This window comes from Arthrobacter sp. P4_F10, from assembly GCF_056401435.1.
The window spans coordinates 57,261-103,259 of the sequence record NZ_JBFUJJ010000013.1; the positions used below are offsets into that span (position 1 = coordinate 57,261).

Sequence of the window (45,999 nt, forward strand, 5' to 3'; positions counted from 1 at the left end):
TGGAAAACGCTCTGAAAAAAAGCATATCGCTATCCGAACAGATATTCGAACAAGCGGGCGGCGTGTCAGGCGTCGGCCCACGCCAGCGGCGTGTCGGCCGTCAGCGCGGTCCGGTGGTGTCGCGGGGTTTGACGTCCCGGCCCAGGCGGCGCTCCGGCGGGACGTCCTGGACGTCGCACAGGGCAAGCCACACCTGGCGGGGAGGAACGCCGGCACTGAGGGCCTGGTCCGCTGTGCGTCCGCCGACCCCAGCCAGGACCAGCGAGCTGCTCAGGACACGGGAGTACCCGGCCCCGAACTCGTCGTCCATAAGCCGCCAAAAGTCACTGATTCGCACGGGTAAAGTCTCTCACGGCCCAGGACTCTAGAATGGTTGCCATGAGCAACCCAACTGAGTCCGCGGGAGATTCCTCTCCCGGAAACGCCGGCACGGACGCCGCACTGGACGCCGTCGAGAACCAGCTGAGTCTGCTCTGGCGCCGGGGCCGGTCGATTTCCCACCAGCTCTCGCGCCAGGTCCACCCGGACATGGAACCGGCCGCCTACGGGCTGCTCAGCGTGATCCGCAAGCAGGGCCCCATCAGGCTGACTGACCTCGCATCCTGCATCGGCGTCGGCAAGCCTTCGGTGAGCCGGCAGATCGCCTTCCTCGAGGGCCTCGGCCTGGTGTCGAAGGAGGCGGACCCCCTGGACGGCCGGGCGCAGTCCATCCGTCTGACGCCTGAAGGCGAGGAAAGGATGCACCAGGTCCAGGACGCCCGCCGTGAGGTGTTTCGGGAACGTCTGGCAGAGTGGCCGGCCGAGGACCTGCAGGCCCTTGCCATGTATATGGCGAAACTCAATGCCACCTACGAACGCGACGGGTTCCCCCGGGACGAACACATCAAAGGACCCCCGGCCTGAGCCGGAGGTCCTTTTCTTGCGTCTTGGGTGAGTTGGCGTTTAGCGGGCTCCGGAAAGGAGGCCCTTCGCCAGCTCGTCGTTGAGGTCGGAGTTGAGCTCTCGGTCGAGGTCGCGGCCGTAGCGCTGCGCGAACTCCTGGGGGACGGTGTCCGGAACCGCGACGCCCTCGGCGACCGCAACACGGTCGCTGACTTCGCGGAGCATGCTCGAAAGCGGAACATCGAGGGCCGAGCAGATCGAGGACAGCAACTCCGAGGAGGCTTCCTTCTGGCCGCGTTCCACTTCGCTCAGGTAGCCCAGGGAAACACGGGCGCTGTGCGAGACTTCGCGGAGCGTGCGGCCTTGGCGCTGGCGGACATCGCGCAGGACATCACCGATTTCGTGACGAAGTACAACCATCTTGCGCTCCTTCTGTTCGCTCTTGGCCTGATCGGCGAGGCCCACATCCTTCCAGCGGACAACGCCGTTAACGGATACGGGCTGCTTTACCATCTGTATCGCCTTGCTCCTCGTACTGTCGAGTCCGCCGGTGGGGGCGGACTCTGCTGATGACTTCATCCTAGGCGCCTCCCTTATTTGGAAGCGACACAATGTAACAACTATTCGGAATCAACTTTTGTTCCCGGCAACTTTACGCCCGGTAGCCTTCGGAAGATAGGGCCTCCAGCAGACGTTCCAGGGCGGCACCGCAAGCGAGTGCGCGGATCTCGGCGCGACTGCCTTCAAACGAATAGGGGTACGACGTCGATCCCCCCGCTGTGGCGATGCCGATGAAGACCGTGCCCACCGCTTTGCCGTCGTGCGGTTCGGGCCCGGCCACGCCCGTGGTGGACACACCGATATCGGCGCCGCAGATGCGGCGCGCACCGTCGGCCATGGCCGCGGCGACTTGGCCGTCCACGGAGCCGACGGCGTCGAGCAGTTCGCCGGGGACGCCCAGGACGTCGGCCTTGACCTTGTTGGCATAGGACACCACACCGCCCTGCAGCATCCCGGAGGCGCCGGGCGTGTCGGCCAGCACGGCGGTGACCATCCCGGCGGTGAGGGATTCGGCGGTGGCGGCAGTCATGCCGCGGCCGAGGGCGCCGGTGACGGCCTGTTCCGCCAGGCGGTGCAGGTTCGGGTGCAGGTTGGGATGACTGGGCTCCGGATAGTTCATTGCTCGTTTTCCCTTACCCGTTCTTTCTCTGCCCTGATGCCGGCGGCCCGCAGCTTGAGGGCCTCAATGACGTATTCGCCCCCGGTCCACAGTGTGATGGCCAGTGCAGCCATCATCACGACGAACGCCACAACGCTCAGCCACGGGGCCATGGATGCCAGCGGAAGGACGTACAGGAAGATGGCCACTGTCTGCACCACCGTCTTAAGCTTCCCGCCGCGCGAGGCCGGAATGACGCCGTAGCGGATAACGAAGAACCGGAGCGCGGTGATGCCCCACTCCCGGACCAGGATCAGGATGGTGACCCACCACGGCAGTTCCTGGAGCAGCGAGAGCATGACCAGCGCGGAGCCGATCAGGAGCTTGTCGGCGATCGGGTCGGCAATCTTGCCAAAGTCGGTGACGAGGCCGCGGGAGCGGGCGATGTCGCCGTCGAGCTTGTCCGTGTAGATGGCCACGGCGAAAACGAAGGCGGCGGCCCAGCGCCAGACGCCGTTCTGCGCCTGCAGTCCCGGGGCGTCGAGGATGAGGAACCAGACGAAGACCGGCACCAGCACAATCCGCAGCATCGTGAGGATATTCGGCAGGTTCCAGATCCGCGAGGCGGATCCGGCGTTGGCTTCGGCGCTATTCACCTTCCTAGGCTACCGTCTCTGCACCCTACCGGCCGGTGAGCGACCAGGCGTCCTCTGAACCGTCCTCGTCATTGGAGCCGCCGTCGGCGCCGTCGTGGTAGTCGATCGCCTGGGTGCGGTTCTCCAGGTCAGCCGCCACGAGGTCCTCCGCGTAGCCACCCTGGCCGATGTTCGCGTTGGCGTTATCGCTCAGGGCCGCGGTCTGCGAGTCAGCGGCCACCGGGCCGTCCTGGCCCTTCATCGCGGCCAGCACGGCGGCGAGGTCGTCCGGCTTGACCAGCACGTCGCGCGCCTTGGAACCCTCGGAGGGTCCCACCACTCCCCTGGACTCGAGCAGGTCCATGAGGCGCCCGGCCTTCGCGAAGCCGACCCGGAGCTTGCGCTGCAGCATCGATGTGGAACCGAACTGGGTGGTGACCACGAGCTCGGTGGCCTGGAGCAGGACCTCGAGGTCGTCCCCGATGTCGTCGTCGATCTGCTTCTTCTGCGCCTCGGGAGCGACGTCGTCGCGGTAGACGGCCTTGAGCTGGCCCTTGACGTGCTCGACCACCTTGTGGATCTCGGACTCGGTGACCCAGGCGCCCTGGACGCGCATCGCCTTCGAGGCTCCCATCGGCAGGAAGAGGGCATCGCCCTGGCCGATGAGTTTTTCGGCGCCCGGCTGGTCCAGGACCACCCGGGAGTCGGTGACGGAGGAGGTCGCGAAGGCCATGCGGGAGGGCACGTTCGCCTTGATCAGGCCGGTCACGACGTCCACTGACGGGCGCTGGGTGGCCAGGACCAGGTGGATGCCGGCCGCGCGGGCCAGCTGGGTGATGCGGACAATCGAGTCCTCGACGTCGCGCGGGGCCACCATCATGAGGTCAGCGAGTTCGTCCACGATCACCAGCAGGTACGGGTACGGCTTGATGACGCGCTTGGAATCGACCGGCGGGTGGACCTTGCCGGCCCGGACGGCCTTGTTGAAGTCGTCAATGTGCTTGAAGCCGTAGTTGGCGAGGTCGTCATAGCGGGCGTCCATTTCCCGGACCACCCACTGCAGGGCCTCGGCGGCCTTTTTCGGGTTGGTGATGATCGGCGTGATGAGGTGCGGGACCCCTTCGTAGGCCGTAAGTTCCACGCGCTTCGGGTCCACCATGACCATGCGGACCTCGTCCGGGGTGGCCCGCATCAGGATCGAGGTGATCATCGAGTTCACGAACGAGGACTTGCCGGCTCCGGTGGCACCTGCGACGAGCAAGTGCGGCATCTTGGCCAGGTTGGCCACGACGTACCCGCCCTCGACGTCCTTGCCGACGCCCATGACCATGGGGTGGTCGGTGCGGCGGGCGTTCTGGCTGCGGAGCACGTCGCCCAGGGACACGGTTTCGCGGTCTGTGTTGGGGATTTCGATGCCGATGGCGGACTTGCCCGGGATGGGGCTGAGGATGCGCACATCCGAGCTGGCGACCGCATAGGAGATGTTCTTGGACAGGGCGGTGACCCGCTCCACCTTGGTGCCCGGGGACAGTTCGATTTCGTAGCGGGTCACGGTCGGGCCGCGGCTGAAGCCGGTGACCTGGGCTTCCACGTTGAACTGGTTGAGGGTCTCGGTGAGCGAGGCGACAATCGCGTCGTTGGCCTCGGTGCGTTCCTTGGGGATGGAACCGGGCGTGAGCACGTCCGACGCCGGCAGGGTGTAGGTGACGTCGCCGGCCAGGGAGAGCTGTTCGGTGCGCTGCGGAATCGGGGTGGGCAGCGGTGCCGGCGCCACCGGGTTGGAGGGGACCTTCGCGGCGGCCGCGGCGGCGGTGGGATTGAGCGATCCTGCGGCCACCATCCCCGGAGTGACCAGGGGGATGGCCTCGGTGGCGTTCTCGCCAATGGACCCTGCGGTGCCGAGGCCCTGGGCGGCCTTGATCTTTTCGACGGCGATCTCGGCCTGGGTGGGACGGCGCACACCGGGCGCGACACCGGCGCCCGCCTTGGCGCCCTTCGCCCCCTTGGCAGAAGGCGCCTCGCCGGCTGCTTCCTCATCTGCGATGACCGCCCGCTCGAACGCTTCGTCGCCGACGTAGCCTTCCAGGCCGGACTCGTCGTCGTGGTCCTTGCCGAAGAGGCGCTTGCGCTTCTTCTTGGCCGGTGCCGGGGCGTCGTTCTCGTACAGGTAGCTGCGGTCGTGGCGGTCGCCGGCGTCGTCGTCCTGCAGGTCGATGCCCATCAGGTGCTCGTAGGCGTCCCGCAGGCGGCCGGGGATGGCGCCGAAGGGGGTCGCGGTGACGATCAGCAGCGAAGTGAAGGCCAGCAGGCCATACACCGCGACCGGGACTGCGGTGTGCAGGGCAGCGAGCGGGGCGGCGGCGAGGTAACCGAGCATGCCGCCGGCCCTGCGCAAGCCGTCGAAGCCGTCGGCGACCGTCGGCTGGCCGCCGATGATGTGGGCCAGGCCGGATCCGGCGAACGTCATGATGAGGAAGCCGATGCCGATCCTGTTGTTGCCGCGGCCGTCGTCGGGCTGGCGGAACAGGCGGAAGGCGCACACGAACAGCATGAGCGGCAGCAGCAGGGACATCCAGCCGAAAGTGCCGTTGACGATCGCAAAGATGGCATCGGGCAACCAGCCCTGGAACCCCCACCACGCGAAGGTGGCAACGAAGACTCCCAAGGCCAGGTTGAACAGGGCGGCACCGTCGCGGCGGTCCTCGGGAGCGAGGTCGCTGACGTCGTGGCCGACGCGCCTGATGCCGGCGCCGATCACGTGGGCGATGCCCAGCCATGCACCGGCCAACACCCGGACAACCCAGGGCTGGTGCGGCTCTACTACGGCCAACTGCCGGGTCCGCGCGGTGGCTGCGGTTCTACCTGCGGTGCCCCGCGGCCGGGCGGATTTGGATGCGGCGGGACTGGACCCCCGGCCGGGAGAACTGCCTGATTTGCCGCTTGAGTTTCCTCTAGGCGCGGAAGAAGTACGAGTCGCCATACCCGCCACGGTACCGGATGCCGGGCCGAAAACCCCGAATTTCCGGGGCATCCTGGATCATGTTGCCGCCGGCCGCAACGGAAAAACGGCCTCCCCGGCCTCCCGCGGCGCTCACGCTGCGGGTTGGCCGGGAAGGCCGTTCACCAGGCATGCGCCCGGTAGGTGTGAAGGATCTACGCCCGGTGAACCAACTGAGGCTTACGCCTCAAGGACCACCGGGATGATCATGGGCTTGCGGCGCAGCTTGCGGTTGACCCACGTGCCTACGACCCGGCGGACGACCTGCTGCAGCTGGTGCGTCGTGTGGTCCGTGCGGTTCAGTACGGCCTCTTCGAGGGCCTCGTTGATCTTGGGGATGATCTCGTCGAAGACGGAGTCGTCCTCCGCCACGCCGCGGGCGTGGATCTCCGGCCCGGACACCACCTTGCCGGTGGCACGGTGGATGACGGTGATGATGGAGATGAAACCCTCGTCGCCCAGAGTCTGGCGGTCCTTGAGGTCCGCTTCCGTGACTTCGCCGACGCTGGAGCCGTCGACGTAGACGAATCCGACCTCGACCTGGCCCACGATGTCGGCCTGGTGATCGCGAAGGTCGATCACGGTGCCGTTGTCCGCGAGCAGGATGCTTTCCTCCGGCACGCCGGATTCGAGGGCGATCTTGCCGTTGGCGATGAGGTGGCGGGTTTCGCCGTGCACCGGCATGGCGTTGAGCGGCTCAAGGATGTTGTAGCAGTACAGCAGCTCGCCGGCGGCGGCGTGGCCGGAGACGTGCACCTTGGCGTTGCCCTTGTGGATGACGTCGGCGCCGAGCTTCAGCAGGCCGTTGATGATGCGGAACACGGCGTTTTCGTTGCCCGGAATCAGGCTCGAGGCAAGGATGACGGTGTCGCCCTCGCCGACGACGACGCGGTGGTCGCCGTTGGCCATGCGGGACAGGGCCGCCATCGGCTCACCCTGGGAGCCGGTGGACATCAGCACGACCCGGTTGTCCGGCAGGTTGTCGATGTTCTTGATGTCGACCAGGATTCCGGCCGGCACCTCCAGGTAGCCCAGTTTCGCGGCGATGGCCATGTTCCGGACCATGGAGCGGCCCACAAAAGCAACCTTGCGGTTGTGGTTGGCGGCGGCGTCGAGGACCTGCTGGACGCGGTGCACATGGGAGGAGAAGGAGGCGACGATGATGCGCTTGGAGGCCTGCCCGAACAGCCGGTCCAGGGTGGGTCCGATTTCCTTCTCGGCGGTGGTGAAGCCCGGGACGTCGGCGTTGGTCGAATCCGACATGAACAGGTCCACGCCCTCTTCGCCCAGCTTGGCGAAGTGCCGGAGGTCGGTGATGCGGCCATCCAGCGGCAGCTGGTCCATCTTGAAGTCACCGGTGTGCAGGACGGTGCCGCCCGAGGTGCGCAGGAACACGGCCAGGGCGTCCGGGATGGAGTGGTTGACGGCGACGAACTCGCATTCGAAGGGCCCGTACTTCTCGACCTGGCCCTCGACGACAATCTTCGTGTTGGGCTTGATCCGGTGTTCCTGCAGCTTGGCCTCGATGAGGGCCAAAGTGAGCTGTGAACCGACAATGGGAATGTCGGCGCGCAGGCGCAGGAGGTAGGGGACGGCGCCGATGTGGTCTTCGTGACCGTGGGTCAGGACGACGGCGACGATGTCCTGGAGACGGTTCTCGATGTAGGAGAAATCCGGCAGGATCAGGTCGACGCCGGGCTGGGTCTCCTCGGGGAAGAGTACGCCGCAGTCAACGATGAGGAGCTTGCCATCGATCTCGAAGACGGTCATGTTGCGACCGATTTCCCCGAGTCCGCCGAGCGGAACGATCCGCAGGGTGTTCTTCGGGAGGCGGGGCGGCGTGGTCAGGCCGGGAAGGGCGGTTTGGGTCATAGTGCACTACTTTCCAGGCGGAGGCCGGGCTGGTTCTTAACGATCAGGAGTGGCTCCGGATCAGGAAAAGACCATGCCCGCTTCCGCCAAATCCTCGCGGATGGTTGCGATCTCGGCCTCGCCCGGCTCCACGAGGGGCAAACGGACAACCGAGTTGGGCAGGACTCCCTGCCACTTAAGAACCTGCTTGGCAGCGACAGCACCCTGAATGTGGGTCATCACTGCGCGGACCACGGGGTCCAGTTCGAAATGTATGGTGCGGGCGGTAGCAAAATCGCCTGCAAGTGCGGCATCGATCAGTGCACGGAATTGCCGCGTCGCGACGTGCGCGGAGACGCTGACCAGCCCGACGGCGCCGGCGGCCATCCACGGCAGCGTGAGGCCGTCATCGCCGGAGTAGACATCAAGATCGGTGTTGGCCAGAACGCGCGTGACCGCGGCGAAATCTGCCTTCGCATCTTTGAGGGCAACGATCTTGGGGTGGTCGGCGAGCCGGATCATGGTCTCGGGCAGGATGGGCACGCCGGCGCGGCCGGGGATGTCGTAGACCATGACGGGGAGGTCGGCGGCGTCGGCCACGGCCTCGACGTGCGCCTGAATGCCGGCCTGGCTTGGCTTGTTGTAATACGGCGTGACGATCAGCTGGCCGTGTGCTCCGGCCTTGGCGGCGCGCTTGGCCATCTCGATCGAGTGCGAGGTGTGGTTGGTTCCGGTTCCGGCGATGACTTTGGCGCGGTCGCCGACGGCCTCGACGATGACGCGGAAGAGCTTCTCTTTTTCGTCGTCTTCCAGCGTGGAGGTCTCCCCCGTGGTGCCGGAGATAACGAGGGCATCATTGCCGTCGTCGACGAGCTTGCTCGCCAGTTCCGCCGACTGCCGGTAGTCGACCTCACCGTCCGTTGTGAATGGCGTGACCATGGCAGTCACGAGGGTCCCGAACGTGTAAGAGCGAATATCAGAGTCAGCCATATGAAAAACGTTACCTTGTCCGCGGCATGTTAGGACAATGGCGATGGTGTGACGAACGTCAAAGTCGCCGGCCCACACGTCACGTTTAGGCCCTCCGGCCGGAGTCAGTGCCGCCGAAACCGCGCCAGGACGCTGTACTGGAGGCTCGCGGTCAACACCTCGGTGCCGGTGCCGGCCGCCTGCCGGAACGGAAGCCCGTCAGGGCCCCAAAAGCCGCTCAGACCGCAGGAGGCTCCGAGCGGCGTGGCGCCTGCCAGGTTCGCCAGGACGGAGAACATCCGGTTGTCCATGGCGCGGGCGCCAAGGTGCAGCCCCAGCCTGTGGTCTTCTCCGGCAGTATAGAGAGCCGAGACGGCATAGATGTCCGCACCGGCTTCCGCGGCCCATTCCGCGTGGCCGGGGCGGTCGGCGTCGAAACAGATTGCCAAGGCGACCTTCCAGCCGTCGATCTCAAGGACGGCGGGGTGGCTGCCGGCCACGAAGAGACCTTGCTCCGGACCGTGCAGGTGCGTCTTAAAACTGGTCTCGATGGTGCCTCCAGGGTGGACTGCGAGGGAAGCCAACCGCGGCGTGCCGTCCTCCTCCTGGAACGCGGCTCCGACCACGGCGGTTATTCCGGTGCGCCGGCAGATTTCCCGGATGCCGTCCAGCCTCCCGTCTGCAGCACTCAGCCACTCCCCCGGCCCCTCCAGCAGGTCCAGCCGGTAACCCGTCAGTGAGAGCTCGGGAAAGATTACCAGCCGGGCTCCGTGCGACTCGGCGTCTTCGATCAGCCGGATGTGTTCGGGCACGTTGGCGGCAATGCCGCCCTCCAGGGCCTCGTATTGGACGGCGGACAGCGTCAGCGCAGTAATCGAGCCAGTGGTCACCCTGCCATCCTAAGCACCTCCTCTTTCGATGATCAGCCCTTGCCCCTCAGGTCCCGCCGGCGGCCAGGACGGCAGGTCATACAGGCGGCCTGGATGGCAGTCAGGTGGACGCGGCGGCGCCGCCGGAGGGTGCCGATGATGCCGAGCAGTAACGCCCGACGGCGGTTTCCCGAAGTTCCTCCGGCGCTGGGCCGCCCGCACGTAGTGGAACAACTCTGTTGGAGTGAGGGCGTCGATGTCGGTCTCGGCCAGCCGGCGGGCAAGCTCCGCTCCCGGCGGTTGCACAGCCAACGCCGTGCCTTCCCTGCCCCACTGAACGTCCTCGGCCGGCTCGCCGGCGACCAAGCGCCGGAAGAGGAAGTCCACGACGCCGGGGCTCATAGCTTTGAGGACACCGGCCCCCGACTCACCACCGCAGGTCCGTCCGCCGGGCGGGGTGCTGGCCCGATCAGGGCCTGACGGGCGAGGGCCCGAAGGGCCGGGGCCCGGAAATTGTCGGCCTGTAACTTCCCGGCCTAGGAAATCTGGGCCTGTGAATTCTCGGTCCCCAAATTCCGGGTTCAGGAAGGCAGACTCTGAGGCGTTGTTCATGCGCCCATCGTATTCGAACATATATTCGAATACAAGACCCTTTCGTAGAAGGGCTGGAGCTGTGGTCCGGCCGAACATGAGACGATCAGATGATGACCGCGCGCGGAACGACCACTGCTTCCCGGACAGTCAAGGGCCCCTCCTCCGGCGCCCGGCTGGCCGGCATTGACGCCGCACGCGGGCTGGCGTTGCTGGCCATGATGGCCACGCACGTGCTGGCGACCTTTGAGTCGGACCCGCAGCTCACGCCCACCTGGATCGGGCTTGCGTTTTCCGGACGGGCAGCCGCACTGTTCGCGGCGCTGGCCGGAGTCGGCCTCGCCTTGTCCACCGGGAAGCAGCAGCCGCTCCAAGGCCCCGAGCTTTGGGCGGCCCGCCGGGGCATCGCCCTACGGGCGCTCGTGATCGGCGCCGTCGGGCTCTCCCTGGGCGGGCTGGAAGTCAACATCGCCATAATTTTGGTGCACTATGCCCTCCTGTTCGTGTGCGTACTGCCCTTCATCGGGCTCGGGGTGAGACGCCTGATCGCACTCGCGGCCCTCTGGATCCTGGCAGCCCCTGTCCTGGCCTACCTGCTGCGGCCCTGGCTGCTGTCCGCCGATCCGCCCCTGCGGCTGGGGCATAACCCCAGCTGGGAGGACCTGCCCACACCGGCAAGACTGCTTGGCGACCTCTTCCTCACGGGCTACTACCCTGTCCTGCAGTGGATCGCCTATCTCCTCGTGGGGCTGGTGATCGGCCGGATGGCGCTGTCCAAAGCAGCCGTGCCGTTCCTGCTGCTGGCCGCCGGAACCGCGGTGGCCGTCATTTCCAAGTGGCTGGGGATAGTCATGATGGAGGACTGGGGCGGCAGGCAGGCGCTCGAGGCGCAGATTGGCGATCCCGCCTACCCGCTGGAGAGCCTGCTGCAGGTCAACCTTGCCGGCGTCGAACAGTCAGGCTCAGCGTGGTGGCTGGCCACCAGTGCACCGCACGCCGGCACCACACTGGATTTGTTGCACACCTCGGGGACAGCTGCCGCCGTGATCGGCGTGTGTCTTCTGCTGGGCCGGCTGGGCAACTGGCTGGAACTCGATCTGCTGCTCCCGCTGCGCGGAGCCGGGGCCATGACGTTGAGCCTCTACACAGCTCATCTGTGCATCATGGCGGCCCTGCACGATCAGCCGCTGCTGCCCGGCTGGACCGTGGAGGGTGTGTACTGGGCGCAGGCCGTGGGGGTGCTGGTGACTGGCGCGGTCTTCGCGTCACTGGCGTGGCGCGGGCCGCTGGAGTGGGTGACCCATGCGGCCAACCAGGTGGGCAGCTACCGGCCGGCCCTGGCCCGCCAGCCGACGCGCTTGCGCTAAATTCGGCTAGGGCTTCTGCACTCCGGCGCGGAACATCCGTACGGCGTCGCGCATCGAAGCGCGGGCCCGCTTGCGGTCTCCGGCGGCATCGTAGGCACAGCTGAGCCGGAACCAGGAACGCCAGTCCTCGGGGGCGGCTTCGGCCTCGGCGCGGTACTTCTCAAATTCGAGGTCGGCGGCTTCGCGGATGATCCGGCCGGCGGGCGTGCGGGGCAGAGTGTCCTCCGGCAGGCCACCCTCGGCTTCGAGGATCTTCGCCAACCTCTCGGTGCGGGCGCCAAACAGCAGCTCCCGGATCAGTGCCCAGGCGCCGATGACCGGCAGCACCAGGTAAGCGACGCCGATCGCCTTCGCTACGAGGCTGGGGTCCGACATCAGGAGCACGGAACGCTGAAGTGACACCACCAGGTAGAACACAAGCAGCAGGGTGACGGCCCCCACCCAGATCTTGGTGCGGTTGGCTTTCAGGGCTGTCAAGGCGGCGGACATCGGACTCAGAGTCCCAGGTCCAGGTAGCCGTCGAGTCCCACCGTGAGACCGGGGTGTGCGGCGACGTTGCGGATCCCCAGCAGCACTCCGGGCATGAAGGAGGCGCGGTCGAAGGAGTCGTGGCGGATGGTCAGCTGCTCCCCCGGCCCGCCCATCAGGACCTCCTGATGCGCGACCAGGCCGCTGAGCCGGACACTGTGGACGCGGACACCGTCGACGTCGCTGCCGCGGGCGCCATCGAGCTCCGTGGCGGTGGCGTCCGGGCTGGAAGGCACGCCAGCGGCTGCGCGCTCGGCCGAGATCAGCTGCGCCGTGCGCACAGCCGTGCCGGAGGGGGCATCCACCTTGTCAGGGTGGTGCAGTTCAATGATTTCAACGGACTCGAAGTACTTGGAAGCCTTGGCGGCGAAGGCGGAGGCCAGGACCGAGCCGAGGGCGAAGTTGGGGGCGATGAGCACGCCGACGCCGGGCCGGGCGGCGAGGAGCTCCTCCAGCCCCGTGAGCCGGTCGGCATCCCAGCCGGTGGTGCCCACCACGGCGTGCATGCCGTGTTCGACGGCGAACCGGACGTTCGCCTCGGTGCTATCAGGGACAGTCAGGTCCACCACGATCTGTGCGCCGGAGCTGACAAGCGTGTCGAGGGAGTCGTTGCGGCCAAGGGCCGCGACGAGGGTCAGGTCCGCGGCGGCATCGATGGCCTTCACGGCCTCTGCGCCCATGCGCCCGTTGGCGCCCAGCACGGCGACTGAGAGTTGTTCGGTCATGCCATCAACCCTACCGCCGGGGCCGCTGCGTTCCGGAACCGGCGGCCTTGGGTTACAAGCCCGCCGACCCGACGGTTCACACCAGCCCCTCACTTGTCAGGCTGGATTGACGCGCCCACTGATCATCTGCTGCTGGGGGCGCTTCACGATCCCGGTCCGGCCGGCATTCTTGGGGTCACACTCGATCAGGCAAGGGCAGCTGCAGCGGCGCTTGACCGCACGGCACTCGCGTCAATCGGAATAGATGCCCAAGGCTTTGAACGCGTCACTATGCCCGGCCGGGGAAAAAAGCCGCCCTTCAGCTCCGGTGCCCGGTCCGTGATGGAAGGCATGCTTCGGTACACCATTGACCAGAAGTCACGACAGATCACCACCGCGAATCTTCTGCTGTCGCTGCTGGACCGCGAGGAACATGACCCTGCGGCTGCGCTCCTCAATGAACTGGGGGTGGACCGGGCCGAGGTCCGGCGCAGGGTCCTTTCCTCCTGATCGCGAGCTAACTTGCTGCCGGTCACCACCCTCGGCTGAGAGGCAACCCCCACCGCGTGCTTACTCCCCCGCTCCGACCCATTCCACCGTGCCGTCGGCGAAAAACTGTTCTTTCCAGATCGGCACCTGGGCCTTGATCCGGTCCACGAGTTCGGCACAGACCTCGAAGGCCTGGCCGCGGTGGGCTGCCGAGACGGCGCAGACCAGGGCCGGATCGCCGATCTCCAGCATGCCGATCCTGTGGGCCGCCCAGATCCGCACCGGCTGGTGCCGCCGTTCGTCGGCGCCGGCGGCACCGGCAGCCGGGGATCCGTCGAGCGCCTGGTTGCCGGCCGGGACCGAGTGCTCCGCCACGAGCGCGGCGACGACGTCAGCCATCACTTGGTGCGCCGTCGGGTGGGCGCTGTAGCTGAGCCGGGAAACCTGCTTGCCGCCGTCGTGGTTGCGGACGACGCCGCTGAAGCTGACCACCGCCCCTGCGGTGTCCGACTCGACCGCCGCGATGGCCTGCTCCACGGAAATCGGCTCGGCACTCAGCACGGCGTGCACGATTTCAAATCCAGTTTCAGTGCCCATGACTGCCTTCCAGCTGGTCGCAAAGATGTCCAAGAATGGGATCGAGCACGCCCAGGCCGTCCATCACGCCCTTCGGCGATCCGGGGAGGTTCACGATGAACGTCTGTCCGGCCGCGCCCGCGTGGCCCCGGCTGAGCATGGCCATCGGCGTCTTGGCCGCCCCGGCGCTGCGGATGCCTTCCATGATGCCGGGGATTTCCCGGTCCAGCAGGGGCAGGGTCTGCTCAGGTGTTGCGTCAGTGGGGCTCAGTCCTGTGCCGCCGCTGGTGATGATGACGGCCGGCTGCTGGCTCAGCAGGGCGCGGAGCGCGGCCCCCACCGGCGCCCCGTCAGGCACCACCATGGCAGGAAACGGCTCAAAGCCGTGTTCGGTAAGCCAATCGATGATCACAGGACCCGTGAGGTCCTCATAGACACCGGCGGCCGCCCGGGTGGAGGCGATCACGACGCCGGCCTTCCGGCCGGTGGCTTCGCCGTGGCGGTGCGGTTCGGGCATGTTCATAGGGTCCAGTCCCCGCTCTTGCCGCCGCTTTTGGCGAGCACTTTGATATCGGTCAGGACCGCGTGCTTGTCCACGGCCTTGATCATGTCGTACACGCTCAGTGCCGCGACCGACGCCGCGGTCAGCGCTTCCATCTCGACCCCGGTGACGCCGCGGGTCTTGACCGTGGCAAACACCGTCACGGAGTCGGTGTCGAGCTCAAAGTCAACGGTGACCTTGGCGATGGGCAGCGGGTGGCACAGCGGGATCAGGTCCGGCGTCTTCTTGGCCGCCATAATCCCGGCGATGCGGGCAACGGCCAGGGCGTCGCCCTTCGGGAGCTCGCCGCCGCCGAGGAGGGCAAGGACCTCGGCCGTGCTGCGGACAGTCGCGGTGGCCGTGGCCTCCCGCGTGGACTCTGCCTTGTTGGACACATCCACCATCTGGGCAGTGCCGTCGTGGCGGAGGTGGGTCAGGCGGGTGATATCCGACGTGGGGTGGTCCGCTGGTGCGGCATCCGCTTCAGGGTTTTCTGCTTCATTCACAGGATCCATACTTCCACTTCGTCGCCCGCTGCGAGCGCCGCTGTCCCCTCGGGAACATGGACCAGGGCATTGGAACGGGCCAGGGCGTGGACCAGGTGTGAGCCCGCACCGCCCTCCAACCGGACGGTGCCGTCCGGGGCCAGTGTGCCGCGCCGGACCTGGTGCTTGCCCGGCGGGGAGGTCAGCGGTTCGGCGAGGCGCGCGCGGACCGCGGGCCGGAGCGCCGGAGCGCCGAAAAGCTCCGTGAGAACCGGGCGCAGGAACATTTCAAAGGACACGAGGCAGCTCACCGGATTACCGGGGAACCCCAGCACGGGGACACCGTCGAAAGTGCCGATCCCCTGCGGACCGCCGGGCTGCATCGCCACGGCGCCGAACTCGACGTCGTGTCCGGCCATCGCCTGCCGGACCACCTCATAGGCACCTTTGCTGACGCCGCCTGTTGTGACGATCAGGTCCACGGCGGGCACATGCCGGCGCAGCAACGCGGCGAGCTCATCCGGTCGGTCCGTGGAAACCCCGGTCCGTGTGACCTGAAGCCCGGCTTGGCGCATGGAGGACTCGAGCAGGGTGCCGTTGGAGTCAAAGATCTTGCCCGGTCCCAGCGGATTGCCCGGTTCCACGACTTCGTCGCCGGTGGTGACCAGGAGAACCCGCAGGAAGGGACGGACGGGCACATCCGTGTAGCCCAGTGCCGCCAGCAGTCCCAGCTGGCCGGGGCCAAGGAAGGTCCCCGCCCCGAGGGCGAGCTCACCGGAGCGGATGTCGCTGCCGGCACCGCGCACAAACGTTCCGGCAGCCGCGGCGGGCAGGTGGACCGTGGCGGGCTCCCCGGGCGCGGGGAAGGAATCGGGCACGGCCTRCTCAATGGGTACGACGGCGTCGGCCCCGGCCGGCATCATCGCGCCGGTCATGATTGGGGCGGCCGTGCCGGCGGCCAGTTCTGCCGGTGCGGCACCGGCCGGGACGGGCGCGACGACGCGCAGTTCGGTGCCGCCGTGGGGCACGTCGGCGCTGCGGATCGCGAAGCCGTCCATCTGCGAGTTGGCAAAGGGGGGAAGATCCAGCGGCGCCAGGATGTCGGCGGCAAGTCCCCGGCCCAAGGCCTCGAGCAGCGGGAGCCGTTCCACCCGTTCCTCGGTGCGGAGCGGGGCGAGCAGTGCGCGCACCTTGTCCCGGTGCGCTTGAACGCTGACGTGCCTTGTCTCGGTGCGGTGCATGCGTTTCCTGACCTTTATTCGGCTCGCTAGGACTTCACATCCACTCTAACCGTGTGGTAGCCGGTGGCTCCGCTCGGCGCGACGGGGGCCGACTCCTCGACTTGCGGTACGCCGTCGAGGGTGGTGGCCCGGACCTGGATCTCGTATTGTCCCGGCGTCAGCGGCAGACCCAGCTTCCACTGGTACCACGTGTCCTTGGAGATTCCCGGGGCCAGCTCGGCCTGGCGCCAGTCGCCGCGGTTGACCCGCAGCTCCACCTTCCCAATGCCCGTGTGCTGGGCCCACGCGACTCCCCCGAACACCACCGTCCCGGCCGTCACGCTGGTCCCGTCTCGCGGCACGTCAATCCGGGACGAGGTCTTGATGGGCCCGCGCGCGCTCCAGCCGCGGGGCGTCCAGTAGGCAACGTCGTCAGCGTAACGGGTCACTTTCAGCTCGGTGACCCATTTCGTGGCCGAGACGTAGCCGTACAGCCCGGGCACGATCAGCCGGACGGGGAATCCATGTTCCAGCGGGAGCGGTTCACCGTTCATTCCCACCACCAGCAGGGCGTCGCGGCTGTCCGTGAGGGCCTCGAGCGGAGTCCCGGCTGTCCAGCCGTCCGTGCTGCGGGAGAGCACCATGTCCGCCCCGGCCTTGGGGCCGGCCATGGCAAGCAGTTCGCGCACGGGCCAGCCGAGCCAGCGGGCGTTGCCGATCAGGTCCCCGCCCACCTGGTTGGAGACGCAGGCGATGGTCACGTGGCGTTCCGTCATAGGTTTGGCCAGGAGAGTGGCGAAGTCGAGCTCGATTTCGCGTTCCACCAGGCCCGTGACCTTCAGGGTCCATGCCTCCGGGTCAACCAGCGGGACGCGCAGGGCAGTGTCGATCCTGTAGAACTCCCTGTTCGGCGTCACGAGCGGGCTCAGGCCGCGGAGCCTGATCTCGGCTCCCGCCGGTACGGGCGGCGCGGGAGCGGCGGGTCCCGGGAGGACCAGCTTGCTGCGCACATCACTGACGACGGCGGCCGCTCCCCTGAGGGTGGAGGCGAGCACACCGGCGACGGCGGCAACCCCGGCGGTCCCGCCAAGGGCCAGCAGGAAACGGCGCCGCGCGGGCCCGGCGTCATTGGCTGCAGCGTCCTCATGCTGCGAGGCGGCTGGGGTTTCCAATGAGGCCGGCTCCGCCGCCGGGGTTCCGTCCCCGTCGGGTTTCCACTCCAACAGTTTCCGGATGAGCCACCGCAACAGTGCGATTCCCACCAGTGCCACGAGCACCGGGACGGGGATGGCGTTGGCGGTCAGGTCGGCCCGGCTCACCACGGCCACGAGGCCCACCGCGCCGAACACCGCGATGAGAATCACTCCGGCGAAACGGCGCCGCACTTCAAGGACGCCGGACAGGGCCGCGAGTGCGGCGATGACCAGCGACATGCCGACCAGGAGTGCCACCTTGTCCGCCGTGCCGAACACGGAGATAACCCACTCTTTGACGCCCGGCGGGACGGTATCGATTACGGCACCTCCCACGGCCGTCACGGGAGAAACCGTGGGGCTCACCAGGCTGGCCGCGAGCTCACCGAGCACCACCGCGGTCCCCACGGCCACCAGTCCGGCCCCGGCGGCCCACAGGTCCCGCGCCCGCCGGTCCCGGGTGCGCGGCTGTTGGGCTTGCGGTTGCCCGGTCGGTCCTGGCTGCCCCTGCGTTCCCCCTTGTTGCTGTTCCCTGCCGGCGACTGTTCCGTCCATTTCCTGCCCCTGCCCGTCAAAGCCAACGCCGCTGCTCACTGTGCCCGTCCCGCCCGGAGTTGTTCGTCCGCCGCGTCGCGCGGACTCCCGTCCTTTGCTCCCTCAGTAGCGGCTCTCGGTGCAGGTGCCACGCCGGCAGCTGGTGCGGCCGCAGCTGACTCTTGGCCGGCAGATCCCTGGCCCGGGAGCAGCAGCGAGAACCGGCATCCGCCGTCGACGTTTTCCACGGTGACGGTGCCCTGATGGGCACTGACTATTCCGGCGACAATGCTCAGGCCAAGCCCGGCGCCGCTGTAGCGCATGGCGCCTGCCGGCTCAGCCGGCCCGGGCACCAGGTCGCCGCCTATCGCGGCACCGTCCCCCACAGCACCGTCCACCACAACACCATCCACCACAGCACCGTCCCCCACAGCACCGTCGTCCCCGGCGGCCCAACGGCCGGGCCGCTTCCGGGCCGGATCCTTCTGCCAGCCGGTCTCGAACACATGCGGCAGGTCTTCCTCGGGGATCCCGCCGCAGCCGTCGGTGACCGCGACCACGGCCCGGTCCCCCTGCCGGCCGACTTCCACGGTGACGCGGGAACCTGGGGCGCTGTGGACGATCGCGTTAAGCACCACATTCCGGATGGCGCGCCCCATCGACGGGCCGTCGGCCAGGGCCAGGCTCTCCCGCCGGCCGCCGCCGTCGAGCGTTATGCCGTGCTGCTGCGCCAGCGCGGCGAGATCGGCAATGGCGTCGCTGGCGAGGTCGTACAGGTCCAACGGCTCGGCCTTGAGCCGCATGGTTCCGGCGTGGATTTTCGACAGCTCCAGGAGGTCGTTGACCATGCCGGCCATGACGTCGGTCTGGGCGATGATCTTGCGGTAATAGGCGGGAACGTCCGCCGCCATGCCGTCCTCCAGGGCCTCGGTCATGGCCCGCATGCTCGCCAGCGGCGTCCGCAGGTCGTGGGAAATCCAGCTGACCAGCTCGCGGCGGGCGTTCTCGACGGCGGCCTCACGCTGCCGGGATGCCTCCAGCATTCGGCTGCTGGATTCGAGCTCGGCGGCGAGGGCGGCAAGTTCGTGGCTCATCACCGGGGATTGGATCCCGGGGCTCTCCCCGCGGCCGATGCTCCGGGCGGCGTCGGCCAGCGCCTTGGCGTTCCGGGAGACCCTTGATCCCAGCACGAGGGCGATCGAAACGGCAACCGCCGAGGCTACGGCCAGGACGTACCACATGACCTCGAGGTCCCGTGCCGAGATGAACATGGCGTTGAAGGCGCTGACCATTCCGGCCGTCAGGACCGCCACGGCGGCGAGCACCACCACGCAGATCTGGACCGCGAAGGATGCCCTGCGCAGCGATTTCAGGATGAGCAATGAGGCGGCCCCGATCACGGCTCCCCATGCCACGGCCCAGCCGATGATGATCAGGAGCTCAGAGGTCTGCACGGGCGGACTCTTCCTCGTCGCTGGGGTCCAGCCGGTAGCCCACGCCCCACACCGTTTTCAGCACGGAGGGGCGGGTGGGGTCGTCCTCGATCTTCTCCCGCAGCCTCCGCACGTGGACCGTCACCGTGGACAGGTCCCCGTAGTCCCAGCCCCAGACGGCCTTCATGAGTTCCTCTCGGCTGAAGACCTGCCGGGGACGGCGGAGCATGAAGGCCAGCAGATCGAACTCCCGGGCCGTCAGCACCAAGGGCCTGCCATGGCGGGAAACCGTGCGCGCAGCCGGGCTGAGGTCGAAGCCGCCCACTTCGACGGAGGGCTCCGGGCTGAATTCGGGAATGCTCCGGCGCAGGACCGAGCGGACCCGCAGCACGAGCTCACGGGGCGAGAACGGCTTGGTGACGTAGTCGTCCGCGCCGGCTTCCAGGCCAAGGATGCGGTCATCCTCCGTCCCCAGCGCCGTGAGCATGATGACCGGGACACTGTGTGCCGCACGGAGCCGCCGGCAGACTTCCACGCCGTCCAGGCCCGGCAGCATCCGGTCCAGCAGCACCAGGTCCGGGCGGCGTTCGGCTGCGAGGCCCAGGGCCGTGAACCCATCGGCGGCGAGGACCACCTGGAATCCCGCCTGGACGAGGTAGTCGCGAACCACTCCGGCGATGGTCGGCTCGTCTTCGACGAGGAGGATGCGTCGGTGTTCCGTTGCGTCCGGGGCCGGCTGGGTGTTGTTCACGCTTCAAGCATAGGTTCGCGGCCGCGCCGCGGGCAGGGCTCCGGATCCCCGCAGGACATCCTTCCCGAACACGTAAGATTCGTGCCGTCATGCGGCTGTGACGTGGGCCGCGAGGTGGCGTAGCCTGACTCTATGACAGTTCAACTGGGTATGCCCCAGCCCCGCGCGGCAGGCAGTCCCGGAGCGGGGATGCCTCCTGCAACCTCACTGTCCGGGCGCCCGGAGGGCCTGCCTGCCGGGCTGGTGGATCGCTACGGCCGCCGCGCCACGGACATGCGCCTCTCACTGACGGACAAGTGCAATCTGCGCTGCACCTATTGCATGCCGGCCGAGGGCCTGGAGTGGTTGTCCAAGCAGGCGGTGATGTCCGCGGAGGAAATCGTCCGGATCGTGCGGATCGGCGTCGACATGCTCGGCGTACGTGAATTGCGGCTGACCGGCGGCGAGCCCCTGGTGCGCGCGGACCTGCTGGAGATCATCGGCGCGCTCCGCCAGGCCCACCCCGGGCTGCCGATCTCAATGACCACCAACGGCGTCGGCCTGGACAAGAAGGCCGCCGGACTCAAGGCTGCGGGACTCTCCAGGATCAACGTCTCACTGGATTCCCTGCACGAGGAAACTTTTGCGAAGCTGACCCGCCGCCCCTTCCTGAACAAGGTCCTCGCCGGCGTCGACGCCGCCTGGGCTGCAGGCCTGGGCCCGGTCAAGCTCAACGCTGTGCTCATGCGGGGGATCAACGACACCGAGTCCCCGGCCCTGCTGGCCTGGGCACTGGACCGCGGCTATGAACTGCGCTTCATCGAGCAGATGCCGCTGGACGCGGACCACGGCTGGACCCGACGGAACATGATCACCGCCGCGGAGATCCGCGAACTTCTCTCCGCCGACTACGTGCTCAGATCCGACCCGCGGGACCGCGACGGCGCCCCGGCGGAACGGTTCGAGGTCAGGGCCCGTGTTCCCGGCACCGACCAGGCCACCGGCCCCGTGCTCGGCACCGTGGGCATCATCGCCTCCGTCACGGAGCCGTTCTGTTCCGACTGCCGCCGCACGCGCATCACCGCCGAGGGCAAGATCATGAGCTGCCTGTTCTCACGCGAGGAAGTGGACCTGCTTGGCCTGCTGCGCGAGGGCGCAAGCGACGAACAGCTCGCCGAACGCTGGCAGGATGCCATGTGGATCAAGCCCAAGGCCCACGGCATGGACCACGTGGGCCTCGGCTCCCCCGACTTCGTCCAGCCGGACCGCAGCATGAGCGCCATCGGAGGCTGATTTTTTCGTGAACGTACGCTACTTCGCTGCGGCGCGCGCTGCCGCCGGCGTGGATGAGGAACGCTACGACCTCGCCGACGGCGACACCCTCGCTTCGCTGCTCGAGGCGATCCTCGCCGTCGAGCGCCCCGAACCGCCCGCCGGTACGCCGCCGCTGGCCCGCATCCTGTCCCGCTCCAGCTTCCTGCTCAACGAAGTTGCCGTGCGGGACCACGCCGCGGCGCTCAAGCCGGCCGACGTCGTGGACGTGCTGCCGCCGTTCGCCGGCGGGTAGGCGCAGCACGCCCAGGCTTTTCTGGGGTGTCGCGCGGGCCTGACCGGTCCTAGAGTGTGGCATATCCCCCGCGGGCGGCAAACACCAGTCAGGAGAGTGCCATGTTTACCTTGCAGATCGAGCATCAGGTCAAGGATTTCGGGATGTGGAAAGCGGCTTTCGACCGCGACCCGGTGAACCGCGCAGCATCCGGAGTCACTGCCTACCGCATCAGCCGCCCGGTGGACGACCCGCTCTATGTGGTGGTCGAGCTGGATTTCGAGCAGCGCGGTCAGGCAGAAGCCCTGTTAGCCAATCTTCGGGCGAAGGTCTGGAACTCCGACGACGCCGCCCCGGCCCTTCAGGGGGCTCCCAAGACCCGGATCCTCGAGGCCGCATCCTGAAGGCGCGGACCGGAGAACCCCCGGCCGCGAACCGGCCCGGAATAACCCACCCTAAAATCCGGCGCCGAGCCCGGCGCCGAGCCCGGCGCCGCAGCCCGGGGCTTCACGCCGGGATGGACGCGCCCTCAGCGACGCGGCGGCACACAGTGGTCATGAAGGGGGTGAAGTCGCTCGCCCTGCCCAGGCGGAGACCGGCAGCGTGCGTCAGTTCGCCGTCCTCCACCCGGAAGGTGTGCCGCGCGGTGCCGCGGTCACTGCGCCGTTCCACAGTCAACGTGCCGCCATCCACGCTGGCGCGCGCCGGCGCCTCGGGCGGCAGCCCCAGGCTGTTGACGTGGTACCAGAAGGTGTCGGGGTGGTCCGGATCCGACGTGAAGACACCGTGGCCTTCGGAACGGGTCCCGTCCGCATCCGTATGCCGGTAGCTCTGGGTGACGGCAAGCCCGGCAGCCGCCCGGGAAAAGATGATCTCGGTGTCCGCGCTGCGCGCCGGACCCCACGCGGTTGCCTCCCAGTGCGTGGTCCCCGTCCAATGGCCCAGGAACGCCTCAAGCGCCTCGCATGCACTGCCTGGCAGTGGCCGGTCCACAGTTTCTCCCATATGGAGTTCCTCCCGAGTGACCCCGCCACCATCATGACGCCGCGCCTGCTGTGGTGTAAAGACCGGCCGCGCCCCGACCGGCCGTGCCCAGTCGCGCTATACAGGGCCCACAGTGCAGCTATCGGCCCGGAATTACCTAGAGCCCAAACGTCTCGGTTTCCTCAAACGGGCCGACCACCGTGACGGTTCGCGGGGCGGCCGCGAGCTCACGGGCGAGCTCCTGGACCTCCGCTGCCGTGACGGCCTTGATCTGGCGGAGGGTTTCATCGATGTCCTGGTACTCGCCGGAGACCAGTTCCGCGCGGCCCAGCCGGGACATCCGGGAACCGGTGTCCTCCAGCGCCAGCACGATTCCGCCGCACAGCTGACCCACGGCCTTCCGGAGCTCCTCGTCGGAGATGCCGTCCGCAGCCAGCTTGTCCAGTTCGGCGCCGAGCAGCTCAACGACCTGCCGGACCTTCGACGGCGTGCATCCGGCGTACATGCCGAAGTAGCCGGCGTCGGCGTAGGAGGACGCGAACGAGTACGTCGAGTAGACGAGGCCGCGCTTTTCCCGGACCTCCTGGAAGAGCCGGGAGGACATGCCGCCGCCGAGGACGGCGTTGAGCACACTCATGACAAAGCGGCGGTCGTCCGTGGCGACAAGCGAGGGGCAACCCATGATGATGTTGGCCTGCTCCACCGGGCGCTTGACCACATGCAGGCCGGCCGTGCCGGTGATCGCAGCGCGCTCGGTGGAGCGGCGCTGCACGGGCGCGGCAGCGGCCTCAAGGTTCCAGCCGGCAGAGTGGAGGGCATCCACCACGAGCCCGCAGACGACGTCGTGGTCCAGCCCGCCGGCCGCGGTGACCACGAGCTCGTCGGGACGGTAGTAGCGGCGGTAGTGGTCCCACACCGAGTCGCGCGCCACGGCCCGGATCGCTGCCGGGGTGCCGCCGATGGGGCGCCCCAGCGGGTGCGTTCCCAGCACTGCGGCGACGAAGTTCTCGTGCGCGACGTCAGTGGGATCGTCGCTGTCCATGGCGATTTCCTCGAGGATGACGTCCCGCTCCTGCTCCATCTCCTGCGGGTCCAGGACGGCGCCGGTGATCATGTCAGCGATGACGTCGATCGCCATGGGAAGGTCCGTGTCCAGCACGCGGGCGAAGTAGCAGGTACTCTCCTTCGCGGTGGCGGCGTTCGATTCCCCGCCGACCTCGTCGAAGGCCGACGCGATCTCCAGCGCGGTGCGGCGCTTGGTGCCCTTGAAGAGCAGATGCTCCAAAAAGTGCGTGGAGCCGTGCTGGCCGGGAGCCTCGTCGCGGGAGCCCACCCCGACCCAGAAACCGATCGTGGCAGAGCGCTGGCCGGGCATCGCTTCGGTGAGCACGCGGACGCCGCCGGGCAGGACCGAGCGTCGCACCTCGGAACCGCCGTCGGCTCCGTGGATCAGGGTGTCAGCGTGCTGGTTCTGCTCTAGCGGCAGGGGGACGACAGTCATCAAGGCCTTTCATTGAACACGTGCCAAATCTGCCTGCAATCCTACCTTTAACAGCAGCGGGGCCGGTGGATGATCCACCGGCCCCGCTGTTTGACTCAGGAGAGACTACTCTGCGGCGTCCGCGGAGACCTCAGCGTTGTCTGCGTCCGCACCCTCAGCCACGACGGGTGAGAGGGAGAGCTTGCCGCGGTCGTCGATCTTGGTGATTTCCACCTGGATCTTCTGGCCCACGGAGACGACGTCCTCGACGTTGTCCACGCGCTTGCCGCCGGCGATCTTGCGCAGCTCGGAGATGTGCAGGAGGCCGTCCTTACCCGGGGTCAGGGAAACGAAGGCGCCGAAGGTGGTGGTCTTGACGACCGTGCCCAGGTAGCGCTCACCGATTTCCGGGATCTGCGGGTTGGCGATGGCGTTGATCGCGGACCGTGCTGCGTCGGCAGACGGGCCGTTGGTGGCGCCAATGTAGACAGTTCCGTCGTCCTCGATCGAGATGTCGGCTCCGGTGTCTTCCTGGATCTGGTTGATCATCTTGCCCTTCGGGCCGATGACCTCGCCGATCTTGTCTACCGGGATCTTGACCGCGATGACGCGCGGCGCGAACTCGGAGAGCTCGTCCGGGGTGTCGATCGCGGAGTTCAGGACGTCCAGGATGTGCAGGCGCGCTTCACGAGCCTGCTTCAGGGCGGCGGCCAGGACCGAGGCGGGGATGCCGTCGAGCTTCGTGTCCAGCTGGATGGCCGTGACGAACTCGGAGGTACCGGCAACCTTGAAGTCCATGTCGCCGAAGGCATCTTCGGCGCCGAGGATATCGGTCAGGGCGGCGTAGCGGGTCTGGCCGTCAACCTGGTCAGAGACCAGGCCCATGGCGATACCGGCAACGGCAGCCTTCAGCGGCACGCCTGCGTTGAGCAGGGACAGCGTGGAGGCGCAGACGGAACCCATCGACGTCGAACCGTTGGAGCTGAGAGCCTCAGACACCTGGCGGATGGCGTAAGGGAATTCCTCGCGGGAGGGCAGCACCGGCATGATGGCGCGCTCTGCGAGGGCACCGTGGCCGATTTCGCGGCGCTTCGGGGAACCGACGCGGCCGGTCTCGCCGGTGGAGTACGGCGGGAAGTTGTAGTTGTGCATGTAGCGCTTGCGCGTCACGGGAGACAGCGAGTCGATCTGCTGTTCCATCTTGAGCATGTTCAGCGTGGTGACACCCATGATCTGGGTCTCGCCGCGTTCGAAGATGGCCGAGCCGTGGACGCGGGGCAGAACCTCAACCTCGGCGGTGAGCTGGCGGATGTCCGTCAGGCCACGGCCGTCGATGCGGATCTGGTCCTTGAGGATGCGCTGGCGCACAACCTGCTTGGTGACGGAGCGGAAGGCTGCGGACAGCTCCTTCTCGCGGCCTTCGAACTGGCCGGCAAGGGAAGAGGTGACCTCGTCCTTGAGCTCGTCCGAAGCGGTGTCGCGTTCCTGCTTGTCGGCGATCTGGAAGACAGCGGCCAGCTTCTCGGCGGCAGCGGACTCCACAGCGGCGTAGACGTCGTCCTGGTAGTCCAGGAAGACCGGGAACTCGACGGTCGGCTTGGCGGCGCGTGCTGCCAGGTCGGACTGTGCTTCGCAGAGGGCCTTGATGAACGGCTTGGCAGCCTCGAGGCCTTCGGAGACAACCTCTTCGGTCGGGGCGGTGGCGCCCTGTTCCTTGATGAGGTTCCAGGAGTTGTCGGTGGCTTCGGCTTCAACCATCATGATGGCGACGTCGTCACCGGCGATGCGGCCGGCAACGACCATGTTGAAGACGGCGTTCTCGAGCTGGGAGTGCTTCGGGAACGCAACCCACTGCGAGCCGTTCTCGTCGGCAACGAGGGCAACGCGGACGCCGCCGATCGGGCCGGAGAAGGGCAGGCCGGAAAGCTGGGTGGACATCGAGGACGCGTTGATCGCGACGACGTCGTAGAGCTCGTCCGGGTTGATGGACAGCACGGTGACGACGATCTGGACCTCGTTGCGCAGGCCCTTGACGAACGCGGGGCGCAGCGGGCGGTCCATGAGGCGGCAGGCCAGGATGGCTTCCGTGGAGGGACGGCCTTCGCGGCGGAAGAACGAGCCCGGGATGCGGCCGGCGGCGTACATACGCTCTTCGACGTCGACAGTCAGCGGGAAGAAGTCGAAACCTTCACGCGGGTGCTTGCCGGCGGTGGTTGCGGACAGCAGCGCGGTCTCTTCGTCGATGTAGACCATCGCTGCGCCGGCTGCCTGCTTCGCAAGGCGGCCGGTTTCAAAGCGGATTACACGCTTGCCGAAGCGGCCATTGTCAATGACTGCTTCTGAGAACTGGATTTCGGGACCCTCCATAGAGAGTCACCTCCGTTTCATGGTTCACGGAGCCCAGCCGCATCAACCCAGTCCAGCATCTGTCTACTGGCCTGCACTGCACCCGGTCATCGATCGAGACCCACGGGCCGGGCCTCATTCCTTGAGGCCGTTCCCGGGGATCACTACCGAGGACCGCGAATGCGTGATGCGGTTGATCCTCCTGTTTAGTTTTTTCCTGAAGAAGGCGGCCCTTTCCGGTCCGGAAGGGGCCGCCCCTTAAAGCTGACTAGCGACGCAGGCCGAGGCGCTCGATGAGCTGACGGTAGCGGGTGATGTCAGTGTTCTTGAGGTAGGTGAGCATGCGCTTGCGACGACCAACCATGGCCAGCAGACCGCGCTGGGTGTGGTAATCGTGCTTGTGCTCCTTCATGTGCTCAGTGAGATCCTTGATCCGCTGAGTCAGGACTGCAACCTGGACCTCCGGCGAACCGGTGTCGCCCTCGGACGTTGCGAAATCCTTGATGATGGACTGCTTTACAGCGGCTTCAAGTGCCACAATAACTCCTAGAGATGTGCCGTGAGGCCCGAATCAGTAATTCACTGCCGGGGGTGCCGTCCCGGAATCCCCCGCCGAAGCCGGGCATTCCGTACACAACAGGAGCCAGCCGCCACGGACTGCAGCCGGATCCAACGTTCAGTTTAGTGGCACGTCCGTGGTCTTGTCGAAACTGCCAGCCGCGCCGGCCGCGCCGCCCTGGGATGCGTCTCCGCTTTCCTGGCCCGAAAGCAGCTCCCGGATCGCGGCGACGCCGCGGTACACCTCCGCATAGGAGGTGCTCAGGGGTGACAGCCCGATCCTGATGCCTTGCGGGGCACGGAAATCGGGAATCACATCCTGATCCCACAACACGGCCGTCATTTCACGGAAGGCAGGGTGGTCCACCGTCACGTGGCTGCCGCGCAGTGCCGGGTCCCGCGGGGTGGACAGCTGCACACCGGCCGGTGCCAGCCAGGCGTCGAAGAGTTCGAGGGCATAGGCCGTGAGCAGCTGTGACTTCTCCCGGAGGCCAGCCATCCCCGCTTCCTCGATCAGGTCCAGGGTGCCGCGCATGGCGAGCATGCCGAAAATGGCCGGGGTGCCGCTGAGGAAGCCCCGGATGCCGGGGGCGGCCTCGTAGCCGGGACCCATTTCGAACGCGTCCTTGCGTCCCATCCAGCCCCAGATCGGCTGCTGAAGTCCGGCCAGGTGCCGGGTGTTGACGTAGGCGAACGCGGGCGATCCCGGTCCCCCGTTCAGGTACTTGTACGTGCAGCCGGYCGCGAAGTCGACGTCGGCGTCGTCCAAAGCGATCTCCACCGACCCGGCGGAGTGGCACAGGTCCCACACCACCAGGGCGCCGGCGTCGTGGACTGCCGCGGTGATAGCCGGAAGGTCCGCGAGGAAACCGGAGCGGTAGGCAATCTGGCTCAGGACCACGACGGCGGTGGCCGGGCCCGTGGCGGCCCGCACCTGCTCGACCGTGACACCGGAGGCGGGATCGGCGTCGATCCAGCGCAGGGTCAGGCCTTCTTCGCGCGCGATTCCCTCCACCAGGTACCGGTCGGTGGGGAAATTGTCCGTGTCCAGGACGATTTCCGTCCGCGCCGGATCCGTCACAGCTGCCAGGGCGGCGCGGATGAGCTTGTACAGCACCACGGTGGTGGAATCGGCAATGATGGTCTGCCCGGGCGCCGCGCCGAGCACTGCGCGGCCGAGCTGGTCGCCGATGGCCTGGGGCAGTTCGAGCCATTCCTCGTCCCAGCCCCGGATCAGGCGGCCGCCCCAGCTGTCCTGGATGAAGCTGCTGATGTCCGTGACGGTCCGCTTGAGCGGCCGGCCCAGGGAGTTGCCGTCAAGGTAGGACAAATCCGTGTCCGTGCCGACGAAGTGGTCGCGGTAGCCGGCCAGCGGATCGGCGGCGTCGAGATCGAGGGCGCGCTGCCACAGATTGTCCGTTGCGTCGGTGCCGGCGGAGATGCTCACTGGCCGATCTCCGTCCGCACGGCGAAGAGCTCAGGGAAAARGGTCAGCTCGAGGGCCTTCTGCAGGAACGCGGCACCGCTGGATCCGCCGGTGCCGGCCTTCATGCCGATGGTGCGCTGGACGGTGCGCAGGTGGCGGAAACGCCACAGCTGGAAATTGTCCTCAAGGTCCACGAGTTCCTCGCAAGCCTCGTACGCGCCCCAGTTGTCGGCGGCGTTTTCGTAGATGTACTTGAACACCGGGACGAGCTCAGGGCAGAACTCGTGGGCCTTGGTGACGTCGCGCTCCAGCACGGAGGCCGGGACGTCAAAGCCCTGGCGCTTGAGATACGCGAGGAAATCGTCGTAGATGCTGGGGGCTTCGAGCAGTTCGCGCAGCATCCCGTGGGCCTCGGGGTCCGATTCGAACACCGGGAGCATCTTGGCGTTCTTGTTGCCCAGAAGGAACTCGACCGCGCGGTACTGGCTGGACTGGAATCCGGACGAGTTGCCGAGGAAGCCGCGGAACTGGGAGTACTCGGTAGGTGTCAGGGTGGCCAGCACGGACCATTGCTCGGTGAGCGTCTTCTGGATGTGCTTGACCCGGGCGATCGCCTTCAGGGCGGACCCGAGGTCGTCCGATCGCAGCCAGGCGGCAGCGCTGCGAAGCTCATGCAGTACCAGCTTCAGCCACAGCTCCGTGGTCTGGTGCTGGATGATGAACAGCATCTCGTCGTGGTGTTCCGGAGTGCTGACCGGCTGCTGGGCGCTGAGCAGGGTGGGCAACTGCAGGTACGACGCGTAGCTCATGCGCGTGCTGAAGTCCCGGACAATGTCCTGGTCCAGTTCCCTCGTGTTCTTCTCGATGGTCACGTCTCTTGCCTTCCTTGCCAAGTGGCTGTGAATCAGCGCGGCTTCAGTGCGTGGGAACACGCCAGCGCGGGGTTTGGTGTCGTTCGGGCCGGTTGTCAGCGGGCGAACAGGATGTCGTGCGCCTGGACGACGTCCAGGCGCATCTGATCCACCAATGCCTCAGGCCCACGGTACGCCACCATGCCCCGGAGCCTGGTGACAAATTCCACCACAACTGTCTGGTCGTACAGATCAAATTCGTCGGGGGACTCTTCCGGGCGGTCGATCACATGGGCCTCAACCTGACGGCTCACGCCGTCGAACGTGGGGTTGGAGCCCACGGAGATGGCGGCAGGCCAGCGGGTGCCCGCCTGGTCGACGAGCCAGCCGGCGTAGATCCCGTCGGCGGGAATGTACCCGCTGGCCGTCGGGGCGAGGTTTGCCGTGGGGAAGCCGAGGTCGCGGCCGCGTGCGGCACCGTGCACCACCTCGCCGCGCATCCGGTGCGGCCTGCCCAGCACCGCAGCGGCGGTGGCAACGTCGCCCTCGCGCAGGGCCTCACGGACCCACGTGGACGAGCAGCGGCGGTCCGTCCCGTCGTCGTCGTGGATGGGGAAGCCTTCAGAGCCGAACTCGCTGATGACCAGCACCTCGAAACCGAGCTTCCGCCCCAGCTCCTGCATGGTGGAGAGGTCCCCGGAATTGCCGCGGCCGAACCGGGCGTCGTGGCCGACCACCACGTGGCTTGCCTTCAGGCCGTCCACCAGGACCGCGGCGGCAAATTCTTCAGGGGTCAGGCTGGCGAGTTCCATCGAGTACTTCATCACCAGCACGGCATCGAGGCCGAGCTCGCCCAGGGCCACCAGCTTGTCCTCCAGCCCCATGATCAGCTCGGGAGCCGACTCGGGACGGTGCACTTGCGCCGGGTGCGGATCGAAGGTGATCGCGACGGCGCGGGCGTGGTTCAATCGGGCGGTGCGGATCAGCTGCGACAGCACCTGCTGGTGGCCGCGGTGCACGCCGTCGAAATTGCCGAAAGTGACAACCGAAGGACCAAAGTCCGCCGGGACTTCGGACAGATCGTTCCAGATGTGGACCATCAACCTCGCCTTTTGCTGCCTGCCATGAACTCCCCCGGAGCGACCGTGCCGGCTCCGGAACTCTCTAAGATTACCCGCATTCCGGGCCGCTCCCGGACGGTTCGTAGGCTTCCGGGCAGCCTCGCCCGGGGACACCCTGCGGGACCGCGATGTAGGGGCGGCAGGTCGACCGTGTCCGGGCAGGTGCTGACTATCGCCCGAGCAACAGCCTCCGCTGGCTGTCCCGGACCGCGTGATTCCGCCAGTTCCGCCAGTGCAGCAGGACGGCGGCGAGGATCAGGGGGACGTGGATTCCGGGCAGCATCCTCGCGAACCACCGCGGGAGGTAGATGTCCGTGACCGAGCCGTCGCTGTCCCCGAGGTCCTGGGCGACAGCGGTCAGCGGGCAGCGAAAGCCATTGGCGGCGAAGATCACCGTTTCGCCCGCGACCACGACGGCGGCCACGCCTGTCTTCCGGTCGGTGCGGCCCCTGACTCCGGTGTACAGGACGTAGGCCATGCAGGCCTCGATCGTGAACCAGGCAATGGTGTGAATCGACTTCACAACCCGCAGCAGCAGACGGCGATGGTCCATGTCTTCACCCTAGGCGCGCAGAGGTGTGCGTGGTTCAGAGACTTTCGGCCCGGCTGGGCCAGGGAGCGACGCCGTCACCAACCACCGCGCGTCGGCGTATGTCCCGTTCGGGCATCGTCGGGCATTGCCAATTCGGCACGCAGGCCCAGGAGTCGGATCGGACGGCCCGCCTCGATTCCGGCTGCGAGGTCCAAGGCCCGTGCGAGGATTTCGTTCCGGTCGAAGGTCTCGGGAATCTTCCTCGCGTGGGTCTTGGTGACGAACGGCGCGTACCGAACCTTGAGGGTCAGCCCAACCACGGGCCGTCCTTCGGCCACAACGTCCTCAAGGACATGCGCTGTCAGCTCCCTCAAGGCGTCGTCCACCTGGACGGGCTCGGTGAGGTCGCGCTGGAAGGTGGTCTCCCGGCTATGCCCGCGGGCAACCCACGGGGTGTCGTCCACGACGCTGGCGCCGTCCCCGCGTCCGAGCTCCGCGTACCAAGGACCCATCTTGGGGCCGAACTCCGGGACCAGGTCCTGGGGGTCGGACGCGGCGAGCTCGGCGACTGTGTTGATGCCGAGTTTGGCCAGCCGGCCCGACACTTTGGTTCCGACGCCCCACAGGTCCTTGGTGGGCCGGCTGCCCATGACGTCGAGCCAGTTCCCGGAAGTGAGGCGGAAGACGCCGGCCGGCTTGCCGAAACCGGTGGCCACCTTGGCCCGGACCAAGGTGTCGCCGATGCCCACGCTGCAATGCAGCTGCGTTCGCTCCAGGACAGCGGCCTGCACCTGCCGGGCGTAGGCTTCCGGATTCTCTGTCTCCGTGCCTACAAAGGCTTCATCCCAACCCAGCACCTGCACGGTGGCGCCGGGCTGCGCGCGCAGGGTAGCCATCACCGTTTCAGACGCCGCCAGGTAAGCCTCGTGGTCGACGGGCAGGATCACGGCGTCGGGCACTTTCCGGGCCGCAATGCGTAAGGGCATTCCAGAACCCACACCGAACGCCCTGGCCTCGTAGGACGCGGTCGACACCACAGCTCGTTCCGTGGGGTCGCCCCGACCGCCGACAATGATCGGCTTGCCCGCAAGCTCCGGCCGCCGGAGCACTTCGACCGCCGCGATGAACTGGTCGAGATCGACGTGCAGCACCCATCGGATTCCGCTCACGCCACCAGTCTGCCCTAAACATTCCTGGCAAGCATCGGTTCTCCACCGGGCTTGGCCGCGGAGCCGGCGGCCTCCTGGCCTTCTTTGAAATCCAGCGCCGCCGACGACCTGCACCGCACCTGTGCCGAGTGTGGCGCGGTCCGCGCCAAGTACAGGGAACGGACGAGTCCAGGGTGATGGCCGCCCGGCCACTCGTACTGCATCGAGCGCGAGGGATAGGTGGGGTTTGCTTCTCGGGCTTCGAGGTTCCGGGCAACGGAGGGCGCGGTTCCTTTCACGGCAGTGGTTCGATCCATCTGCCGTGCCGCAACACGCCGGCGAGGGTTAATTCGGAATCGACGACGACAATGTCGGCCCGCATATCTTTGTGAAGGTCGCCGACATGCCCGGACAGGCCGAGAACTGATGCCGGGACGGCGCTGGCTGACCGGACCGCGTCCTGCAGTGATACTCCTGCTGCTACGGTGGCCCTGACCACGTCAAGGAGGGTTGCGGTTCCGCCGGCAATCGCGCCGGTGCTGTCGAGCCGGGCGACCCCCTCGTGTACGGTGACGGCCAGGTTTCCCAGCCGGTAACGTCCGTCCTGCAGGCCCGTGGCCGCCATGGAATCAGTGACGAGGGCAATATTCTCAGCACCGACGAGGTCGAACATCATCCGGACGGTATCCGCGGCGAGGTGGACGCCGTCGGCGATGAGTTCAATGACGGCCCTGCCGGCGTGCGCTTCGCTGAGACTGGCGGCCACCGGACCGGGTGAGCGGTGATGCAGCGCCGGCATGGCGTTGAACAGGTGCGTCACCGTGGGTCGCCGGGGAACCGGGTTCCCCTGGCGGTGTCCGGCCCGCCGCAGGCCGAGGGCCGCGCGGCCGAGGAACCCGGCCGCGGTCGCCGTGTCTGCTGCGGTGTGGCCCAGAGAGGGAACCACTCCGCTGGCCGTGAGCTGGTCGACCAGGCGCTGGGCGCCTGGAAGTTCGGCTGCGCAGGTCAGGGAGACAAGACTGGTCCCCGCCGCCGCCAGCAGTTCACCCATCAGAGCGGGATCGGGATCCCGTAGCAGGGCGGGATCGTGGGCTCCGTGGTGGTGCGGGGACAGGAAGGGGCCTTCCAGATGTGACCCGGCGATGAGTCCTTCCTCTGCCACGGGGCGTAAGGCGTCGAGATTCCGGAGCAGGTCGTGGGTGGAGGCGGTCACGAGGCTGGCCAGCAGCGTCGTGGTTCCGCGGCGGTGCAGGAATCGGGCTGCCGAGCGTGCCGCGGCCGCCGAGCCTTCGGAAAAATCGGATCCTGCGGCGCCGTGGCAGTGCAGGTCCACGAGGCCCGGCAGCAGGGTGTACCGGCCGTCCCGCGCCGGGCGGTTCTGCTCCAGATCAGCAATTCCGGGGAATGCCGAAGCCGGTCCGACGTAGCTGATGCGGTCACCGGCCACGGCGATCACGCCGTCGTCGATGGCCAGGCTACCGGTGACGATGCGGCCACGAAGCGTCACGACCTCATTCACCATGTTCAGTGATCCTGTCCGCGGTCCGCAGCGCTGCCGCGATGCCCGCTGCGAGTTCCGGGTCCATCGCCTCCGGCCGGACGCCGGCGCCCGTATCCAGGGGAGATGCGGGCCGCGGGCGCGCCGATGAGTGCACCGCATGCACTCCTGCTGTCACGAGCCGCGGCACGATGTCCACAGTCACTCCGCCGCCAGCCATGATCTGTACTCCCGGCGCGTGGTCCCGTCCGAGTTCCACGAGCCGAGCCAACATTCCGATCCCCTGTGTGCAGTCGGTTCCGCCGCCGCTGGTGAGCACCCGGTTCACGCCGGCGTCTTCGAGCCGCCCGAGCGCGTCGGCGGGGTTCGCGCCGGCGGCCAGTGCGGCGTCGAATGCGCGGTGGAAGGTCAGCTGTGCGGCGGGCTTTTGGGCACGCGCGACGGCGACAATCCGGGTGAGCGCGACGGCGTCCGGTCCGCCGTCGGGTGCCAGGGCGCCGACCACGACGCCGGCCGCCCCTGCCCGCAGCACCGCCACCACGTCACGTTCGATGATCCGGAGCTCCTCGGGTGTGTAGGCGAACCCTCCCGGCCGGGGCCGGACGAGGACATGGACGGGCAGCCCGGCCTCGCACGCCATGTCCACCATCCGCATGTCAGGGGTGATGCCGCCCGTCGCGATGAGCGCGGCGCACAGCTCGACGCGCGTGGCGCCGACGGCCGCGGAGATCCGCATCCCGGTGACGTCTTCGACGGCGAACTCGAGGTCCGGCACAGGGCGCAGCTCCCCGGCGGCCGCGTCGTTCAGAAGCCCCGCTGTGCCGGCTTCCGCGCCGCTCAGAAGCCCTGCCATGCCGGCTTCCGTCCCAACGTGTAGTGGTAGTACTCGGTGTGGGCGAGCTTGGACGCTGCCGGCGTGTCCAGGAGAACGGTCACGTGTGGATGGAGCTGGAGAGCCGAGGCGGGGCAGATAGCGGCGACCGGCCCCTCAACAGCCGCCGCAACGGCGTCGGCCTTCGCCTCGCCCAGCCCGAGTAGGAGAAGATGTCGGGCTTGCCGAATCGTTCCAAGACCCTGGGTGAGTACGTGCTCCGGGACCTCGTCGAGGCCAGCGAAGAAGCGTGCGTTGTCGCGGCGGGTCTGGGCGGTGAGCGTTTTGATGCGGGTCCGTGACGCGAGGGACGACATGGGCTCGTTGAAGCCGATGTGCCCGTCGGTGCCGATGCCGAGGATCTGAACATCCACACCTCCGGCTGCAGAGATACTCGCGTCGTACCGGGCGGCCTCCGCCGCCGGGTACGATGCGCCGTCGAGTCCGTGCACGGCGTCGGCGGGGAAATCCACGCTGTCCGTGAATTCGCGCCGGATCACCGAGTGGTAGGACTCGGGGTGGCTGGCTGGCAGTCCGACGTACTCGTCGAGGAGGAACGCCTGGGCGGCGGCGAAGCTCAGCCCGTCGCGGCGGTGGCGGTCGATAAGTTCGCGGTAGGTCCCGAGGGGCGTCGAGCCGGTCGCGAGGCCCAAGACGGACGGACCGCTGCGGAGGCGCTCCTCGATGATGTCCGCTGCGGTGTGGGCGACGTCATCCGCGCCGGGAAGGATGATGATTTCCATGCTGGGGTGTACTCCCTGTGGCTGTCAGTGCGGGTGGGCTGTGTGGCTATTTCGCGGGTTCGGTCTCGACGGTGACTTCGTCGTCCCCGCGTCCGGGAGTGCGCAGGTTCCAGCGCTTGATTACGAAGGAGAACAGGAAGTAGTAGATGGCCGCGTAGCCGAACCCGATGGGGATGAGCATCCAGGCGTTTTGTGCCTTGCTGAAGTTCAGGACGAAGTCGATCAGGCCGGCGGAGAACGTGAAGCCGTCGTGGATTCCCAGTGCATTGACGAGCGCGTGCGAGGTGCCGGTCAGGACGGCATGGACGATGTAGAGGGGCCACGCGACGAACATGAAGGCGTACTCAAGTGGTTCGGTGATCCCGGTCAGGAAGGCCGTCAGGCCGGTGGAGAGCATGATCCCGCCGACAAGATTCCGTTGTGACGGCTTGGCGTGGCGCCAGATGGCGAAAGCAGCCGCGGGGAGGCCAAACATCATGATGGGGAAGAACCCGGTCATGAACACGCCGGCGGTCGGATCACCTGCGAAGAAGCGGTTGAGGTCGCCGCGGACAAGCTGACCGGAGGCGTCATTGAAGTCGCCTACGAGGAACCAGACCACCGAATTGAGGACGTGATGGAGCCCCACCGGGATGAGCATACGGTTTGCAAAACCGTAAAGCCCGCCACCAAGGACAGCGTTTCCGGCCACGATCTCGCCAACCCAGGACAGCCCCGCGTTGAACGCTGAATAGAGCAGGGCCATGATCACGCCGACCACGAGGGCGGTGAGGGACGTCAGGATGGGCACGAGGCGCCGGCCGCTGAAAAAGCCCAGGTAGTCCGGCAACTTGGTGCGGTAGAACTTTTGCCACAGGATAGCCGAGAACAACCCGACGACGATGCCGGCAAGAACGCCGTAATTGATGACGGCGGGTTTGCCCGCGGGATCCACTTGCCCGGCAAGAACGAGTGGAGACATTGCCTTGAAGACCCCATCGATCACCATGTAGCCGACGGCGGCCGCCAGAGCGGTCGACCCGTCGGACTTCTTGGCCCAGCCGATGGCGATACCAATGGCGAAGATGAGCGGAAGCCACGTAAAGACCGCGCTGCCGGCGGCTTCGACCACGGAGGCACCGCCTTCGAAGCCGGGGATGGCGCCCAAAAGGTCCACTTGACCGGCCCGGAGGAGGATACCCGCGGCGGGCAAAACCGCGATCGGAAGCATGAGCGTGCGGCCCAACCGCTGGAGGTTCGAGAAGGCGGCATTCGCCTTCTTCTCCGGCGCCGTGGCGATGGATTCAGGGACTGACATGAGAGGCACCTTTGCGTTTAGGAAGGGCTTGTGGAAGATCGGCTCAGCCGGTACTGTCTGGTTATAACCAGTGTGATTCATCCCACGCGGACCTGTCAAGGCAGTCGATCCGCCGGACGGATTGACTCATCCTGGCCACACCGGGGCCGCTTGGCCACGGATCCGAAGTGCCCCCGGAAGGGGGCGCAATGAGAGAGGCATGCCATGTCAAAGGCAGAAAAGATCATTGAAGGACTCGGCGGAGCTGGGAACATCGTCGAAGTCGAGGCGTGCATCACCCGCCTGCGCACTGAGGTCAAGGACTCCTCACTCGTGAGCGAGGCGGCCCTGAAGGCAGCCGGGGCGCACGGCGTACTCACCGCGGGCACAGCTGTTCAGGTCATCGTGGGCCCGGAGGCGGACACACTCGCCGACGACATCGAGGACCTCCTCTGATGACGGAGGCACTCCTCATCCACGCACCCCTGGCCGGCAGGGTTATGCCCCTCGGTGAGGTCCCGGACCCGGTGTTCTCTGCCCAGATGGTCGGCTCCGGCGCGGCCATTGAGCCGCCGGAGGGCGAAACATTTGACGTCGTCTCCCCGGTTGCCGGGAAGATCATCAAGCTGCTTCCGCATGCTTTCATCGTCGTCGACACCGCGGGCAGGGGCGTGCTTACACATGTCGGGATCGACACCGTCAAGCTTCAGGGCGAGGGGTTCGAGCTGCTCATTGACAAGGGGGCGACGGTCGACGCCGGTGCACTGATCATGCGCGTGGATCCGGCTGCCGCTGTGGCCGCCGGATATTCCCTCGTGAGCCCCATCGTCGTACTGGACACCAAGCCGGACACGGCGACGCCGATCGCCTCAGGCGCCGTGGCGGCCGGCGCCGAGCTGTTCTCGGTGCCGTAGGCAGGGCGGGGTCACGGAAACAAAGCCGGAGCCCTTCCCGCTACAGCCGCACCTCCATGTTCAGCGAGTACCTGTCAGATCGGTACCACGAACGTGTGTGCTCGATGGCGAGCTGGCCCGAGTAGGAAGTGCGGTCGAAGAACAGGACCGGCGCGCCCGTCCCGGTGCCGAGGAGCGCCCCGACATCCGCCGGGGCGCCCTCGGCGCGCACGGTCTGACGGGCGCGGTTGATCTCCTTGCCGAACTGGGCGGCCAGGGCCTTGTAAACCGAGCCGGTGAGGTCAATGTCGAGGAGCCCACTGGCATGTTCCGGGTTGTACCAGGCGTCGTCGACGCTGACCGGCCGGCCGTCGGCGAGACGCAGCCGGCGCAGGTGGATCGCCTCGGCACCCTGGGACAGGCCCAGGGCGTCCGCCGTGTCCTTCGGCGCGGCCGCGAGCTCCGCCAGGAGCACCACGGTGCTGGGGGTATGACCCTGGGCCTCCATCTCCTGGGTGAAGGACGCCAGGTGGAGGGTGGACTGAACTGCCGAGTCGGCTACGAATGTGCCCTTGGCCGGGACACGCACGAGGTGGCCCTCGGTGACGAGTCGGCCGATGGCGGCCCGGACGGTGATACGGCTGACGCCGTACGCGTCCATCAGTTCGCGCTCGCTGGGGAGGCGGGCGCCGGGTTCGAGTTCCTCTTTGGCCACCTTGAGGATAATCGAGCGCAGCTGCTCGTGCTTGGGTACCTGACTGTTCACGATATGCACCTGGGTGGCAGGTGCCGTGCTCGTACGTGCGGCTGGCAAATCGGCCCCTTTGTTAGTGGAGCGATCCGGTAAGGACCACCTACTCGGATTATGCCACGTGAACCCTGTCACGGCCCACCGGAAAACTTACGACCAGCCCTGCTGGCGCTTGAGGCTGGTTTGGCCGACGCCGCGGCCTGGTTTGATCTCAATTATTTGGTGAGGCCCTTCGAGTGAAGGCCTGGGTGCAGGCTTCGGTCGAAGACCATTGGCCAACGATCCCCGGTCGAAGACCGCTGAGCGAGTATCCGTGGGCAGCGGTTCAGCCCGTAACACTGCGTACGCCATCCGCCGTCGTATGGACTGGCGCGTGGCAAGCTGTAGGGATGGACAGCACAGCCGCGCCCCAAGCGGGGGAATCACCATTCGCACGACCGGTGCCGGGCGGCCTGCGCCACCCGTTGGGTCCACGCGATCCCGGTGACGCCTGGGTCGAGGGCGAGCACGGACGGTTCTGGGGTCGGTTCGGTTCCGCCGGGCTCCTGGTCCACGACGCCGCAAAGGGAATCCTTCTCCAACACCGCGCTTTGTGGAGCCATCAAGGCGGCACGTGGGGGCTCCCGGGAGGTGCCCTGCACCAAGGGGAAGGGGCCATCGACGGGGCGCTGCGGGAAGCACGCGAGGAAGCGGCCGTGCCTCCGGAGAACGTCCGTGTCCTGTTCACGTCGGTGTTCGACGTCGGCTACTGGACCTACACCACGGTGGTTGCCGAGGCACTGCAGCCCTTCGAGGCCGCCATCAGTGATCCGGAAAGTCTCGAACTGCAGTGGGTGGGGGTTGACGCAGTCGGTGGCAAGAAACTGCACCCGGGCTTCGCCACCGCCTGGCCCGGACTGCGCAGCAGGCTCACGGAGGCCCGGCGCATCACCAGCCGGCCGTAACCAGCCGGCCGGAGGTAGCCAGCCGAGTGCGCGGGCAAGCCCCGGACGGGGCAGCCCGGCCTAGTGCTGCCGGGGCGCGGGACGCCGGCGATACAGCCAGATGAGTCCCAGAATGGGCAGCAGGAGCGGGATGAATCCGTAGCCGCGGCCAAACAAGGACCACACCGTCTCGTGCGGGAAGTTCACCGAGTCGAATACGCTCAATGCCCCCACCACGAGGACGCCCACAAGCTCCACCAGGACTGCCGCCACGGAAACCTTGAACGCGGTGCGGCCCGGCTTCGCGAGGGACACGGTGGCAACTACGTAGACGGCTGCGGCGAACGCGGACAGCAGGTACGCCAGGGGCGCCTCGGAAAACTTCGTGAGAATCTGGTAGCCGGCCCGGGCGGTCGCCGAAATCGCAAACACGGCATAGACAGCAATCAGCAGCCGTCCCGGCCCAGTGTTGCGGGTGTCGGTCGCCGGCGCAGTTTGCGCCGCCCCAGTTTGTGTGGAACCAGCCTCCGTGGAACCAGCAGCTGCCGGCCCGGCGTCCGCTGCCCCGGTGATGCCGGAGGCCGACCCCGCCGGGTTGCCTGTGCCCTCCTGGGAGGATTTTGCGTTCACGTTTTCTGCCTCTTCCATCTCAATACCAGATCTGGTTCATACGGGCCGCCATCACCAGGGCAGTGACGCCGACCGCGGCCAGGACGAAGTTGCTCCAGCGGGTCCGCTCCAGGATGGACCAATACACGGCGCCGATCGGGAGGATCAGCGCCGTCGCCAGATAGCCCCAGAACTCCCAGGACTCCCCCGCGATCTGCTCCCCGCTGGCCACCCGGACAATCGAGCCCACCAGATAGACCAGGAGGGCCAGTTCGACGGCGGCCACCGACAGTATGGTCGTGTCGTTGGGCGCCTTCTTCAGGATGCCCGCGGCGACGCAGATGATGCTGGAGAGCAGGCCAACCACAAGGATGATGTAGAAATACGCGTCCACTACTGCCCGGCCCGCTGTTCGTTGCCGCCCGCTTCGGTGGCGCCCTTTTCGATGGAGCGCTTTTCGGTGCCGCTCTTTTCAGTGGAGCGCTTTTCGTTATCGGGCGCGAACACCAGCACGGGCTTGGCGTAGCTTCCCGCGTCGGCCAGGAGCGCCACGAGCGTACCGTCCGGCGCGAACGCTGCTGCCGGCTTGTCCGCGGTCGCTGCCTCCGGCGTGCCGGCTGCGGCTCCTGCGGCGACCCTGCGGCCGAAGGAAATCTCGGTGGTCTCCGCCTCGCTGAGTTCACGGTTCGGCATCAGGGCCCGGGCCGCGTCCGAGATCTCCAGGACGTCCAGCTTCTCCGCCAATTGTTCAAGGGTGTGTGCCTGCTCAAGCGTGTAGGGACCCACTTGGGTCCTGCGCAGTGCCGTCAGGTGGCCGCCGACGCCGAGTGCCTCGCCGAGGTCGCGCGCCAGGGCACGGATGTATGTGCCGGAAGAGCACTCCACCGTGACATCGACGTCCAGGGCTTCCCGGTCTGCCTCACCATCGTGCACGCGGCGGACCTGGTGGACCTCAAAGCGGTGAATCGTCACGGGACGGGCCGCGAGCTTGACCTCTTCACCGGACCGGACCCGGGCGTAGGCGCGTTCACCGTTGACCTTGATGGCGCTGACACTGCTGGGAACCTGTTCAATTTCCCCGGTCAGAGCGGCGACTCCGGCGCGGACAGCGTCTTCGGTGACCCCGGCGGCGCTGCGGGTGGCGGTGACCTCGCCTTCGGCGTCGTCCGTCACGGTGGATTCACCGAGCCTGATGGTGGCGGTGTAAGTCTTGGAGGTGCCCACAATGTAGGTCAGCAGCCGGGTTGCCTTGTTGATGCCCACCACGAGAACGCCGGTGGCCATCGGATCGAGCGTCCCGGCGTGGCCGACCTTTCGGGTACCGGCGATCCGCCGCATCCGTCCAACCACATCGTGGCTGGTCCAACCTTGCGGCTTGTCTACTATCACCAGTCCAGAAAGCACGCCTCCCAGTATATGCGGGCCAGCCGCGCCCCACCGCCCACGGCCCCCGCGCCCACCGCGGACGCCGGGCGTTAGGATGGCACACATGCCCGAGCTTGCCGCACATGTCCGCGACGTCCCGATCAACCAGATCCGCGAGATCACCGAAGCCGCCTGGGGAACGCCCGGTGCGATCGTGCTCAGTATCGGGGAGCCGGGCTTCGCAGTCCCCCGCCACGTCCTCGAGGCCGGGATGGCGTGCCTGGACCGGGACGAGACCAACTACACCCCTAACGCCGGGATCCCCGCATTGCGGGAGGCCTTCGCCGCCCGCTTCCGTGAACACAACGCGACGCCGGTCGGCGCCGAGCGCGTCTATGTGGTCGACGGCGCCCAGCAAGGCCTGCACTTTGCCATGAGCCTGCTGCTCTCCCCCGGGGACGAGATCCTCATTCCCAACCCCGGCTACCCCACCTTCGCGATGACGAGCAGCCTGCTGCACGCCGTGCCCGTACGCTACCCGCTGTACCCGGAGCACGATTTCCAGCCGCGGATCGAGGACATCGAGGCGCTCATCACGCCGCGGACCAAGGTATTGATCCTGAACTCTCCGTCCAACCCGCTCGGCGCCGTCCTGGGCGAGGACCTGACGCGCCGCCTCGTGGAGCTGGCGAGGCGGAACGATCTGTGGGTCATCTCCGACGAATGCTACGAGGCGTTCACTTACGATGTCCCGCACGTCAGCCCGGCCCGCTTCGACAGCGACGTTCCAGGCGAAGCGCGCGTGTTCACCTCGCTCACGCTCTCCAAGACCTACGGGCTGACGGGACTGCGCATCGGCGCGCTGATCTGTCCGCCCGGGCTGGAGCAGAAGATGAATAACGTCATGGAGTCGATCGTGTCCTGTGTGGCCTCCCCGTCGCAGTACGCGGCACTGGCAGCTTTGACCGGTCCGCAGGACTACGTCAGCCATGCCCACGCCCATTACCGGGCCAACCGGGACGCGGCCTCGGCGGTGCTGAGCTCCCATGGCATCCCCTACCTCGCGGCCCAAGGCGCGTTCTATCTGTGGGCGGACGTCTCACATGCCAGCGACGGGGATGTCCGGACATGGACGCGCCGCTTCCTGGCGGACTCCGGCGTGGCCTTCGCCCCCGGCACGGCGTTCGGCTCTATTGGCGAGGGCTGGATCCGCATTGCGCTCTGCGGAAACCAGGCCGATCTTGTGGAGGGCCTCCGGCGTATCCCTGCACGCGAACTGGCGGCAGGCCCCGACGGGTCCACCGGCCCTACCGCCGGAGAAGCTGGCGCCCTAGCCTGAGCACACGGCGCTTCCAGGCTGGCCCGCCATCCTGGCTTCGGGTTGTCCTGGCCCGTCCGGGCGCCGTGGATTCCGGCCAAGGGAGTACATCGTGTGGTGGCAAGACCTGCTGTGGGGTTTCTGGAATGGGCTGACGGCATGGATCGTCCTGATCGCCCATGTCTTCGGTTTCTGGAGTGAGTTCCCGTTCTATAACTCCGCCCGCGCGGGGAACTGGTATGACTTCGGCTACCTCCTCGGCATGGGATCTCCCGTGCTGGGCGGTGGGCTGGGAGCCCGGGGACGCTCCAAGCGCCGCTAGGCATTTCGAGATGGCATTTGGCGGCAATTTTTGCCCGCGCACTGCCGTGTTCTGCAATCTCGACGTCATCTGCGTGCCAAGCCCGACCCAACCGGGGGTCATCCCGGATTTGCCGCCAATGCCTCATCGAGCCAGCTGCGGAGGGCCGCGGCCGGCGGCGCGCCAGCCTGGCGGGCCGCCACCGTCCCCTTCTTGATGACAAGCAACGTTGGGATGGCCTGGATATCGAACCGCCTGGACAATCCCGGGGAGGTGTCGACGTCGACCTTCACGAGCTTGAACTTCCCGGCCCGCTCCTGCGCCAACCTGTCCAGCACCGGGCTGACCATCCGGCACGGCCCGCACCACGCCGCCCAGAAATCGACGAGAACCGGAACGGAAGACTGCTCCGCGACAACCGGGAAGTCGGCGTCTGACGCCGACACGATCCAGGGAAGGTCCTTGCCGCAGTTGCCGCAGCGCGGGTGCCCGGCAGCGGCCGCGGGAATCCGGTTGGTCTTCCCGCAATGCGGGCACTTGGTCAGGCTGGATTCCACGGCACTCCGATGGCCCTGCGCATACGTGCAGTCATGGTTCCATGGGACTCCCCTGCCCCTCAACGGGCCAAGGGTCGAAGGTCCCCGGATACAGAAACAGCAGGGGCCGGACCCGTTTCCGGTTCCGGCCCCTGCTGTTGAAGGCACTCTTACTTGTTGCGGTCCTCATCGATCGCGTCGTTGTCGATGAGGTCCAGGTCCTCTTCGTCAAAGTCGTCCTCGTCGAGCTCCACGTCCTGGGGCGTATCACTCTTGTAAGGATCGGCGTCTCCGGCGTGCGTGGCGCTTTCGGCCAGCGCGGCCACCTCGGCGTCGCGCTTCTTCGCCGCGCGGAGCAGTTCCTCAAGGTTCGAGGCGGTGACGGGGATCTGGTCGGCCACGAATTCGAGCGTCGGTGTCAGCCGCACGGTGATGTTCCGGCCGACTTCCTGCCGCAGCACACCCTTGGCCTTCTCGAGCCCCTTGGCGGCATCGGCCTGGGCCACTTCGTCACCGAACACGGTGTAGTAAACAGTTGCGTGCTGCAGGTCGTTGGTCACCCGCGAGTCGGTCACGGTGACGCCCTCCAGTCGGGGATCCTTCACCCTCCGGCCCAGCGCCTCGGCAACGACAACCTTAATCCGCTGCGCCAACTTGGCAGCCCGTGCGGGATCAGCCATTTCCACTCCTAAAAATTTGGATGTACGACGGCGCCGGAACGGTGGCCGCACAACTGTTGGGTTTTGATGCCACGCCCCTAAGGCGAGTCTACGACGGACTCCCGTTGGTTTCTTCCGGCGGCCCTTTGGAGCCGTGGAGGGGGCCCGGGAGTGGCATCGGGCCTGCCGGAACTGGGTGGCCGACGTCGTAAGACGTCGGCCACCCAGCGTAGGGGCGGGGCCCCTCTACGGCGGAAAAGTGCGGGGCCGCCGGAAAATCCAACGACCCCGCACCTGTACTGCTAAACCAACCTAGACGCGCGGCTTTTCGCGCATCTCGAAGGTCTCGATGATGTCGCCTTCGGTGATGTCGTTGAACGAGCCAAGACCGATACCACACTCGAAGTCCGTGCGGACCTCGGTGGCGTCATCCTTGAAGCGCTTGAGCGTCTCAACGGTGAGGTTGTCACCGATGATCTTGCCGTCGCGGGTGATGCGTGCCTTGGCGTTGCGTCGGATAACACCCGAGCGGACGATCGAGCCTGCGATGTTGCCGAACTTGGAGGAACGGAACACTTCGCGGACCTCGGCGGTGCCAAGCTGGACCTCTTCGTACTCCGGCTTGAGCATGCCCTTGAGGGCTGCCTCAATGTCATCGATTGCTGCGTAGATGACGGAGTAGAAGCGCATGTCCACGCCTTCGCGGTCTGCCAGTTCGGCAACACGCTCGGCGGGCTTGACGTTGAAGCCGATGATGACGGCGCTGTCGACCGTTGCCAGGTTGACGTCGTTCTGCGTGATCGCACCGACACCGCGGTGGATGACGCGGAGCTGGACACCCTCGCCGACGTCGATCTTGAGCAGCGCGTCTTCGAGGGCTTCCACGGCACCGGACACGTCACCCTTGAGGATGAGGTTGAGGGTGTCGATCTTGCCATCGGCGACGGCCTGGTCGAAGTCTTCCAGGCTGATCCGCTTGCGGCGCTTGGCCAGTGCGGCGTTGCGGTCGGCGGCTTCACGCTTCTCGGCGATCTGGCGGGCGGTGCGCTCGTCAGCGGTCACGAAGAAGGTGTCACCGGCGCGCGGGACGTTGGACAGACCCAGCACCTGCACGGGGCGGGACGGGCCGGCCTCGGTCAGCGCGCTGCCGTCGTCGTCGAACATCGCACGGACGCGGCCGTGGGCCGTGCCTGCCACGATGGTGTCGCCGACGTGCAGGGTACCGGACTGAACCAGGACGGTGGCCACGGAACCGCGGCCCTTGTCCAGGTTGGCTTCAATCGCGATACCGCGGGCGTCCTTGTTCGGGTTGGCGCGCATGTCCAGGGCAGCGTCTGCGGTGAGCAGAACGGCGCCGAGGAGCTCGTCGATGTTGAGGTTCTGTCGGGCCGAGACCTCCACGAACATGGTGTCGCCACCGTATTCTTCCGGAACCAGGCCGTACTCGGTCAGCTGGCCGCGGACCTTGTCCGGGTTGGCGCCTTCCTTGTCGATCTTGTTCACGGCCACGACGATCGGCACGTTGGCCGCCTGGGCGTGGTTGAGGGCTTCAACGGTCTGCGGCATAACGCCGTCGTCCGCTGCGACCACCAGGATGGCGATGTCGGTGACCTTCGCACCACGGGCACGCATGGCGGTGAACGCCTCGTGGCCCGGAGTATCGATGAAGGTGATCTTCCGATCAATGCCTTCGTGGGCGTGGGTGACCTGGTAGGCACCGATGTGCTGCGTGATGCCGCCGTGCTCGCCCGCCATAACGTCGGACTTGCGGATGGCGTCGAGCAGCCGGGTCTTACCGTGGTCAACGTGACCCATGACGGTGACAACCGGAGGACGTGCCTCGAGGTCTTCATCGCCTTCGGCTTCCAGTTCGGCGTCGAAGTCGATGTCGAAGGTGGAGAGCAGCTCGCGCTCCTCGTCCTCCGGGGACACAACCTGAAGCTTGTAGCCAAGCTCCTCGCCGAGCAGCGCGAAGGTCTCTTCATCCAGCGACTGCGTGGCCGTGGCCATTTCGCCGAGGTGGAAGAGGACCGTCACCAGTGCGGCGGGGTTCGCCTCGATCTTGTCGGCAAAGTCCGTGATGGACGAGCCACGGCGAAGCCGGACTACGGTGTTGCCGTCGCCGCGGGGTACGCTCACGCCACCCAGCGAAGGAGCACTCATCTGCTCGAGTTCCTGACGCTTGGCACGCTTCGACTTGCGCTGCTTGCCACGGCCTGCGCCGCCCTTACCGAAGGCACCCTGGGTGCCGCCGCGACCGCGACCGCCCTTACCAAAGCCACCACCGGCCGGAGCGCCGCCACCGGCACCGGGAGCACCGGTACCTGGAGCGCCACCCGGACGGCCCGGACCACGGCCTCCGCCGCCGGGACGGCCGGCACCAGCGGGTGCGGGACGTTCGGTGCGGTTAGGCATCATGCCCGGAGTCGGGCGGTTGCCGCCGGCTCCTGCCGGACGACCGGCGCCGGGAGCGCCGGCCGGACGCGGGGCGCCGGGGCGGGGGCCGCCTG

48 protein-coding genes are annotated in these 45,999 nt (G+C 67.2%); 11 read left to right on the forward strand and 37 right to left on the reverse strand.

What is annotated here, in order from left to right:
- Positions 1 to 100 precede the first annotated feature (100 nt).
- Positions 101 to 337: a DUF3046 domain-containing protein gene (locus tag AC1DR1_RS14370; RefSeq protein WP_026266606.1), complete on the reverse strand. Its 237-nt coding sequence runs from the start codon at positions 335 to 337 to the stop codon at positions 101 to 103.
- 41 nt (positions 338 to 378) lie between these two features.
- Here AC1DR1_RS14370 and AC1DR1_RS14375 point away from each other — a divergent pair, with 41 nt between their 5' ends.
- Positions 379 to 903, forward strand: coding sequence for a MarR family winged helix-turn-helix transcriptional regulator (locus AC1DR1_RS14375; RefSeq protein ID WP_229992966.1), 525 nt, complete (start codon positions 379 to 381; stop codon positions 901 to 903).
- A 39-nt stretch (positions 904 to 942) separates the two neighbouring features.
- Here the strand turns inward: AC1DR1_RS14375 and AC1DR1_RS14380 are convergent, their stop codons facing one another.
- From AC1DR1_RS14380 to AC1DR1_RS14410, 7 genes are all read right to left on the reverse strand, one after another.
- A complete protein-coding gene (locus tag AC1DR1_RS14380) occupies positions 943 to 1,395 on the reverse strand; it encodes a helix-turn-helix domain-containing protein (RefSeq protein WP_066434909.1) in 453 nt (150 codons plus the stop codon).
- Between the two features lie 139 nt (positions 1,396 to 1,534).
- A complete protein-coding gene (locus AC1DR1_RS14385; protein WP_229992967.1) occupies positions 1,535 to 2,062 on the reverse strand; it encodes a CinA family protein in 528 nt (175 codons plus the stop codon).
- Positions 2,059 to 2,697 carry a CDP-diacylglycerol--glycerol-3-phosphate 3-phosphatidyltransferase gene (gene pgsA / locus AC1DR1_RS14390; RefSeq protein WP_290369337.1) on the reverse strand — a complete coding sequence of 213 codons (639 nt, stop codon included), beginning with the start codon at positions 2,695 to 2,697 and terminating at the stop codon, positions 2,059 to 2,061. The genes AC1DR1_RS14385 and pgsA overlap by 4 nt, the downstream gene beginning before the upstream one ends.
- Before the next feature lie 25 nt (positions 2,698 to 2,722).
- Positions 2,723 to 5,656: an FtsK/SpoIIIE family DNA translocase gene (locus AC1DR1_RS14395; RefSeq protein ID WP_229992969.1), complete on the reverse strand. Its 2,934-nt coding sequence runs from the start codon at positions 5,654 to 5,656 to the stop codon at positions 2,723 to 2,725.
- 198 nt (positions 5,657 to 5,854) lie between these two features.
- Complete coding sequence (locus tag AC1DR1_RS14400; RefSeq protein WP_229992971.1) at positions 5,855 to 7,546, reverse strand: ribonuclease J; 1,692 nt, start codon at positions 7,544 to 7,546, stop codon at positions 5,855 to 5,857.
- 60 nt (positions 7,547 to 7,606) lie between these two features.
- Positions 7,607 to 8,515 carry a 4-hydroxy-tetrahydrodipicolinate synthase gene (gene dapA, locus AC1DR1_RS14405; RefSeq protein WP_229992972.1) on the reverse strand — a complete coding sequence of 303 codons (909 nt, stop codon included), beginning with the start codon at positions 8,513 to 8,515 and terminating at the stop codon, positions 7,607 to 7,609.
- Between the two features lie 104 nt (positions 8,516 to 8,619).
- Positions 8,620 to 9,384, reverse strand: a complete 765-nt coding sequence (locus tag AC1DR1_RS14410; RefSeq protein WP_229992973.1) for a carbon-nitrogen hydrolase family protein — start codon at positions 9,382 to 9,384, stop codon at positions 8,620 to 8,622.
- Between the two features lie 683 nt (positions 9,385 to 10,067).
- Here AC1DR1_RS14410 and AC1DR1_RS14415 point away from each other — a divergent pair.
- Positions 10,068 to 11,321 (forward strand): heparan-alpha-glucosaminide N-acetyltransferase domain-containing protein, encoded by a 1,254-nt coding sequence (locus AC1DR1_RS14415; protein WP_476992780.1) that lies wholly within the window; start codon positions 10,068 to 10,070, stop codon positions 11,319 to 11,321.
- Between the two features lie 6 nt (positions 11,322 to 11,327).
- Here AC1DR1_RS14415 and AC1DR1_RS14420 read toward each other — a convergent pair whose 3' ends face one another.
- The gene (locus AC1DR1_RS14420; protein ID WP_229992984.1) at positions 11,328 to 11,810 is read right to left on the reverse strand and encodes a hypothetical protein; all 483 of its coding nucleotides are present in this window, start codon (positions 11,808 to 11,810) and stop codon (positions 11,328 to 11,330) included.
- Positions 11,811 to 11,815: 5 nt separating this feature from the next.
- Positions 11,816 to 12,574, reverse strand: coding sequence for a 4-hydroxy-tetrahydrodipicolinate reductase (dapB, locus tag AC1DR1_RS14425; RefSeq protein ID WP_364747433.1), 759 nt, complete (start codon positions 12,572 to 12,574; stop codon positions 11,816 to 11,818).
- Positions 12,575 to 12,667: 93 nt separating this feature from the next.
- Between dapB and AC1DR1_RS14430 the strand changes: the two genes are divergently transcribed.
- Positions 12,668 to 13,063, forward strand: coding sequence for a Clp protease N-terminal domain-containing protein (locus AC1DR1_RS14430; RefSeq protein ID WP_364747431.1), 396 nt, complete (start codon positions 12,668 to 12,670; stop codon positions 13,061 to 13,063).
- Positions 13,064 to 13,123: 60 nt separating this feature from the next.
- On the opposite strand, the gene AC1DR1_RS14435 is transcribed toward AC1DR1_RS14430, so the two are convergent.
- From AC1DR1_RS14435 to AC1DR1_RS14465, 7 genes are read right to left on the reverse strand one after another with little or no spacing between them, the layout of a single operon-like run.
- On the reverse strand, positions 13,124 to 13,639 hold the full coding sequence (locus tag AC1DR1_RS14435) for a molybdenum cofactor biosynthesis protein MoaE (RefSeq protein ID WP_229992988.1): 516 nt from the start codon (positions 13,637 to 13,639) through the stop codon (positions 13,124 to 13,126).
- The gene (locus AC1DR1_RS14440; RefSeq protein WP_229992989.1) at positions 13,629 to 14,141 is read right to left on the reverse strand and encodes a MogA/MoaB family molybdenum cofactor biosynthesis protein; all 513 of its coding nucleotides are present in this window, start codon (positions 14,139 to 14,141) and stop codon (positions 13,629 to 13,631) included. The genes AC1DR1_RS14435 and AC1DR1_RS14440 overlap by 11 nt, the downstream gene beginning before the upstream one ends.
- Complete coding sequence (gene moaC / locus AC1DR1_RS14445; protein ID WP_414645532.1) at positions 14,138 to 14,674, reverse strand: cyclic pyranopterin monophosphate synthase MoaC; 537 nt, start codon at positions 14,672 to 14,674, stop codon at positions 14,138 to 14,140. The genes AC1DR1_RS14440 and moaC overlap by 4 nt, the downstream gene beginning before the upstream one ends.
- Positions 14,662 to 15,885, reverse strand: coding sequence for a molybdopterin molybdotransferase MoeA (locus tag AC1DR1_RS14450; RefSeq protein WP_476992781.1), 1,224 nt, complete (start codon positions 15,883 to 15,885; stop codon positions 14,662 to 14,664). The genes moaC and AC1DR1_RS14450 overlap by 13 nt, the downstream gene beginning before the upstream one ends.
- A gap of 26 nt (positions 15,886 to 15,911) precedes the next feature.
- Entirely contained in the window at positions 15,912 to 17,612 is a 1,701-nt protein-coding gene (locus tag AC1DR1_RS14455) for a molybdopterin-dependent oxidoreductase (protein WP_364747426.1), read from the reverse strand.
- Positions 17,613 to 17,647: 35 nt separating this feature from the next.
- Positions 17,648 to 19,045: a sensor histidine kinase gene (locus AC1DR1_RS14460; protein ID WP_229992992.1), complete on the reverse strand. Its 1,398-nt coding sequence runs from the start codon at positions 19,043 to 19,045 to the stop codon at positions 17,648 to 17,650.
- On the reverse strand, positions 19,032 to 19,775 hold the full coding sequence (locus tag AC1DR1_RS14465) for a response regulator transcription factor (RefSeq protein WP_476992782.1): 744 nt from the start codon (positions 19,773 to 19,775) through the stop codon (positions 19,032 to 19,034). Before AC1DR1_RS14465 ends, AC1DR1_RS14460 begins: the two co-directional genes overlap by 14 nt.
- Positions 19,776 to 19,907: 132 nt before the next feature.
- Between AC1DR1_RS14465 and moaA the strand changes: the two genes are divergently transcribed.
- From moaA to AC1DR1_RS14480, 3 genes are all read left to right on the forward strand, one after another.
- Complete coding sequence (gene moaA / locus AC1DR1_RS14470; protein ID WP_229992994.1) at positions 19,908 to 21,047, forward strand: GTP 3',8-cyclase MoaA; 1,140 nt, start codon at positions 19,908 to 19,910, stop codon at positions 21,045 to 21,047.
- A gap of 7 nt (positions 21,048 to 21,054) precedes the next feature.
- Positions 21,055 to 21,321, forward strand: coding sequence for a MoaD/ThiS family protein (locus AC1DR1_RS14475; RefSeq protein ID WP_229992995.1), 267 nt, complete (start codon positions 21,055 to 21,057; stop codon positions 21,319 to 21,321).
- Positions 21,322 to 21,422: 101 nt separating this feature from the next.
- Entirely contained in the window at positions 21,423 to 21,704 is a 282-nt protein-coding gene (locus AC1DR1_RS14480; protein WP_229992996.1) for a hypothetical protein, read from the forward strand.
- Positions 21,705 to 21,807: 103 nt separating this feature from the next.
- Here the strand turns inward: AC1DR1_RS14480 and AC1DR1_RS14485 are convergent, their stop codons facing one another.
- From AC1DR1_RS14485 to AC1DR1_RS14545, 13 genes are all read right to left on the reverse strand, one after another.
- The gene (locus AC1DR1_RS14485; RefSeq protein WP_229992997.1) at positions 21,808 to 22,305 is read right to left on the reverse strand and encodes a DUF1579 domain-containing protein; all 498 of its coding nucleotides are present in this window, start codon (positions 22,303 to 22,305) and stop codon (positions 21,808 to 21,810) included.
- 136 nt (positions 22,306 to 22,441) lie between these two features.
- On the reverse strand, positions 22,442 to 23,785 hold the full coding sequence (locus AC1DR1_RS14490; protein WP_229992998.1) for a M16 family metallopeptidase: 1,344 nt from the start codon (positions 23,783 to 23,785) through the stop codon (positions 22,442 to 22,444).
- A gap of 105 nt (positions 23,786 to 23,890) precedes the next feature.
- A complete protein-coding gene (locus tag AC1DR1_RS14495; RefSeq protein ID WP_229992999.1) occupies positions 23,891 to 26,131 on the reverse strand; it encodes a polyribonucleotide nucleotidyltransferase in 2,241 nt (746 codons plus the stop codon).
- Positions 26,132 to 26,378: 247 nt separating this feature from the next.
- Positions 26,379 to 26,648 (reverse strand): 30S ribosomal protein S15, encoded by a 270-nt coding sequence (gene rpsO / locus AC1DR1_RS14500; protein WP_120953920.1) that lies wholly within the window; start codon positions 26,646 to 26,648, stop codon positions 26,379 to 26,381.
- Between the two features lie 138 nt (positions 26,649 to 26,786).
- Entirely contained in the window at positions 26,787 to 28,115 is a 1,329-nt protein-coding gene (kynU, locus tag AC1DR1_RS14505) for a kynureninase (RefSeq protein WP_476992783.1), read from the reverse strand.
- Positions 28,112 to 28,966 carry a tryptophan 2,3-dioxygenase gene (kynA, locus tag AC1DR1_RS14510; RefSeq protein WP_476992784.1) on the reverse strand — a complete coding sequence of 285 codons (855 nt, stop codon included), beginning with the start codon at positions 28,964 to 28,966 and terminating at the stop codon, positions 28,112 to 28,114. Before kynA ends, kynU begins: the two co-directional genes overlap by 4 nt.
- A gap of 95 nt (positions 28,967 to 29,061) precedes the next feature.
- Positions 29,062 to 30,045 carry a bifunctional riboflavin kinase/FAD synthetase gene (locus AC1DR1_RS14515; RefSeq protein WP_229993002.1) on the reverse strand — a complete coding sequence of 328 codons (984 nt, stop codon included), beginning with the start codon at positions 30,043 to 30,045 and terminating at the stop codon, positions 29,062 to 29,064.
- 190 nt (positions 30,046 to 30,235) lie between these two features.
- A complete protein-coding gene (locus AC1DR1_RS14520) occupies positions 30,236 to 30,619 on the reverse strand; it encodes a hypothetical protein (protein ID WP_364747422.1) in 384 nt (127 codons plus the stop codon).
- Between the two features lie 74 nt (positions 30,620 to 30,693).
- Complete coding sequence (locus tag AC1DR1_RS14525; RefSeq protein ID WP_476992785.1) at positions 30,694 to 31,767, reverse strand: DNA polymerase IV; 1,074 nt, start codon at positions 31,765 to 31,767, stop codon at positions 30,694 to 30,696.
- Between the two features lie 274 nt (positions 31,768 to 32,041).
- The gene (locus tag AC1DR1_RS14530) at positions 32,042 to 33,268 is read right to left on the reverse strand and encodes an N-acetylglucosamine-6-phosphate deacetylase (RefSeq protein WP_229993004.1); all 1,227 of its coding nucleotides are present in this window, start codon (positions 33,266 to 33,268) and stop codon (positions 32,042 to 32,044) included.
- On the reverse strand, positions 33,258 to 34,097 hold the full coding sequence (locus AC1DR1_RS14535) for a copper homeostasis protein CutC (RefSeq protein WP_229993005.1): 840 nt from the start codon (positions 34,095 to 34,097) through the stop codon (positions 33,258 to 33,260). Before AC1DR1_RS14535 ends, AC1DR1_RS14530 begins: the two co-directional genes overlap by 11 nt.
- Entirely contained in the window at positions 34,082 to 34,858 is a 777-nt protein-coding gene (nagB, locus tag AC1DR1_RS14540) for a glucosamine-6-phosphate deaminase (protein ID WP_229993006.1), read from the reverse strand. Before nagB ends, AC1DR1_RS14535 begins: the two co-directional genes overlap by 16 nt.
- Before the next feature lie 46 nt (positions 34,859 to 34,904).
- Positions 34,905 to 36,155, reverse strand: a complete 1,251-nt coding sequence (locus AC1DR1_RS14545; protein ID WP_229993007.1) for a PTS transporter subunit EIIC — start codon at positions 36,153 to 36,155, stop codon at positions 34,905 to 34,907.
- A gap of 204 nt (positions 36,156 to 36,359) precedes the next feature.
- On the opposite strand from AC1DR1_RS14545, the gene AC1DR1_RS14550 reads away from it, so the two are divergent.
- Complete coding sequence (locus AC1DR1_RS14550) at positions 36,360 to 36,590, forward strand: PTS sugar transporter subunit IIB (RefSeq protein WP_229993008.1); 231 nt, start codon at positions 36,360 to 36,362, stop codon at positions 36,588 to 36,590.
- Positions 36,590 to 37,048 (forward strand): PTS sugar transporter subunit IIA, encoded by a 459-nt coding sequence (locus AC1DR1_RS14555; protein WP_229993009.1) that lies wholly within the window; start codon positions 36,590 to 36,592, stop codon positions 37,046 to 37,048. Before AC1DR1_RS14550 ends, AC1DR1_RS14555 begins: the two co-directional genes overlap by 1 nt.
- 40 nt (positions 37,049 to 37,088) lie before the next feature.
- On the opposite strand, the gene AC1DR1_RS14560 is transcribed toward AC1DR1_RS14555, so the two are convergent.
- Entirely contained in the window at positions 37,089 to 37,793 is a 705-nt protein-coding gene (locus AC1DR1_RS14560) for a GntR family transcriptional regulator (RefSeq protein ID WP_229993010.1), read from the reverse strand.
- A 374-nt stretch (positions 37,794 to 38,167) separates the two neighbouring features.
- On the opposite strand from AC1DR1_RS14560, the gene AC1DR1_RS14565 reads away from it, so the two are divergent.
- A complete protein-coding gene (locus tag AC1DR1_RS14565) occupies positions 38,168 to 38,722 on the forward strand; it encodes an NUDIX domain-containing protein (protein ID WP_229993011.1) in 555 nt (184 codons plus the stop codon).
- 60 nt (positions 38,723 to 38,782) lie between these two features.
- Here the strand turns inward: AC1DR1_RS14565 and AC1DR1_RS14570 are convergent, their stop codons facing one another.
- From AC1DR1_RS14570 to truB, 3 genes are all read right to left on the reverse strand, one after another.
- Complete coding sequence (locus tag AC1DR1_RS14570; RefSeq protein WP_476992787.1) at positions 38,783 to 39,274, reverse strand: hypothetical protein; 492 nt, start codon at positions 39,272 to 39,274, stop codon at positions 38,783 to 38,785.
- 76 nt (positions 39,275 to 39,350) lie between these two features.
- A complete protein-coding gene (locus AC1DR1_RS14575; protein WP_229993013.1) occupies positions 39,351 to 39,704 on the reverse strand; it encodes a hypothetical protein in 354 nt (117 codons plus the stop codon).
- Positions 39,704 to 40,714 carry a tRNA pseudouridine(55) synthase TruB gene (gene truB / locus AC1DR1_RS14580; RefSeq protein ID WP_229993014.1) on the reverse strand — a complete coding sequence of 337 codons (1,011 nt, stop codon included), beginning with the start codon at positions 40,712 to 40,714 and terminating at the stop codon, positions 39,704 to 39,706. Before truB ends, AC1DR1_RS14575 begins: the two co-directional genes overlap by 1 nt.
- A gap of 85 nt (positions 40,715 to 40,799) precedes the next feature.
- Here truB and AC1DR1_RS14585 point away from each other — a divergent pair, with 85 nt between their 5' ends.
- Both AC1DR1_RS14585 and AC1DR1_RS14590 read left to right on the forward strand, forming a co-directional pair.
- Positions 40,800 to 42,014: a pyridoxal phosphate-dependent aminotransferase gene (locus AC1DR1_RS14585; RefSeq protein WP_229993015.1), complete on the forward strand. Its 1,215-nt coding sequence runs from the start codon at positions 40,800 to 40,802 to the stop codon at positions 42,012 to 42,014.
- A gap of 91 nt (positions 42,015 to 42,105) precedes the next feature.
- Positions 42,106 to 42,315 (forward strand): hypothetical protein, encoded by a 210-nt coding sequence (locus AC1DR1_RS14590; protein WP_026266615.1) that lies wholly within the window; start codon positions 42,106 to 42,108, stop codon positions 42,313 to 42,315.
- Positions 42,316 to 42,413: 98 nt separating this feature from the next.
- Here AC1DR1_RS14590 and trxA read toward each other — a convergent pair whose 3' ends face one another.
- The 3 genes from trxA to infB form a co-directional block, all read right to left on the reverse strand.
- Positions 42,414 to 42,851: a thioredoxin gene (gene trxA, locus AC1DR1_RS14595; protein ID WP_476966479.1), complete on the reverse strand. Its 438-nt coding sequence runs from the start codon at positions 42,849 to 42,851 to the stop codon at positions 42,414 to 42,416.
- 149 nt (positions 42,852 to 43,000) lie between these two features.
- On the reverse strand, positions 43,001 to 43,510 hold the full coding sequence (gene rbfA, locus AC1DR1_RS14600) for a 30S ribosome-binding factor RbfA (RefSeq protein WP_364747414.1): 510 nt from the start codon (positions 43,508 to 43,510) through the stop codon (positions 43,001 to 43,003).
- Between the two features lie 291 nt (positions 43,511 to 43,801).
- Positions 43,802 to 45,999 (reverse strand): translation initiation factor IF-2 (gene infB, locus AC1DR1_RS14605; protein WP_476992786.1); only part of this gene is annotated, 2,198 nt, incomplete at its 5' end.

Coding starts and splice junctions, on each gene's coding strand:
- dapA (WP_229992972.1), bottom strand. CDS start 8,515: ATGGCTGACTCTGATATTCGCTCTTACACGTTCGGGACCCTCGTGACT.
- nagB (WP_229993006.1), bottom strand. CDS start 34,858: ATGGAAATCATCATCCTTCCCGGCGCGGATGACGTCGCCCACACCGCA.
- AC1DR1_RS14415 (WP_476992780.1), top strand. CDS start 10,068: ATGACCGCGCGCGGAACGACCACTGCTTCCCGGACAGTCAAGGGCCCC.
- AC1DR1_RS14515 (WP_229993002.1), bottom strand. CDS start 30,045: ATGGTCCACATCTGGAACGATCTGTCCGAAGTCCCGGCGGACTTTGGT.
- AC1DR1_RS14565 (WP_229993011.1), top strand. CDS start 38,168: ATGGACAGCACAGCCGCGCCCCAAGCGGGGGAATCACCATTCGCACGA.
- AC1DR1_RS14385 (WP_229992967.1), bottom strand. CDS start 2,062: ATGAACTATCCGGAGCCCAGTCATCCCAACCTGCACCCGAACCTGCAC.
- AC1DR1_RS14400 (WP_229992971.1), bottom strand. CDS start 7,546: ATGACCCAAACCGCCCTTCCCGGCCTGACCACGCCGCCCCGCCTCCCG.
- AC1DR1_RS14555 (WP_229993009.1), top strand. CDS start 36,590: ATGACGGAGGCACTCCTCATCCACGCACCCCTGGCCGGCAGGGTTATG.
- AC1DR1_RS14485 (WP_229992997.1), bottom strand. CDS start 22,305: ATGGGAGAAACTGTGGACCGGCCACTGCCAGGCAGTGCATGCGAGGCG.
- AC1DR1_RS14480 (WP_229992996.1), top strand. CDS start 21,423: ATGTTTACCTTGCAGATCGAGCATCAGGTCAAGGATTTCGGGATGTGG.
- AC1DR1_RS14550 (WP_229993008.1), top strand. CDS start 36,360: ATGTCAAAGGCAGAAAAGATCATTGAAGGACTCGGCGGAGCTGGGAAC.
- AC1DR1_RS14535 (WP_229993005.1), bottom strand. CDS start 34,097: ATGGCAGGGCTTCTGAGCGGCGCGGAAGCCGGCACAGCGGGGCTTCTG.
- moaA (WP_229992994.1), top strand. CDS start 19,908: ATGACAGTTCAACTGGGTATGCCCCAGCCCCGCGCGGCAGGCAGTCCC.
- AC1DR1_RS14455 (WP_364747426.1), bottom strand. CDS start 17,612: ATGGACGGAACAGTCGCCGGCAGGGAACAGCAACAAGGGGGAACGCAG.
- rbfA (WP_364747414.1), bottom strand. CDS start 43,510: ATGGCTGATCCCGCACGGGCTGCCAAGTTGGCGCAGCGGATTAAGGTT.
- AC1DR1_RS14420 (WP_229992984.1), bottom strand. CDS start 11,810: ATGTCCGCCGCCTTGACAGCCCTGAAAGCCAACCGCACCAAGATCTGG.
- AC1DR1_RS14530 (WP_229993004.1), bottom strand. CDS start 33,268: ATGGTGAATGAGGTCGTGACGCTTCGTGGCCGCATCGTCACCGGTAGC.
- moaC (WP_414645532.1), bottom strand. CDS start 14,674: ATGGATCCTGTGAATGAAGCAGAAAACCCTGAAGCGGATGCCGCACCA.
- AC1DR1_RS14440 (WP_229992989.1), bottom strand. CDS start 14,141: ATGAACATGCCCGAACCGCACCGCCACGGCGAAGCCACCGGCCGGAAG.
- AC1DR1_RS14545 (WP_229993007.1), bottom strand. CDS start 36,155: ATGTCAGTCCCTGAATCCATCGCCACGGCGCCGGAGAAGAAGGCGAAT.
- AC1DR1_RS14490 (WP_229992998.1), bottom strand. CDS start 23,785: ATGACTGTCGTCCCCCTGCCGCTAGAGCAGAACCAGCACGCTGACACC.
- AC1DR1_RS14435 (WP_229992988.1), bottom strand. CDS start 13,639: ATGGGCACTGAAACTGGATTTGAAATCGTGCACGCCGTGCTGAGTGCC.
- AC1DR1_RS14585 (WP_229993015.1), top strand. CDS start 40,800: ATGCCCGAGCTTGCCGCACATGTCCGCGACGTCCCGATCAACCAGATC.
- AC1DR1_RS14375 (WP_229992966.1), top strand. CDS start 379: ATGAGCAACCCAACTGAGTCCGCGGGAGATTCCTCTCCCGGAAACGCC.
- AC1DR1_RS14495 (WP_229992999.1), bottom strand. CDS start 26,131: ATGGAGGGTCCCGAAATCCAGTTCTCAGAAGCAGTCATTGACAATGGC.
- dapB (WP_364747433.1), bottom strand. CDS start 12,574: ATGACCGAACAACTCTCAGTCGCCGTGCTGGGCGCCAACGGGCGCATG.
- AC1DR1_RS14380 (WP_066434909.1), bottom strand. CDS start 1,395: ATGGTAAAGCAGCCCGTATCCGTTAACGGCGTTGTCCGCTGGAAGGAT.
- AC1DR1_RS14520 (WP_364747422.1), bottom strand. CDS start 30,619: ATGGACCATCGCCGTCTGCTGCTGCGGGTTGTGAAGTCGATTCACACC.
- AC1DR1_RS14395 (WP_229992969.1), bottom strand. CDS start 5,656: ATGGCGACTCGTACTTCTTCCGCGCCTAGAGGAAACTCAAGCGGCAAA.